The organism is Lentibacter sp., from assembly GCF_965657785.1.
GTDB lineage: Bacteria > Pseudomonadota > Alphaproteobacteria > Rhodobacterales > Rhodobacteraceae > Lentibacter.
Map to the genome: position 1 here is coordinate 1 of NZ_CBFHPP010000005.1, position 57,247 is coordinate 57,247.

The 57,247-nt window shown below is 58.0% G+C and carries 50 protein-coding genes and 1 tRNA gene (1 of these 51 cut by a window edge); 18 read left to right on the plus strand and 33 right to left on the minus strand.

The features are described 5' to 3' along the window. Positions 1 to 192 precede the first annotated feature (192 nt). The 3 genes from ACTF58_RS04405 to ACTF58_RS04415 form a co-directional block, all read right to left on the minus strand. Entirely contained in the window at positions 193 to 1,017 is an 825-nt protein-coding gene (locus ACTF58_RS04405) for a putative hydro-lyase (protein WP_438990911.1), read from the minus strand. A 91-nt stretch (positions 1,018 to 1,108) separates the two neighbouring features. Beyond that, positions 1,109 to 1,987, minus strand: coding sequence for a LysR family transcriptional regulator (locus tag ACTF58_RS04410; RefSeq protein WP_438990756.1), 879 nt, complete (start codon positions 1,985 to 1,987; stop codon positions 1,109 to 1,111). Between the two features lie 614 nt (positions 1,988 to 2,601). Beyond that, complete coding sequence (locus ACTF58_RS04415; protein ID WP_438990757.1) at positions 2,602 to 4,890, minus strand: adenosylcobalamin-dependent ribonucleoside-diphosphate reductase; 2,289 nt, start codon at positions 4,888 to 4,890, stop codon at positions 2,602 to 2,604. Between the two features lie 170 nt (positions 4,891 to 5,060). On the opposite strand from ACTF58_RS04415, the gene ACTF58_RS04420 reads away from it, so the two are divergent. Further along, positions 5,061 to 5,492, plus strand: coding sequence for a DUF1489 family protein (locus tag ACTF58_RS04420; protein ID WP_438990758.1), 432 nt, complete (start codon positions 5,061 to 5,063; stop codon positions 5,490 to 5,492). A gap of 46 nt (positions 5,493 to 5,538) precedes the next feature. Here the strand turns inward: ACTF58_RS04420 and hisG are convergent, their stop codons facing one another. The 4 genes from hisG to ACTF58_RS04440 form a co-directional block, all read right to left on the minus strand. Next, positions 5,539 to 6,231, minus strand: coding sequence for an ATP phosphoribosyltransferase (hisG, locus tag ACTF58_RS04425; protein ID WP_438990759.1), 693 nt, complete (start codon positions 6,229 to 6,231; stop codon positions 5,539 to 5,541). After that, positions 6,228 to 7,316: an ATP phosphoribosyltransferase regulatory subunit gene (locus tag ACTF58_RS04430; protein WP_438990760.1), complete on the minus strand. Its 1,089-nt coding sequence runs from the start codon at positions 7,314 to 7,316 to the stop codon at positions 6,228 to 6,230. Before ACTF58_RS04430 ends, hisG begins: the two co-directional genes overlap by 4 nt. A 2-nt stretch (positions 7,317 to 7,318) precedes the next feature. Beyond that, on the minus strand, positions 7,319 to 8,803 hold the full coding sequence (gene hisS, locus ACTF58_RS04435; protein WP_438990761.1) for a histidine--tRNA ligase: 1,485 nt from the start codon (positions 8,801 to 8,803) through the stop codon (positions 7,319 to 7,321). An 82-nt stretch (positions 8,804 to 8,885) separates the two neighbouring features. Next, the gene (locus ACTF58_RS04440; protein WP_438990762.1) at positions 8,886 to 9,203 is read right to left on the minus strand and encodes a hypothetical protein; all 318 of its coding nucleotides are present in this window, start codon (positions 9,201 to 9,203) and stop codon (positions 8,886 to 8,888) included. 93 nt (positions 9,204 to 9,296) lie between these two features. Between ACTF58_RS04440 and ACTF58_RS04445 the strand changes: the two genes are divergently transcribed. Beyond that, positions 9,297 to 9,491 (plus strand): SlyX family protein, encoded by a 195-nt coding sequence (locus ACTF58_RS04445; RefSeq protein WP_438990763.1) that lies wholly within the window; start codon positions 9,297 to 9,299, stop codon positions 9,489 to 9,491. A 26-nt stretch (positions 9,492 to 9,517) separates the two neighbouring features. On the opposite strand, the gene ACTF58_RS04450 is transcribed toward ACTF58_RS04445, so the two are convergent. Both ACTF58_RS04450 and dnaE read right to left on the minus strand, forming a co-directional pair. Beyond that, on the minus strand, positions 9,518 to 10,477 hold the full coding sequence (locus ACTF58_RS04450) for a hypothetical protein (protein WP_438990764.1): 960 nt from the start codon (positions 10,475 to 10,477) through the stop codon (positions 9,518 to 9,520). A gap of 98 nt (positions 10,478 to 10,575) precedes the next feature. Beyond that, the gene (gene dnaE / locus ACTF58_RS04455; protein ID WP_438990765.1) at positions 10,576 to 14,079 is read right to left on the minus strand and encodes a DNA polymerase III subunit alpha; all 3,504 of its coding nucleotides are present in this window, start codon (positions 14,077 to 14,079) and stop codon (positions 10,576 to 10,578) included. A gap of 420 nt (positions 14,080 to 14,499) precedes the next feature. On the opposite strand from dnaE, the gene ACTF58_RS04460 reads away from it, so the two are divergent. The 8 genes from ACTF58_RS04460 (at position 14,500) to ACTF58_RS04495 (ending at position 21,860) form a co-directional block, all read left to right on the plus strand. After that, positions 14,500 to 16,017 carry an ABC transporter ATP-binding protein gene (locus ACTF58_RS04460; protein WP_438990766.1) on the plus strand — a complete coding sequence of 506 codons (1,518 nt, stop codon included), beginning with the start codon at positions 14,500 to 14,502 and terminating at the stop codon, positions 16,015 to 16,017. Then, positions 16,010 to 17,092, plus strand: coding sequence for an ABC transporter permease (locus ACTF58_RS04465; protein ID WP_438990767.1), 1,083 nt, complete (start codon positions 16,010 to 16,012; stop codon positions 17,090 to 17,092). Before ACTF58_RS04460 ends, ACTF58_RS04465 begins: the two co-directional genes overlap by 8 nt. Further along, positions 17,092 to 18,012, plus strand: coding sequence for an ABC transporter permease (locus tag ACTF58_RS04470; RefSeq protein WP_438990768.1), 921 nt, complete (start codon positions 17,092 to 17,094; stop codon positions 18,010 to 18,012). The genes ACTF58_RS04465 and ACTF58_RS04470 overlap by 1 nt, the downstream gene beginning before the upstream one ends. Positions 18,013 to 18,056: 44 nt before the next feature. Then, positions 18,057 to 19,130, plus strand: coding sequence for a BMP family ABC transporter substrate-binding protein (locus ACTF58_RS04475; protein ID WP_438990769.1), 1,074 nt, complete (start codon positions 18,057 to 18,059; stop codon positions 19,128 to 19,130). A gap of 96 nt (positions 19,131 to 19,226) precedes the next feature. Then, positions 19,227 to 20,306, plus strand: coding sequence for an NAD(P)/FAD-dependent oxidoreductase (locus ACTF58_RS04480; protein ID WP_438990770.1), 1,080 nt, complete (start codon positions 19,227 to 19,229; stop codon positions 20,304 to 20,306). Next, positions 20,303 to 20,962: a DUF938 domain-containing protein gene (locus ACTF58_RS04485; protein WP_438990771.1), complete on the plus strand. Its 660-nt coding sequence runs from the start codon at positions 20,303 to 20,305 to the stop codon at positions 20,960 to 20,962. The genes ACTF58_RS04480 and ACTF58_RS04485 overlap by 4 nt, the downstream gene beginning before the upstream one ends. A 66-nt stretch (positions 20,963 to 21,028) precedes the next feature. Beyond that, positions 21,029 to 21,364, plus strand: a complete 336-nt coding sequence (locus ACTF58_RS04490; RefSeq protein ID WP_438990772.1) for a carboxymuconolactone decarboxylase family protein — start codon at positions 21,029 to 21,031, stop codon at positions 21,362 to 21,364. Positions 21,365 to 21,425: 61 nt separating this feature from the next. Next, positions 21,426 to 21,860: an EF-hand domain-containing protein gene (locus ACTF58_RS04495; protein WP_438990773.1), complete on the plus strand. Its 435-nt coding sequence runs from the start codon at positions 21,426 to 21,428 to the stop codon at positions 21,858 to 21,860. Positions 21,861 to 22,405: 545 nt separating this feature from the next. Here ACTF58_RS04495 and ACTF58_RS04500 read toward each other — a convergent pair. The 4 genes from ACTF58_RS04500 to ACTF58_RS04515 all read right to left on the minus strand — a co-directional run bounded on the left by ACTF58_RS04500 (position 22,406) and on the right by ACTF58_RS04515 (position 28,391). Further along, complete coding sequence (locus ACTF58_RS04500; protein ID WP_438990774.1) at positions 22,406 to 24,913, minus strand: GcvT family protein; 2,508 nt, start codon at positions 24,911 to 24,913, stop codon at positions 22,406 to 22,408. A 143-nt stretch (positions 24,914 to 25,056) separates the two neighbouring features. Beyond that, the gene (locus ACTF58_RS04505; protein ID WP_438990775.1) at positions 25,057 to 25,458 is read right to left on the minus strand and encodes a hypothetical protein; all 402 of its coding nucleotides are present in this window, start codon (positions 25,456 to 25,458) and stop codon (positions 25,057 to 25,059) included. Positions 25,459 to 25,561: 103 nt separating this feature from the next. Next, positions 25,562 to 27,352, minus strand: a complete 1,791-nt coding sequence (gene ggt, locus ACTF58_RS04510) for a gamma-glutamyltransferase (protein WP_438990776.1) — start codon at positions 27,350 to 27,352, stop codon at positions 25,562 to 25,564. Between the two features lie 52 nt (positions 27,353 to 27,404). Beyond that, positions 27,405 to 28,391: a 2-hydroxyacid dehydrogenase gene (locus ACTF58_RS04515; RefSeq protein WP_438990777.1), complete on the minus strand. Its 987-nt coding sequence runs from the start codon at positions 28,389 to 28,391 to the stop codon at positions 27,405 to 27,407. A gap of 108 nt (positions 28,392 to 28,499) precedes the next feature. On the opposite strand from ACTF58_RS04515, the gene ACTF58_RS04520 reads away from it, so the two are divergent. Both ACTF58_RS04520 and ACTF58_RS04525 read left to right on the plus strand, forming a co-directional pair. Continuing rightward, positions 28,500 to 28,997, plus strand: a complete 498-nt coding sequence (locus tag ACTF58_RS04520; RefSeq protein WP_438990778.1) for an SH3 domain-containing protein — start codon at positions 28,500 to 28,502, stop codon at positions 28,995 to 28,997. Positions 28,998 to 29,080: 83 nt separating this feature from the next. After that, positions 29,081 to 29,155, plus strand: a tRNA-Gln gene (locus ACTF58_RS04525). Positions 29,156 to 29,220: 65 nt separating this feature from the next. Here the strand turns inward: ACTF58_RS04525 and ACTF58_RS04530 are convergent. The 6 genes from ACTF58_RS04530 to ACTF58_RS04555 form a co-directional block, all read right to left on the minus strand. Then, the gene (locus tag ACTF58_RS04530) at positions 29,221 to 30,561 is read right to left on the minus strand and encodes an MmgE/PrpD family protein (RefSeq protein ID WP_438990779.1); all 1,341 of its coding nucleotides are present in this window, start codon (positions 30,559 to 30,561) and stop codon (positions 29,221 to 29,223) included. 88 nt (positions 30,562 to 30,649) lie between these two features. After that, a complete protein-coding gene (locus ACTF58_RS04535; RefSeq protein WP_438990780.1) occupies positions 30,650 to 32,326 on the minus strand; it encodes an amidohydrolase in 1,677 nt (558 codons plus the stop codon). A 54-nt stretch (positions 32,327 to 32,380) separates the two neighbouring features. Beyond that, entirely contained in the window at positions 32,381 to 33,400 is a 1,020-nt protein-coding gene (locus tag ACTF58_RS04540; protein ID WP_438990781.1) for an ABC transporter substrate-binding protein, read from the minus strand. Positions 33,401 to 33,433: 33 nt separating this feature from the next. Beyond that, positions 33,434 to 34,240: an ABC transporter permease gene (locus tag ACTF58_RS04545; RefSeq protein ID WP_438990782.1), complete on the minus strand. Its 807-nt coding sequence runs from the start codon at positions 34,238 to 34,240 to the stop codon at positions 33,434 to 33,436. Next, positions 34,233 to 35,144 (minus strand): ABC transporter permease, encoded by a 912-nt coding sequence (locus ACTF58_RS04550; protein WP_438990783.1) that lies wholly within the window; start codon positions 35,142 to 35,144, stop codon positions 34,233 to 34,235. Before ACTF58_RS04550 ends, ACTF58_RS04545 begins: the two co-directional genes overlap by 8 nt. Before the next feature lie 3 nt (positions 35,145 to 35,147). Next, positions 35,148 to 36,227 carry an ABC transporter ATP-binding protein gene (locus ACTF58_RS04555; RefSeq protein WP_438990784.1) on the minus strand — a complete coding sequence of 360 codons (1,080 nt, stop codon included), beginning with the start codon at positions 36,225 to 36,227 and terminating at the stop codon, positions 35,148 to 35,150. Between the two features lie 156 nt (positions 36,228 to 36,383). On the opposite strand from ACTF58_RS04555, the gene ACTF58_RS04560 reads away from it, so the two are divergent. Continuing rightward, complete coding sequence (locus ACTF58_RS04560; RefSeq protein WP_438990785.1) at positions 36,384 to 37,178, plus strand: helix-turn-helix domain-containing protein; 795 nt, start codon at positions 36,384 to 36,386, stop codon at positions 37,176 to 37,178. Here the strand turns inward: ACTF58_RS04560 and ACTF58_RS04565 are convergent. Then, on the minus strand, positions 37,175 to 38,068 hold the full coding sequence (locus tag ACTF58_RS04565; protein WP_438990786.1) for a LysR substrate-binding domain-containing protein: 894 nt from the start codon (positions 38,066 to 38,068) through the stop codon (positions 37,175 to 37,177). The genes ACTF58_RS04560 and ACTF58_RS04565 overlap by 4 nt on opposite strands. A gap of 125 nt (positions 38,069 to 38,193) precedes the next feature. Here ACTF58_RS04565 and katG point away from each other — a divergent pair, with 125 nt between their 5' ends. Further along, positions 38,194 to 40,356, plus strand: coding sequence for a catalase/peroxidase HPI (gene katG / locus ACTF58_RS04570; protein WP_438990787.1), 2,163 nt, complete (start codon positions 38,194 to 38,196; stop codon positions 40,354 to 40,356). Positions 40,357 to 40,471: 115 nt separating this feature from the next. Here the strand turns inward: katG and ACTF58_RS04575 are convergent, their stop codons facing one another. The 8 genes from ACTF58_RS04575 to lepA form a co-directional block, all read right to left on the minus strand. Then, positions 40,472 to 41,170 carry a fumarylacetoacetate hydrolase family protein gene (locus ACTF58_RS04575; protein WP_438990788.1) on the minus strand — a complete coding sequence of 233 codons (699 nt, stop codon included), beginning with the start codon at positions 41,168 to 41,170 and terminating at the stop codon, positions 40,472 to 40,474. 80 nt (positions 41,171 to 41,250) lie between these two features. Continuing rightward, positions 41,251 to 41,760, minus strand: a complete 510-nt coding sequence (locus tag ACTF58_RS04580; RefSeq protein ID WP_438990789.1) for a PhnA domain-containing protein — start codon at positions 41,758 to 41,760, stop codon at positions 41,251 to 41,253. Positions 41,761 to 41,815: 55 nt separating this feature from the next. Continuing rightward, positions 41,816 to 42,001 (minus strand): CTP synthetase, encoded by a 186-nt coding sequence (locus ACTF58_RS04585; protein ID WP_438990790.1) that lies wholly within the window; start codon positions 41,999 to 42,001, stop codon positions 41,816 to 41,818. 81 nt (positions 42,002 to 42,082) lie between these two features. Next, positions 42,083 to 42,559 (minus strand): cytochrome b, encoded by a 477-nt coding sequence (locus ACTF58_RS04590; RefSeq protein ID WP_438990791.1) that lies wholly within the window; start codon positions 42,557 to 42,559, stop codon positions 42,083 to 42,085. A gap of 18 nt (positions 42,560 to 42,577) precedes the next feature. After that, positions 42,578 to 42,892 carry a TraR/DksA family transcriptional regulator gene (locus tag ACTF58_RS04595; protein WP_438990792.1) on the minus strand — a complete coding sequence of 105 codons (315 nt, stop codon included), beginning with the start codon at positions 42,890 to 42,892 and terminating at the stop codon, positions 42,578 to 42,580. A 77-nt stretch (positions 42,893 to 42,969) separates the two neighbouring features. After that, positions 42,970 to 43,548: a hypothetical protein gene (locus tag ACTF58_RS04600; RefSeq protein WP_438990793.1), complete on the minus strand. Its 579-nt coding sequence runs from the start codon at positions 43,546 to 43,548 to the stop codon at positions 42,970 to 42,972. After that, positions 43,538 to 44,458, minus strand: a complete 921-nt coding sequence (locus ACTF58_RS04605) for a DNA cytosine methyltransferase (protein ID WP_438990794.1) — start codon at positions 44,456 to 44,458, stop codon at positions 43,538 to 43,540. The genes ACTF58_RS04600 and ACTF58_RS04605 overlap by 11 nt, the downstream gene beginning before the upstream one ends. Positions 44,459 to 44,533: 75 nt before the next feature. Next, on the minus strand, positions 44,534 to 46,333 hold the full coding sequence (gene lepA, locus ACTF58_RS04610) for a translation elongation factor 4 (RefSeq protein WP_438990795.1): 1,800 nt from the start codon (positions 46,331 to 46,333) through the stop codon (positions 44,534 to 44,536). Between the two features lie 346 nt (positions 46,334 to 46,679). Here lepA and ACTF58_RS04615 point away from each other — a divergent pair, with 346 nt between their 5' ends. Further along, a complete protein-coding gene (locus tag ACTF58_RS04615) occupies positions 46,680 to 47,045 on the plus strand; it encodes an arginine transporter (RefSeq protein ID WP_438990796.1) in 366 nt (121 codons plus the stop codon). 23 nt (positions 47,046 to 47,068) lie between these two features. On the opposite strand, the gene hisD is transcribed toward ACTF58_RS04615, so the two are convergent. Next, complete coding sequence (gene hisD, locus ACTF58_RS04620; protein ID WP_438990797.1) at positions 47,069 to 48,370, minus strand: histidinol dehydrogenase; 1,302 nt, start codon at positions 48,368 to 48,370, stop codon at positions 47,069 to 47,071. 138 nt (positions 48,371 to 48,508) lie between these two features. Next, positions 48,509 to 49,483, minus strand: coding sequence for a methylmalonyl Co-A mutase-associated GTPase MeaB (gene meaB / locus ACTF58_RS04625; RefSeq protein ID WP_438990798.1), 975 nt, complete (start codon positions 49,481 to 49,483; stop codon positions 48,509 to 48,511). 61 nt (positions 49,484 to 49,544) lie between these two features. Between meaB and hrpB the strand changes: the two genes are divergently transcribed. The 3 genes from hrpB to ACTF58_RS04640 all read left to right on the plus strand — a co-directional run bounded on the left by hrpB (position 49,545) and on the right by ACTF58_RS04640 (position 54,083). Further along, entirely contained in the window at positions 49,545 to 51,968 is a 2,424-nt protein-coding gene (gene hrpB, locus ACTF58_RS04630) for an ATP-dependent helicase HrpB (protein WP_438990799.1), read from the plus strand. Positions 51,969 to 52,047: 79 nt separating this feature from the next. Further along, entirely contained in the window at positions 52,048 to 52,512 is a 465-nt protein-coding gene (locus ACTF58_RS04635) for an NUDIX hydrolase (protein ID WP_438990800.1), read from the plus strand. 83 nt (positions 52,513 to 52,595) lie between these two features. Beyond that, positions 52,596 to 54,083 (plus strand): inorganic phosphate transporter, encoded by a 1,488-nt coding sequence (locus tag ACTF58_RS04640; protein ID WP_438990801.1) that lies wholly within the window; start codon positions 52,596 to 52,598, stop codon positions 54,081 to 54,083. A gap of 151 nt (positions 54,084 to 54,234) precedes the next feature. On the opposite strand, the gene gndA is transcribed toward ACTF58_RS04640, so the two are convergent. The 3 genes from gndA to ACTF58_RS04655 all read right to left on the minus strand — a co-directional run. Further along, the gene (gene gndA, locus ACTF58_RS04645) at positions 54,235 to 55,629 is read right to left on the minus strand and encodes an NADP-dependent phosphogluconate dehydrogenase (RefSeq protein ID WP_438990802.1); all 1,395 of its coding nucleotides are present in this window, start codon (positions 55,627 to 55,629) and stop codon (positions 54,235 to 54,237) included. Between the two features lie 231 nt (positions 55,630 to 55,860). After that, on the minus strand, positions 55,861 to 56,787 hold the full coding sequence (gene argF / locus ACTF58_RS04650) for an ornithine carbamoyltransferase (protein WP_438990803.1): 927 nt from the start codon (positions 56,785 to 56,787) through the stop codon (positions 55,861 to 55,863). Continuing rightward, a protein-coding gene (locus ACTF58_RS04655; RefSeq protein ID WP_438990912.1) for an aspartate aminotransferase family protein crosses the window boundary here: on the minus strand, positions 56,784 to 57,247 show its 3' end. The gene runs 721 nt beyond the window's last position; the window shows 464 of its 1,185 coding nt (coding positions 722-1,185); its start codon lies off the right edge, out of view — the gene reads right to left on this strand; it ends in the stop codon at positions 56,784 to 56,786. Before ACTF58_RS04655 ends, argF begins: the two co-directional genes overlap by 4 nt.

The following is a 57,247-nucleotide window of genomic DNA, read 5'->3' on the forward strand; positions in this document are numbered from 1 at the left end:
TCGGTCTCGTAATTCCCATCTTCGATTCTCCGTTTTCCTAACTATAGGGACGGACCAATTCAAAGGGGGAGGCTCAGGACCAGCTGCCTACGACGGACAGGTCTTCGGCAAAGGCCGGAGCGGCCAGAGCGGTGGTCGCGGCTAGAATTGCAAGTGTTTGTTTCATTTGACTTATCTCCATGTTGGATTTCTTTAGGTTTTTGTTAGGATTGTTGTTTCAGCGTCTTCGGCCACATCGGCGATCAGCATGTGACCCGGCGAATGAGTGATGCAGATCGGTAGGCCCGCATCTAGAAGAACGTTTTGTGGGGTCACACCGCAGGCCCAATAGACGGGCACTTCGCCGGGTCTTATTTCAACGGCGTCACCCCAATCGGGTTGTCCCAGATCAGGGATGCCAATTTGGGCAGGGTCACCAATGGCAATTGGGGCCCCATGGGCCTGCGGGTAGCGGCGGCTGATTTCGCGGGCTTGGTCGACCTGTGCGGCAGGGATAGGTCGCATGGTTACGACCATCTGGCCAGCAAATCGCCCCGCTGGAACAAGGTCGATGTTGGACCGGAACATTGGAACGTTCAGGCCCTTTTCTACGTGCCGGACCGGAATGTCATTGCGCAGCAGTGCATTCTCGAACGTGAAAGAACAACCAAGGGCTACGGTAACAAAGTTATCTTCCCATACATCGCTGATGTCAGTCACTTCATCACTTAGCGTGCCATTGCGAAACACGCGATATTTCGAGACATCACTGCGAATATCAATGTCACGGCCCAAAGTTGGCAGCGTTGGATCGCCGCTGTCACCTAAACCCACGATAGGGCACGGCTTGGGATTGCGTTGGCAAAACCGAAGAAAATCCAAGGCGTATTTTTCTGGAAGGATGGCCAGATTGCATTGAAGTGTACCAGATGCAAGTCCTGCCGTATGACCGTCATATGATCCACTGCGAATAGCCGATCTGACTTCGCCTGCGGAACAGGCAATCAGGTCGGAGTGTGAGACTGAACTTGGCACTATGCGAAACTCCCCTGCTGCTTGAACAGCATCACACGGTGCTATCGCTCAATCAAATTATCAATTTATATCAGTATTGATAGATTTATTGAATTCACCTCGGTTGGGTCCGCTCCCATATATCGGCAACGTTGCGGGCGATTTGCGCACTGTTTTCAATAAGAAAGCTGCGTGGCTCTGACATATACGATGCGGTGAACGACAAAGGCTGCGGGCGAAATCCTGGATCGAACTCTACGATTTTTCCGGCTTCGAGAAAATCATTGGCAAGGGCTCGGGGGTAGGGCCCAACTGCGATTCCCGCCGCAATCATCTTCAAACTGGCTGACAAGGATGCAGACGCATAGACCCGTACCTTTGGCCCAATCCGCCGTGAGAGTTCGGACATCAGTTCGCGGTATGGTCTGGTCTTGCTTGAATACGAAATAACCGGAATTTTGCTCAGATCAGTCTGCTGGTTTGTGGTCGAACGATACCAGTGCAAGTCGAACGATGGCAGGGCGACGTTTTCAACAGAAAACTCTGATACAGGCCCCATCAACAGTGCAAGGTCGAGTTTTCTTTCAAGAAGCTCTGCCCGCAAGTTGAGGGAAATGTCGACTGTCAGATCAACATTGACGCGCGGATACTGCTCACTGAAGGCTTTCAGGAAATCTGGCAGCCATGACTGTGCGATGGTCTCGGAAGCTCCAACGCGAAACAGGCCCTCTGTTTCAGACGGGTTGGCAACGCGCAGCTTTATTTCTTCTTCAACAAACAACATTTGCTCGGCATAGGAGAGCAGAAGCGTACCGTGCTTTGTCAGGACGAGTTCACCCGGACCACGCTCAAAAAGGGGTACACGCAGTTCTTGCTCAAGATTCGCAATTCGGGTTGAGATGGCAGGTTGCGAAAGGTTGAGCCGTTCAGCGGCTTTGCGAAAGCCACCCAGACGCGCCACCCAGAGGAAAGTCTTGATCTGATCAAATGTCATATCGCATCCATAGATTATATCATTCGGGCCGCAAATCTATAAATCGCACAGCAAGACCAGAGGTATCAGGCATGGAATGTGGAGGATCAGCCTCTAAGACCTCGGAAATATTGTCCCAATCACACTGGTAGTGAGGGGCATTGACCAGGACGTCAGTAATGTCGGCCCTTTGACCGAAGCTTCAACCAACAAAATGCTGCAATATGCGCGAAAGTCCGCAATGACGGGCTGCGCCGCAGCATCGAAGCACATGGTGGAGGTCGGCTTTGGACCGGTACCCACACCAACTATCTTCCACATCTCGACCCTTCAGTGAAATTCCAAATCGCTTTGGGCAAAAGATTCAACGGCCAGTCGTTGAGTGGATATATTCAAACATCAGAACAGATGGCGTTAGATTTCTATTCCTCTGAGAGCGGCGGTGATCGCCCACGATGCGGTCGAATGCCACCAACACCCCTTAAGTCACTGTTATAAAATGAAACTACTGACAATCTCTATTGCCAGTAGTCTTTCGTCTCAGCTCCAATGGCCGCTATTTGTTTGTAAAATGGCAGCCTTAAGTTGTGAAATAGTCATTATATGGTGGTGACGATATCACCCCAACAGCGTCTTCAGCCACATTTGCTATGACCACAGCTCGCGCAAGTCATGCAGCCCTCCACCATGCGCATATCAAACTGGCCGCAGCTCGGGCAGCTTTTGCCGCGCGGGGCGTCAAGCCCGACAACAGAAGAGGTCGGGTCTTGCTTGAGGCCCATCCCTTCGCCTTCGATAAAGCCAATCGAGATCATGTGCTTTTCGATCACGCCGCCAATCGCCGCCAAGATCGACGGGATATACTTGCCGCCCATCCACGCGCCGCCGCGCGGGTCAAACACGGCCTTCAGCTCTTCCACAACAAAGCTCACATCGCCCCCGCGACGGAACACCGCCGAGATCATCCGCGTCAGCGCCACGGTCCAGGCAAAATGCTCCATGTTCTTGGAGTTGATAAAGACTTCAAAGGGCCGGCGATGTCCGCCAATCACCACATCATTCACAGTGAGGTAAATCGCGTGCTCGCTGTCGGGCCAGCGCAGCTTATAGGTCGCGCCTTCCAGCTCCTTGGGCCGCTCCAGCGGCTCGGCCATATAGATCACATCGCCATGCGGGTGCTGCGGCTCGGCGTCTGTATTGGCGACGACTTCGGGCGCGTTCCCCTCCCCCTCACTCACAGACAAAACAGACCCCGTGACATCATTGGGGCGATAGGTCGTGCAGCCCTTACAGCCCGTGTCCCAAGCCTGCATATAAACGTCTTTAAAAGCGTCAAAGTCGATATCTTCGGGGCAGTTGATCGTCTTGGAGATCGAGCTATCAATCCACTTCTGCGCCGCCGCCTGCATCTTCACATGGGCGCTCGGCGCCAGTGTCTGCGCGTTGACAAAATACTCGGGCAAAGCCTTGTCACCAAACTTCTCACGCCAAAGCGCAACCGCATAATCAACAACTTCTTCTTCCGTGCGCGAGCCGTCTTTTTGCAAGACTTTGCGCTTGTAAGCATAGGCAAACACAGGCTCGATCCCCGAGCTGACATTGCCCGCATAGAGGCTGATCGTGCCGGTCGGCGCGATAGAGGTGAGCAGAGCGTTGCGAATGCCATGCTCGGCAATCTCGGCGCGCACATCGGCGTCCATCTGCTGCATCGCACCACTGGCGAGATATTTCTCCGCGTCAAACAGCGGGAAAGCACCCTTCTCTTTCGCCAGCGCCACAGACGCACGATATGAGGCGCGCGCCACCGCGTGCAGCCAAGCTTCTGTCTGCGCAGCCGCTTCGTCCGTGCCATACTCAAGCCCGACCATAAGCAAAGCATCCGCCAAGCCCGTCACACCAAGGCCGATCCGCCGCTTCGCCTGTGCCTCTTGGCGCTGCGCCTCAAGCGGGAAGTTCGAGGCATCCACCACATTGTCCATCATCCGCACAGCCGCCGCGACGAGCGCCTCAAGCTCGCTCACATCAAGCTCGGCCCCCTCTTCAAACGGCGTCGCCACAAGCTTTGCAAGGTTGATCGAGCCAAGCAAACACGCGCCATAGGGCGGCAAAGGCTGCTCGCCGCAAGGGTTCGTCGCGGCAATCGTCTCGCAATAGTTGAGGTTGTTCATCTGGTTGATACGGTCGATAAAAATAACACCCGGCTCGGCGTAATCATAAGTCGCCTTCATAATCTTGTTCCAAAGATCGCGGGCCTCAAGCGTGTGATAGACCTTGCCGTTAAACGTGAGGTCCCAGCTCTTGCCCGCCTTGACCGCGTCCATAAACGGGTCGGTGACCAGCACCGACATATTAAACATACGCAAGCGTGCGGCGTCAGATTTTGCGGTGATGAACGCCTCGATATCAGGGTGATCACAGCGCATTGTCGCCATCATAGCGCCGCGGCGCGAGCCCGCAGACATGATCGTGCGGCACATCGCATCCCACACATCCATAAAGCTCAAAGGCCCCGATGCGTCCGCCGCAACCCCGAGCACATCCGCGCCCTTGGGGCGGATGGTGGAGAAGTCATAGCCAATGCCGCCGCCCTGCTGCATCGTCAGCGCGGCCTCTTTGAGCATATCAAAAATCCCGCCCATGCTGTCCGGCACAGTGCCCATCACAAAGCAGTTGAACAGCGTCACAGAGCGCTCCGTGCCCGCCCCTGCCGTGATCCGGCCTGCGGGCAGGAACTTGAAGTCCTCAAGCGCGGCATAAAACACATCTTCCCAATGCGCCTTATCGTCTTCCACTTGGGCCAAAGAACGGGCAATACGGCGCCATGTATCTTCCACCGTGCGGTCAAGCGGCGTTCCGTCCGCCTCCTTGAAGCGATACTTCATATCCCAGATTTGCTCGGCGATCGGCGCAGAAAAACGGCTCATTCAATAGTCCCCAGGTCTTGTGTGATTTCATCGTGTGATCAGATGTGGCAAGGATGTTAAACTACGCATCGCACAAAGGCGGGTCAAACCCCAAACACGCCCCTGCAAGAAATAACGTGAGTGGAAGAATCAGGTTTACCCCGACACACTACCATATATAGAGTTACTTTATGAAGAACATAATACATATTGTGAAGCTCAGTGTCGGAACAGAGTCTGTCGACTCCCTGCTTTCCTGGCAAAAAAGCCGCGCCGCGGCGCACCCCGAGGGGCTGCCCTTTCACATCACCCGTATGTGGCCCAAACGTGAGGACGAGATTCTCGCTGGGGGCAGCGTCTACTGGGTGATCAAAGGCTCCATTCAGGCCCGCCAACGCGTGCGCGGCTTTGAAGAGGTGATCGGCGGCGACGGGATCCGCCGCTGCGCCTTTATCCTTGATCCAGAGATCATACGGACCGCCCCCGCGCTCAAGCGTCCCTTTCAAGGCTGGCGCTACTTAAAGCCCGAGGATGCGCCGATAGACCTTGCCGCAGGTCGCGAAAACGATGACGCCCTCCCGCCCGAGCTGGCCGGCGCTCTGGCCGATATCGGCATCTTGTAAACGCGGCTTTCTTTTTGCCTTAAATATCCGCCCCGCAGGGCCGCTCTCAAAGCGAAAGACGCTCCTGAAGCGCGGCCAGCGCAGCCCGCGCCTCTTCCGTCATCTGCGCATTGCGCGCCCGATAAAGCGTGGCCGAGCTGCGCAGGATAAGCCCGTCGCTCAAGATTTTCAGATGGTTGGCGCGCAGCGTATCGCCTGTCGAGGTAATATCGGCAACAGCCTCCGCCGTCTCGTTTTTCACAGTGCCTTCGGTCGCGCCCTGACTGTCAACAAGCTGGTAATCCGCCACACCACAGTCGCGCAGATAGTCGCGCACCAGACGGTGATATTTGGTGGCAATCCTGAGGCGAAAGCCGTGCTCGGCCCGAAACGCCGCCGCAGCCGCGTCAAGGTCATCCATCGTGTCCACATCCACCCAGGCCTGCGGCACCGCAATGATCAGATCCGCATGACCAAAACCAAGCTCCGCCAGCGCCTCGACCCGCTGCTCCCATTGGCCGAGTTTTTCGCGGATCAGGTCGGTTCCCGTCACCCCAAGGTGTATCCGCCCCGCCGCCAGCTCGCGCGGAATTTCTCCCGCCGAAAGAAGCACAAGCTCGACCCCGTCGATTCCGTCCACACGGCCCGCATATTCCCGCTCGCCCCCCGCCAGCGCAAGGCGCACGCCGCGCTCGGCAAACCAGTCAAACGTCTTTTCCATCAACCGCCCTTTTGACGGCACGCCCAGCTTGAGGCTCATAAGCTGCCCTCCTTCAGGCCCAGCATCAGGCCGGGGCGCACAACGCCCCCCACAGCAGGGATCTCGCCCCCCTGCCCGAGCTGGCGGGTGAGCGCATCATAGCGCCCGCCACTCGCCACAGGCGGCAGATCGGCCCGCGCCTCGGCATAAAAGCCAAAGACAAACCCGTCATAATACTCCATCGACGCGCGGCCATAACTGGCCTCAAACGAAAGCTGCGCCACATCAACCCCACGCGCCGCAAGCGCGCGGGTGCGCTTGGCCAGCCCCTCGACCGCCGCCGCAATCGCAGGCATATCCACAGCAATATCGCTCAGTTGCTCAACCGCATTGGGCAGCGTCTCCTGCACAGCCAGAATGGCCTCCATCAGCGCGACATCCCCCTCCGAGAGCGGCCCCGCCGCCTCATCCTCGCGCAAAGCCGCGATCCGCGCCTCCACTTCCCGTCGCGAGCGCAGCCCGATCGCGGGGCCAGCCTCGGCAAAAGCATCTTCCGCCGCCAGCAAAGCCACTCGGCTGGCAGGCACATCTGCCCGCCCCGAAAAGCGCTCCATCAAAGCGCGAAACCGCCGTGGCCGCCAGATATGACGGCGCAGCGCGGCCTTCCTGCGCTCGGTTGTGTTCAGCCCGTCAACCGCCGCCATCAATATCCCGATATCCCCCGTCGCCGCGCGCACAGGCAAGCCGCGCAAGACCGAGGAGATCAGCGCGAAAACTTCCGCATCCGCCTCATGAGGTGCCGCGCGCTCAAAGATTTCATAGCCGACCTGAAGATATTCATTGGCGCGGTTGCCGTCGTCTTCCTGACGCCGAAACACTTCGCCCGAATAGGTATAGCGCGCCGGCTCCGCCCCGTGCTGCATATGCATCTGCACCACAGGCACAGTAAAATCAGGCCGCAACATCTGCTCGCCGCGCAAAGCGTCCGAGGTGACATAGGCCCGCGCGCGGATGTCTTCGCCGTAAAGGTCAAGCAGCAGCTCGGCAGGCTGAAGCACAGCCGCCTCCACAGGCAAAGCCCCCGCCGCTTCAAACATGGCCCGCACCCGTGCCGCCTCGGCCCGTTTCGCCAGTCCTTCAGACATAGTCAGTCCTGCCCATCGAGAATTTCGCGCACCTTGCTCACAAGCTCGGCCCGTGGCACTTCAAACTGGCTGGGCCGCTCTTTCCATTCCTCATGGGTGGCATTTTCAGCAATTTTCGCGCCCAAAATCAGATCTTTGATCTGCACCACACCGCGCTCCGCCTCGTCCGAGCCCGCAATGATCGCCACAGGGCTTTCGCGCTTGTCCGCATATTTGAGCTGGTTGCCAAAGCTCTTGGGGTTGCCAAGATACACCTCGGCCCTAATGCCAGCCTGCCGCAGTTCCGCGACCATGCCCTGATACTCCGCCATCCGCGCCTTATCCATGACCGTCACAACAACAGGCCCCGCCGCCTTGCCGCCGATCCGCCCCTTCTCGCGCAGCGCCGCAAGCAAGCGGTCCACCCCAATCGAAACACCCGTGGCAGGCACAGCTTGGCCCGTGAAGCGTTTGACCAAATCGTCATAGCGCCCGCCGCCCGCAACAGAGCCAAACTGCCGCTTGCGGCCCTTTTCATCCAGAATTTCAAAGGTCAGCTCGGCCTCGTAAACAGGCCCAGTATAGTAGCCAAGGCCGCGCACAACAGAGGGGTCAATAACGATACGGTCCGCGCCATAGCCCTGCGCCTCCAGAAGCGCAGCAATCTCGGCCAGCTCGCCAATCCCTTCCGCGCCAATCGCGCTCTCGCCAACAGCGCCGCGCAGGTTTTCAAGCGTCTCGGCGTTGCTCGCGCCCTTGGCGATAAGGAATTGCACAACCGGCTCGGCCTGTGCATCCGCAAGGCCCACGCCATCAATATAAGCGCCAGAGGCGTCCAAACGCCCCTTGCCCAGAAGCTGGCGCACACCCGCCTCGCCGACTTTGTCAAACTTGTCGATGGTGCGCAAAACGTCAGCTTGCTGGCCCGCGTCGGACACACCCATCGCCTCAAGCACCCCGTTCAGAACCTTACGGTTGTTCACCCGCACAATATAATCGCCGCGTGCAATACCGACCTTCTCCAGCGTATCACTCAACATCGCGCAGATCTCCGCATCCGCCGCCACAGAGGCCGTGCCCACCGTATCCGCATCACACTGATAAAACTGGCGGTAGCGCCCCGGCCCCGGCTTTTCGTTGCGCCAGACAGGGCCCATGGCATAGCGGCGGTAAGGCGTCGGAAGCTCGTTGCGGTGCTGCGCATAAACCCGCGCCAAAGGCGCTGTCAGGTCATAGCGCAGCGCAAGCCAGTCTCCCTTGTCGTCCTCGTCAAACTCCTGCCACGCAAACACGCCCTCATTGGGCCGGTCCACATCGGGCAGGAACTTGCCCAGCGCCTCAACGGTCTCGACAGCAGCGCTCTCCAAGGCGTCAAACCCGTAGTGGTGATATACCCCTGTGATCACGCGCAGCATCTCTGCGCGCTGGCTCACATCCTCGCCAAAATAGTCGCGGAAGCCCTTGGGCGTCTGTGCCTTGGGGCGCGGGGCTTTCTTTTCCTTGGCCATCGGGAGTATCCTTGCCTGAAACGGTCAAAATTCTTGTGAGCAGGCTCTAAAGGATCACGCCCCAAGGAGCAAGAAGCCTGCCTCACTCGCTCAAATCAACGCGGCATATATATTTCTCATAAACCCAGCCTTTGACACCCTCATAAGACCAGTCCTGCGCGTGCTCCTGCACAATCACCTCACGCCAGCCCTTGGTGGCGTCTGGTTCCAGCGTCACAACAAAGGTCTCAGGCCCAAGCTTGCGGATCATAGTGCAACTGGAAGAGCCACACCTCCGCAACGCCAGAAAGTTGTCGCCCTGCGGGTTAAGCTTGCAGACAACAAATTGCTCCCCGTCATAGGCCTCAGCCGCGCCCGCCAAGACACTGGCCCCCAATAAAGCGATCATAAATTTACGCATCTCAATACCTCCAAACCAATTCAATAGCCCAAGTCTTTCAGCGCCCTGAAAGCAGGGCTATGATGCAGATCAGAAACCCGCTAAAGAAACACCATGGACTCTCTTGAAGAAAAAATCGCGCATCTTGAGCGCACAACAGACGAGCTTTCCTCAGTGATCGCGCGCCAAGACACAGAGATCGCCCTGCTCACACGGCAGGTGCAAATCCTGCTCGACGCAGAAGCCAGCCGCAACCGCTCCGAAGGCGGCCACATCTTCGGCGGCGACGAACGCCCCCCGCATTATTGAGATGTCCAGCAAGCGTTAAGCCCGCCTCACTCCATCGCCATCACAGCGCCGTCGTGCAAGAGCACGTTGTGCCAGCTCCGCGCGTCGACAAAACGGTCATAGACCGTGATAAACGCCGTGGTTTTTTCCAGCTGGCCCATCTTCGCGCCACAGGGTTTGCCTTTGCCTACGCCGCAGATGTCTTTTTTGGCAGCCTCATAGGCCTTGTCAGTCTGCGAATAGGGCTGGCCTTTAAATGGCGCGCCATAGCGCATTCTTTCGTGGCTTTCAGCGCTCGCAAAAAGTGCTAGCGCGCCCGTCACTTGGCGGGGGCAGCCGTCGTCAAACCCTGTGATGTAAAAGGGGCGCGCCTCTGTGCTGCCAACGGCGCTGTCATAAAGGCGGTATTTTCCCGCCGTCTCGACTTGGCGGCCCATCTCGCCCTTAGGCAAGGCGCAAACCCGCGCAATCTCGCCAAAGGCCAGCGGTGTTCCTGGTGCAATCTCTTGCGCATCTGGTCCTGTCAGCACATCGGCTTTCTTACGGCCAAACAGCCCGCCCCCCAAGCGCGGCTTGCGCGCCTCAGTCTCAGTCTCAGGCGTGAAAGACGCCTCAAGAACCTCAGCGTCAGGCGCGACAGGTGCAACATCCTCTCGGCGCGGTTTTTTGTCTGATTTTGGCCTCAGAAAGCCAAGCAGCGCGCGTGGCTCGGCCTCTTCTTGCACAGGCAAAGCAGCCTCTCGCGCCTCAGAGAGCGCGAGGTCCTCTGCGTCCTCAAGGCCCTGCACAGCCTCTTCAACCGCGTTGGCAACAGGGTCTTCCGGCCCGCTCAAAAGGCGTTCAAAAAGCGGGCGATTGTCCTCTGCCGCCGTGGGCAAAGCCACAGCAGAGGCGGCTTCTGTCGTGTCCTGAAGCTCCACATCCGCAAGCCGCGTCATCTTGCTCAAAGGATCAGAGCAGCCAGCCGTCACAGCACCAAAAAACAAACACAAAAGCCAACGCGTCATGAAGCCTACCTTCTTCTTTTCACGCGTCTTAACCATTTGGTAACCATCGGTCCAGCACGGATAAGTCTTGGTAAATATCCCGCGGTTTCCCGCTGGCCTCAAATATCCTGAACTTCGACAACCCCCGACAAGCTCTTGATCGCGCCCTTGATCTGCGGCGAAATCGGAAAGTCGCGCCCCGCCGTCAGCTCCACTTCGCCCGGCAAGCTCGGGTCCATCAGACAGAAATGCAGCGGCCCCTTGCTCGCGCCCTGCGCCGCCTTGGCCGCATTCGCCAGCACTTCGGCCACCGCGCTGATCGCGCCCTGATCTTCCACAAAGATTTTAAGCCCGCTCGCGCCCGCATCCGCCACCACAGCATCAATCGGCGCAAAGCTGCGCGCCAAAAGCTTGAGCTGGTCGCTCTCCAGCGTCGCCTCGCAGGTCACAACAACTTTCGCGCCCACTTCAAGATACTCGCGCGCCTTTTCCAGCGTGTCGCTGAACACAGTGACCTCATAGGCCCCGCTCACGTCCGATAGCTGCACAAAAGCAAAGCGGTTCCCCCTTGCCGATTTGCGCTCCTGACGCCCCGCAATAACCCCCGCCATCTTGGCCAGAAACGGCCCGCCCTGCGCGCGCGCCTCAACCTCTTCCAGCGTGATCACCTGCTTGCGCTTGAGCGGCGCCATATAGTCATCGAGCGGATGCCCCGAGAGGTAAAACCCGACAGCCTTAAACTCCTCGCCCAGCCGCTCCGCTGGCAACCAGTCCTGCACGGGGCTGAGCCGCGGCTCGGGCAGATCATCGCCCGCCTCGCCAAACAGGCTCACCTGATTAGAGGTCTTCTGCTCCATCACAGCCGCCGAATAGGCCATCAAACCCTCAAGGCTGTCAAACACACGCCGCCGGTTGCGATCAAGCACATCAAACGCCCCCGCCCGCGCCAGCATCTCTAGCGGCCGCTTACCCACGCGCTTGAGATCCACCCGCCGCGCAAAGTCAAACAGCGTCACAAAAGCCGCATCGCCGCGCGCTTCAACGATCAGTTTCATCGCCTCGACACCGACGTTCTTCAAGCCCCCCAGCGCATAATGCAGCACTTGGTCCTTAACCGTAAATGTCGCGCCAGAGCGGTTCACACAGGGCGGCGCCCACTTCAGCTCAAGCCCCTTGCGCACTTCTTCAAAATAGACAGCCAGCTTATCTGTGAGGTGGATATCACAGTTCATAACCCCCGCCATAAACTCGACAGCGTGGTTCGCCTTCAGCCAAGCCGTCTGATAGCTAACCACAGCATAAGCCGCCGCGTGGCTTTTGTTAAAACCGTAGTTGGCGAATTTTTCGAGCAAGTCAAAGACCTCGGAGGCCTTTTTCTTGTCGACACCATTCTCCATCGCCCCCTTTTCAAACTTGGGGCGCTCCTTGGCCATCTCTTCAGCGATTTTTTTACCCATCGCACGGCGCAACAAATCAGCGCCGCCAAGCGAGTAGCCCGCCATCACCTGAGCAATCTGCATAACCTGTTCTTGATAAACAATAATCCCCTGCGTTTCCTCAAGGATATAGTCAATCGAGGGGTGCACAGACTCGCGCTCCTTAAGCCCGTTCTTCACTTCACAATAGGTCGGAATATTCTCCATCGGGCCGGGGCGGTAAAGCGCCACAAGCGCCACAATGTCCTCGATACAGGTCGGCTTCATGCGCTTGAGCGCATCCATCATCCCCGAGCTTTCCACCTGAAACACAGCCACAGTCTTGGCCCGCGCATAGAGCTCGTATGATTTGGCGTCATCCAGCGGGATCGCGCCAATATCGTTCTCCGCCCCCGCTGGCGGCTCATAAAGCTCGGTGCCATCCGCGCCTTGGTGCAAATCGCGCCCCTCGGCGTGGATCAGGTCCACAGCGTTCTGAATAACCGTGAGAGTCTTGAGGCCCAAGAAGTCAAACTTCACAAGCCCCGCCTGCTCGACCCACTTCATATTAAACTGCGTCGCAGGCATATCAGAGCGCGGGTCTTGATAGAGCGGCACAAGCGCGTCCAAAGGTCTGTCGCCAATCACAACGCCAGCGGCGTGGGTCGAGGCATTGCGCAAGAGGCCTTCAACCTGCTGGCCATAGTCAAGCAAGCGCGCGACAACTTCCTCGTTCTTCGCCTCCTCGCGCAGCCGCGGCTCTTCTGCCAAAGCCTTCTCGATGCTGACAGGCTTCACCCCCTCCACAGGGATCATTTTGCTCAGTCGGTCGACCTGCCCATAAGGCATCTGCAACACGCGGCCAATGTCGCGCACAGCGGCCTTGGAGAGCAGCGCACCAAAGGTAATGATCTGGCCCACTTTGTCGCGGCCATATTTCTCCTGCACATAGCGGATCACTTCTTCGCGCCGGTCCATGCAAAAGTCGATGTCAAAGTCAGGCATACTGACCCGCTCGGGGTTCAAGAACCGCTCAAACAGAAGCGAATACCGCAAAGGGTCAAGGTCCGTCACCGTCAGCGCATAGGCCACAAGCGAGCCCGCCCCCGAGCCACGGCCAGGCCCGACAGGGATGCCATTGTCCTTGGCCCATTTGATAAAATCGGCAACGATCAGAAAGTAGCCCGGAAAGCCCATGCCCTCAATAATATCAAGCTCGAAATCAAGCCGCGCCTGATAATCCTCAACAGACACAGCGTGAGGAATAACAGCCAGCCGCGCCTTGAGGCCCGCGTTCGCTTGGCGGCGCAGCTCCACAACTTCGTCATCAGCAAATTTCGGCAGGATCGGATCACGCTTATAGGCCTTAAAAGCACAGCGCTTGGCAATCTCGACGGTGTTCTCAAGCGCCTCTGGCAAGTCGGCAAACAAGACAGCCATCTCGCGGGGCGACTTCATATAATGCTGCGCCGTCAGGCGGCGGCGGTCCTCCTGCTGGTCCACATAAACGCCATCCGCGATACAAATCAGCGCATCATGCGCCTCATACATACTGGACTTGGGAAAATAGACGTCATTGGTCGCCACAAGCGGCAGGTTCATAGCATAAGCCATCTCGACAAAGCCGCGTTCGGTCAGACGCTCGGCCTCGGGCGTGCTTCCGTCCTCGGCGGGGTGGCGCTGAAGCTCCACATAAAGCCTGTCGCCAAAAATATCTGCCAGCGCCTCCATCAATGCCTGCGCCGCTGGCCCCTGCCCCGCGCGCAAAAGCCGCCCCACGGGGCCGTCTGGCCCGCCCGTCAAGCAGATCAGATCGCCCGCGTTTTCGCGCAGCTCCGCCAGCGAGACTTGCGGCAGCTCGCCGCCGTTGTCGATATAGAGACAGGAGTTGAGCTTCATCAGATGCTCATAGCCCGCCTCGCTCTGGGCGAGCAAAACAATCGGCGCAGGCGGGCGTGGCCGCTCCCCCGGCTCAAGCTTGTGATAACCCAAATCAACCTGACAGCCGATGATCGGCTGAAGCCCCGCGCCCTTGGCCGCTTCGGAAAACTCAAGCGCACAGAACATATTGTTCGTGTCCGTCACCGCCACGGCAGGCATACCCATATCCGCACAAAGCTGCGGCAGCTTCTTCAGCCGCACCGCCCCCTCCAGAAGAGAGTATTCGGTGTGGACGCGCAGATGAATGAATCGGGGTGTATTGCTCATGAGCGCAACCTAGCCCCCCAGCGCCAGACTGAAAAGCAACAAGAGTGCCCCCCCTTGCATCCTCTTTCCAGAAATATCCCGGGGGGTCTGGGGGGCTGGCCCCCCAGTTTAACTGTGGTCTGGGGGGGCTGCCCCTCAGCTTGGTTGCTCAAAATGCGGGCAACGCCCGCTGCGTTAACCAATTTTCGGCCCAAAAGTTAACAAACAGGCGGTGCACGGGGGGTGCACGGGTTGTGCACACATATCACCCCCTGTTATTTCTCCCGAATTAACGAATTAACTTTTCCACTTTCGCCAAATCATTGAAAGAGATTACCAAGACAAGGGTCATTCGAATCTTGCATGAAACAGGCTTTCAGCATTTGATGATCCGCAACAAATAAAGCGCATCCGATGGGGCAACCCGGAAAGGAAAACTGCGTGACAGGGACATTGCTAAAGATAGAGGGCCTCACCAAGGCCTACCCCGGCGTCGTGGCAAACGACACTGTTTCCTTTGAGATAAAAACCGGCGAAGTCCATGCTTTGCTTGGAGAAAATGGCGCTGGCAAGTCAACGCTCGTCAAGATGATCTATGGCCTCGTGAAGCCCGACAGCGGCACAATGTTGATGAACGGCGCGCCCTTCGCTCCGCCCGAACCGCGCGCCGCGCGCGCCGCAGGCGTGGCGATGGTCTTTCAACACTTTTCCCTGTTTGATGCGTTAAATGTGTCTGAAAACATAGCCTTAGGTATGGAGCACCCGCCCGCCCTGCGCGATCTCGCGGAGAAAATCCGCACCGTGTCTGAGGATTACGGCCTCCCGCTCGACCCTTACAAAACCGTCGGAGACCTCTCCGCAGGCGAACGCCAACGCGTTGAAATCATTCGCTGTTTGCTGCAAGATCCCAAGCTTCTGATCATGGACGAGCCGACTTCTGTGCTCACCCCGCAAGAGGTCGAGATCCTGTTTAAGACCCTGCGCAAGCTCACCGCCGAGGGCGTTGCGATCCTCTATATTTCCCACAAACTCGAAGAAATCCGCGCGCTTTGTGACGCCGCCACAATCCTGCGTCTTGGCAAAAATGTCGGAACCTGCATCCCCGCCCAAACCAGCGCCCGCGACATGGCCGAGCTCATGGTCGGCACCGAGCTTCAGACCCCCAAAAGCGCAGGCGCAACGCTGGGCGATGTAGTCCTTGATATCACAGGACTTTCCATGCCCTCGCCCAGCCCTTTCGGCACGCCTTTGCGCAACATTCACTTGCGCCTGCGCTCAGGAGAAGTGCTTGGAATTGGCGGCGTGGCCGGCAACGGGCAGGACGAGTTGCTGCTCGCTCTCTCGGGCGAAATGCGCACCGCCCATGACGCAGTCAAGCTCAAAGGCGAGCCCGTCGGCCAGCTCCCGCCCAACGCCCGCCGTCAGCGCGGCTTGCTCACAGCCCCCGAAGAGCGCCTCGGCCACGCCGCCGCCCCCAACATGAGCCTCACAGAAAACGCCCTCCTCACAGGCAACACACGCCGTGAACTATCCCAAAAAGGCTTTCTCAAATGGGCCCAAGCCCGCAGTTTTGCTGAGGAAATCATCGAGAAATTTGATGTGCGCACGCCCGGGCCTGACAATGCTGCGCGCTCGCTGTCTGGCGGCAATTTGCAGAAATTTGTCATTGGCCGCGAGGTCTTACAAGAGCCGGATGTGCTTGTCGTCAACCAGCCCACATGGGGCGTTGATGCCTCCGCCGCAGCCAGCATTCGCCAAGCCCTGCTTGATCTCGCAGCTGGCGGCACAGCCATCATTGTGATCAGTCAAGACCTCGACGAATTGATGGAAGTCGCCGATAATTTTGCCGCCCTCAACGAGGGCCGCCTTTCAGAAACCCGCCCGACCCAAGGCCTGACAATCGACGAAATCGGCCTCATGATGGGTGGCGCACACGGAATGGAGGTGGCCCATGTTTAAGCTCGAAAAGCGCCCGCAGGCGTCGCAATCTTTTGCATATCTCACCCCCCTTCTTGCCATATTGGCAACCATGGTCGCTGGCGGCCTTTTGTTCATGGCCCTTGGTAAAAACCCGTTTGAAGCCATCCGGACGATTTTCTGGGACCCGCTCTTTGGAGAGTTTGCGTCGTTCTCCCGCCCTGATCTTCTTGTCAAAGGTGGCCCCCTTATCCTGATCGCCATTGGCCTCTCTCTTGGCTTTCGCGCAGGCATCTGGAACATCGGCGCAGAGGGTCAGTATATCGTCGGAGCCATATGTGGCGCAGGCGTAGGCCTCGCGTTTTATCCTATGGAAGCTTGGTATATTTTCCCCCTGATGGTCCTCTCAGGCGCGCTTGGCGGCTGGGCTTGGGCCATGATCCCCGCGCTTCTGAAAGTGAAGTTCCAGACCAATGAAATCCTTGTGTCGCTCATGCTGGTTTATGTGGCCGAAAAGCTTCTTGCCGCTATGTCCCTGGGTTTATTACGAAACCCTGACGGCCATGGCTTTCCCGGATCACGCAACTTCAAAGACTATGAAACCGCTTTCAACGGAGAGCTTATCCCAAACACAGGGATGCACTGGGGCGTCGCTATGGCCTTTATCGCTGTGATATTTGCCTATGTCTTGCTCAATCGCCATATGCTTGGCTTTTCTATCCGCCTCACAGGCGAGGCCCCGCGCGCCGCAAAGTTCGCCTCGGTCAATCCAACCCGTGTGATCTTGTTTTGCCTTGGCACATCAGGCGCTCTGGCGGGCATGGCTGGGCTGTTTGAAGTCTCGGGGCCTGCGGGCCAGATCAGCATTGATTTCAATTCGGGCTACGGGTTTACCGCGATTATCGTCGCCTTTCTGGGCCGGTTGCACCCCGTTGGTATCCTCTTTGCAGGGTTACTCATGGCGCTAACATATATTGGCGGAGAACTTGCACAGCTCACATTGGGCCTGCCCGCAGCAGCAATCCAGCTTTTTCAGGGGATGCTGCTTTTCTTCCTTCTGGCGGCTGATCTGCTGACAAACTATCGTATCAAACGCGTGAAGAAGGAGGCTGTGTAATGGACCTGTCTGCAATCAATCCCGCGCTTCTCCTTGCGTCTCTCCTTGTCGCCGCCACGCCCATCTTGCTCGCAGGCATAGGCGAGCTCGTCGTGGAGCGCGCAGGCGTTCTCAACCTTGGGGTCGAAGGCATGATGATCACAGGGGCCATCTGTGGCTTCATGGCGACAATCGTCACCGGCTCACCAGCCTTGGGCTTTCTGTTTGCGGCCACGGGCGGCGCGGCCTTGTCCTTTCTCTTTGCCCTGCTGACGCAATACGCCTTGGCCAATCAGGTCGCGTCGGGCCTCGCCCTGACGCTCTTTGGCCTCGGCCTCTCCTCTCTCTTGGGGCAGGATTATGTCGGCCTCAAGCCGCCCTCCACACCCCAGCTTGATATCCCCCTGCTCTCGGACATTCCGTTCCTGGGCACAGTTCTCTTCAGCCACGATGCCATCGTCTATCTCGGCATTGCTCTTGTTGCAGCGGTCTGGGCCACACTCAAATACACCCGCGTTGGCCTTGTACTGCGCGCTGTCGGCGAGAATCACGACGCCGCTCACGCGCTTGGCTATAAAGTCGTACGCATCCGCGTTCTTGCCATCATGTTTGGCGGTGCTTGCGCGGGCCTTGGCGGTGCCTACATCAGCCTTGTGCGCGTGCCACAATGGACCGAAGGCATGACAGCGGGGGCCGGCTGGATCGCCCTCGCACTTGTTGTCTTCGCAAGCTGGAAGCCATGGCGCGTTTTACTCGGAGCTTGGCTTTTCGGCGGAATAAACGTGTTACAGCTTAATTTACAGGCAGCAGGTGTCGCAATACCTGTCGAATACCTAACAATGTCGCCTTACATCATAACAATCCTTGTGCTTGTCATCATGTCAGCCGACAAATCTCGCGCACCGGCTTCGCTCGGTCGCATCTTCCACGCCTCGAGCTAATGCTTTAAGTTAACCACAGAATCCAACCTGGGAGACCACAGACTATGAAACTCAATCACCTTCTCGCCACAGCTGCCGTGGCGCTCGGCATGGCCACAAGCGCCTTTGCTGATGACAAAACCAAAGTCGGTTTTGTCTATGTTGGCCCCGTCGGCGACGGCGGCTGGACCTATGAGCATGACAAAGGCCGCCTCGCGGTCGAAGCCGAGTTCGGCGACAAAGTCGAAACTGTTTTTGTTGAAAGCGTTCCTGAAGGCGCTGACTCCGAGCGCGTGATGACACAGATGGCCCTGCAAGGCGCCGATCTGATTTTCACAACCTCTTTTGGCTACATGGACCCAACAATCAACGTTGCCAAAAAATTCCCCAACGTGAAATTTGAACACGCCACAGGCTACAAAACAGCCGAAAACGTCTCTGTATATTCAGCGCGCTTTTATGAAGGCCGCGCCATTCAGGGCCATATTGCGGGCAACATGACCGAAAGCAACATCATCGGCTATATCGGCTCTTTCCCGATCCCAGAAGTGATTCGCGGCATCAACTCCGCCTTCATCCACGCCCGCAAAGTAAACCCTGATGTCGAGTTCAAAATTGTTTGGGCCTACACATGGTTTGACCCCGCCAAAGAAGCTGATGCTGCCAAAGTTCTGATCGAACAAGGCGCAGACGTGATCCTGCAACACACCGACTCAACAGCCCCTCTTGCAGCCGCTGCAGCCGCTGGCAATGTTGTTGGCTTTGGTCAGGCGTCTGACATGGCCGAGTTCAAAGACGGTCCACGCGTATCCTCCATCATCGACGATTGGGCGCCCTACTACATCGCGCGCACAAGAGCCGTGATGGACGGAACATGGGAAACCATGAGCACATGGGACGGCATCGGCGCTGGCATGGTTGGCATCGGTGAAATCACCGATAAAGTGCCCGCAGATGTAAAAGCCGAAGCGCTTGCTCTCAAAGCCGCTCTCGCAGACGGCAGCTACCACGCGTTCACTGGCCCGATCAACAAACAGGACGGTTCAGTTTGGCTCGCAGACGGCGAAACAGCTGACGACGGAACACTCGCAGGCATGAGCTTCTATGTAGAAGGCATCGAAGGCGACATTCCTCAGTAAGCCTCAACACTTACACTTAGAAAGCCCCGCCTCACAGCGGGGCTTTTTTTGTGCGCCAGCTTGTGCCAGAAACACGCGAGAACAGGAGCACATAGAATGCACGACATCATCGTCATAGGCGGCGGAATCGCAGGCACATCAGTCGCCGCACGGCTCGCCCCTCACGCCAAAGTGCTTCTGCTTGAGGCCGAAACGGCTCTCTCCTACCACGCGTCTGGCCGCTCCGCTGCCCTCTATGAAAGCAACTATGGCCTGCCATCGACTGTCGCGCTCAGCAAAGCCAGCAGTGAGTATTTTCATACCGCTCATGGCGGATATCTCAGCCCACGCGGCCTCATGATTGCGGCGCGCGTTGACGAATTTGACGCCTTCCAACACGACAGTAAAACACTGGGCCTTGAAGTCATCAGCCCCACGGAAGCGCGGAAAATGCTGCCAATTCTCAACCCCGAAAAACTCGCTCACGCCTCTTATCATGCGGCCGCATGGGACATTGATACGGACCGCATGGTGCAGGATTTTGCGCGAGAGCTGCGCTCCCATGGCGGCGAGATCGTGCTTGGCGCTCCCGTGAAATCTATTGTGCGCAACGGTGCGGGATGGGTCCTTGAAACGCCCTCCGACAGCTATCAAGCAAAGCTCATTGTCAATGCGTCTGGCGCATGGGTCGATGAGATCGCAAAGCTGGCAGGGCTTGATCCCCTAGGCTTCACGCCCCTGCGCCGCTCGATGGCGCGTATTCCTGCCCCGGGCGGGCATAATGTTTCAAGCTGGCCGATGTTTTTCGGCGTTGGGGAAAGCTGGTATGCCAAGCCAGATGCCGGCTCCCTGATCGTCTCTCCCGCCGAGGAAGACCCGATGCCGCCCATGGACGCCTGGGCCGACGATATGGTTCTCGCCGAAGGCCTTGCCCGCTACGAAGAACTGGTCACCGAGCCCGTCACTCGGATCGAAGCCAATTGGGCGGGCTTGCGCACCTTCTCTCCCGATCGCGCGCTGACCATAGGGTTTCACACCGATGTCCCAGATTTCTTCTGGCACGCAGGTCAAGGTGGGTATGGCTTCCAAACGGCCCCCGCTGCAAGCCAGCTTGCCGCCGATCTTATCCTCGGGCGCGCCTCTGAGCTGGACGCCCAAACCCGCACCGCCCTCAGCCCCGAAAGGTTTTGCTCATGAGTGCTCCACGCGATCTTTTGTCTGTTTCAGGCTTTGCAGAAAAGGATGGGAGCAACCGCCTTTTCGCCCCCTCAGCAGCACGCAACATTGGGCCGATTGCCGATGTCCTTGCCCATCATGCGCCCAAAACAGGCAAGGCCCTCGAAATCGCAAGCGGCACAGGGCAGCACGTTGCCGTTCTGGCTGGGCGTATCCCGCAGCTTCTCTGGCAGCCTACCGATGTCGACAGCGCCCGCCTTCTCAGCGTCAATGCTTGGGCGGCCCAGTCAGGTCAGAGCAATATTCTCCCAGCCGTCTCCCTCAATGCCACCCGCGCCGGCTGGAGCCTTGAGCATCCGGCTCAAAGCCTGATCACCGTCTCCAACCTACTCCACCTGATCAGCGAGGTCGAAGCCAGAACACTCCTCTCGGAGGCTGGAAAAGCTTTGGCACCGCAAGGGGTGCTGCACATTTATGGCCCCTTCCTGCGCGACGGAACAGCCACCTCCGAAGCCGACGCAGAGTTTCATGCCAAGCTTCAATCAGAAGACCCCGAAGTTGGCTATAAAAGCGACTGGGATGTCATCGACTGGATCCAATCCTCAGGCATGGATCTTGTTCAAGTGCTCGAAATGCCCTCCAACAATATTTCCTTCGTCGCGCGAAGGCCTTTCTGATCTAGGTCAAAGCTGACGCAGCATAGCCGTGGTCTTCCTTGGGGAAATTCATCAAAGGATCACACTATGACGTGGCAAGCCAAACTTGACAGCACACGTGAGCAGCTGCGCGGATTGAACAAAACAATTCCCGACACCACCCGCGCCTTCGGCGCTTTGGGAAAGGCTGTGAAAGAGGGTGGAACACTCGACTTCAAAACAAAAGAATTCGTTGCGCTCGGCATAGCGGTCGTCAAACAATGCGATGCCTGTATCGCCCTCCATGTCGAAACACTGATCAAATCGGGCGCGAGCCGCGACGAAGTGAGCGACGTCCTCGCCATGTCCATCCAAATGGGGGGCGGACCAGCCATGATGTATGCCGCCAAAGCGCTTGAGTGCTTTGATGAGCTCGCGGGCTAAATCGGCGACGGAAACCTGGCGGGGCTGCGTTTGACGCTCAGACACAACAATTGGACATACTATGAAATCTTTCCTCACCACAGCCGCCATTCTTTTGAGCGCAAGCACAGCCTTCGCAAGTGGCCACGGCAACCCTGGCGCACATTTTATCGAAAACTGGGACACCAATGGCGACGCCATTGTCACCCTTGATGAGGCCACAGAGCGCCGCGAAGATGTGTTCAATGCCTTTGATGCCGACAGTGACGATATCTTGAACACCGAAGAATACGATCAATTCGACGAAGCCCGCGCCAACGACATGAAAGAGACCGGAATGGGGGCTGGCAAAGGCCAGAACAATCCCGCCAATGGAATGGCGCGGGAGTTCACCGATCAAAACAGCAACGGTACGGTGAGTCGCGCAGAGTTCAAAGCCTCGGTTCCAGACTGGTTCGCTCAAATTGACAAAAACAGCGATGGCGTGGTCACAAAAGACGACTTCGCAAAGCGTTGATACGCCGAGCAGGCGAACCTGCGGAGCCCCACAGTTGATCCAAAACCAATACGTCCCGCCCTTGGCAACACGCCTCTTTTTTGCGTGTTGCCATTGCTGCGTCTGTGTGACCTGTTCTTTTGCCCATCAGCCCGCCAGCCTTGGTAGGTCCCTGTTTTGACAACAATGCCCCCGTCGTTTTCCATGGGCCCGCGCCACACCAATTCCCAATGCACGGCAGCGACGCAGAAAAACTCCAAGACAGCCTAAGCGGGCGCAAACCCCATAAGGCTGGCGTCCGCTTCGCCTGTGTCAAAGCCACAGAAGACAGTGACGCGCTGGGCCCTAGGTTCGCCTCTCACGGGCGCGGCGCACAGTGAGCAAATGTGCCAAAATCAAAGAGCGCGCGGCCCGCTGCGCTGGATGTGGAGTGAACCCCGTTCTCTCCAAGCGGCAAACCGCGCCCAGTGAGCCGCGTCCCTGTCTTTTTCTTTCCCTAAGTATCCTGGGGGTGTGGGGGCAAAGCCCCCACATCGGTCGGATTTGCAAAGCAAATTCGACCCCCTTCAGCCGTCCTTGCGGATGGTTTCGTTCTTGGGGTCATAAGGGCTGTCGCAGGTCACAACCGCGTCCCAAAGCCGGTCCTGCATTTTGACCTTAAGCTTCGTGCCCTCCACAGCCAGCTCTGGCGTCACATAGCCCATGCCGATTGAAGTCTCAAACGCCACAGAATACCCACCCGATGTCAAGCGCCCAACACGTGTGCCATCTTCCGAATAAAGCACTTCACGGCCCCAAGGGTCCGCATCAGAGGGCCCGTCGATCAACAGCGTGCAGGCCTTCGAGCGAATGCCCTTTTCCACCATCGCCTCTTTCCCGTGGAACTCTTTTTCAAGGTCAATAAAGCGCGGCAAGTCGGCTTCGGCAGGTGTCGCATCACGGCCCAGCTCGTTGCCAAAGGCGCGGTAGCTTTTTTCCTGACGCAGCCAGTTCTGCGCCCGCGCGCCAACAAGCTTCATACCATACGGCTCACCCGCTTTTTCCAAGAGATCAAACAGGTAGTTCTGCATTTCGATCGGGTGGTGCAGCTCCCAGCCAAGTTCCCCCGTATAAGCCACACGGATCGCATTCACAGGACACATCCCCAGCTCGATCTGCTTGGCCGAGAGCCAGGGGAAGCGCTTGTTGTTGAGCGCGCCTTCCGGATCAGCATCATTAATCACGGCTTTCAATACATCACGCGACTTCGGACCAGCGATGGCAAAAACGCCCCATTGGCTGGTCACATCCTGAATTTCGATGTACCCAAAGTCGTCCATCTTGCTCTCTGCGGCCTTGCGCAGGTAGTCAGCGTCATACTCGGTCCAAGCCCCTGCAGAAACAAGGTAATAGCTGCTCTCACCATTGCGCACGATGGTATATTCCGTGCGCGTCGTGCCATGCGCCGTGAGCGCATAGGTCAGGTTGATACGGCCCACTTTGGGCAGCTTGTTGCAGGTAAACCAGTCCAGAAACGCCGTTGCGCCGGGGCCCTTTACAATATGTTTGCTGAAGGCCGTCGCATCAATCAGGCCAACGCCTTCACGGATCGCTTTGGCTTCGTCCACAGCATATTGCCACCACCCGCCGCGGCGGAACGAGCGGGCGTCATGGTCAAAATTGTCAGGCGCATCAAGCGGGCCGTAATAGTTCGGCCGCTCCCAGCCATTCACAAAGCCAAACTGTGCGCCACGCGCCTTCTGGCGCTCATATGCGGGGGCTGTCCGCAAGGGGCGACACGCAGGGCGCTCTTCGTCAGGGTGGTGCAAGATATAGACATGATCATAGCACTCTTCGTTTTTGCGCGCGGCAAATTCGGTCGTCATCCAGTTGGAAGAATAGCGCTTGGGATCAAGGCTTGCCATGTCGATCTCGGCTTCCCCCTCAACCATCATCTGCGCAAGGTAATAACCCGTGCCGCCGGCAGCGGTAATTCCAAAGCTAAAGCCTTCCGCAAGCCACATATTGTGCAAGCCAGGCGCAGGCCCAACGAGCGGGTTGCCATCGGGCGTGTAGCAGATCGGACCGTTGAAGTCGTCCTTCAGACCGCTTTCTTCGCACGACGGAATACGATGAATCATCGCCATATATTGCTCTTCGATACGGTCAAGGGCGAGCGGGAAGAGATCGGCCCGGAAGCTGTCGGGCACACCATGCTCAAAGACTGCAGGCGCGTTTTTCTCATAGACGCCCAAAATCCAGCCGCCACGCTCCTCGCGCACATAAGACTGCGCGTCCGCATCACGGATAACAGGATGCTCAACGCCGCCCTCGGCGCGGAATTTCACAAGCGCGGGGTCTTGGTCCATGACGATAAACTGGTGCTCGACAGGGATCGCGGGCATCTTGATCCCGAGCATCTTCGCCGTGCGCTGTGCGTGGTTGCCCGACGCCGTCACAACGTGCTCGGCAGTGATCACAATTTGCTCCTCAGACGGAACAAGATTGCCACCCTTTTCCACCATCTTGGAAAGTGTCACTTCCCAGTGGGTGCCATTCCAATGAAACGCATCCGCCTGCCATTTGCGTTCGATCATCACACCGCGCTGACGCGCGCCCTTGGCCATGGCCTGCGTCACATCGGCGGGGTTAATGTAGCCGTCAGTGTTGTGATAAATCGCGCCCTTGAGGTCTTCGGTGCGAATAAGCGGCCAACGCTCTTTGATCTGCTCTGGCGTCAGCCATTCATAGGATACACCACAGGTTTCAGCCGTGGAGGCATAGAGCATATATTCGTCCATACGCTCCTGCGTCTGCGCCATGCGCAAGTTTCCAACAACGGCAAATCCCGCATTCAGCCCTGTTTCCGCTTCGAGCTGCTTATAGAACTCAACGGAGTATTGATGAATATGCGTGGTTGCATAAGACATATTGAACAGCGGCAACAAGCCAGCCGCGTGCCATGTCGAGCCAGAGGTGAGTTCGTCACGCTCGATCAACATAACATCATCCCATCCCGCCTTGGCGAGGTGATACGCGATAGAGGTGCCAACAGCACCGCCCCCGACGACAAGAGCTTTAACTTGGGTTTTCATGAGCCGACTCCTTGGCTTGGCGTTGAACATCATATGACGCAAAGCCAAAGCCAAACGAGGCAGACTCCCGACCGCTTAGGGCAAAAAACGACTCTCTTGAATTCGACGAAGCCTACAAAGCTTGCTGCTGAACAGCTTGATGCTCACTCTGACGGAGTAACACGCGCCGGATGAAACGAAATCCCACGGCCGCCGCGCTGGGTTGCAACTTGTGGCAAACGGGACTTTTCATCACGTGACACTTTCAAGCGCTCCCAAACCTCAGGGATCACATCATCGACATTCCGCGTCGCCTCTGTGTTTACGAGCGTGCGGGTCTTGATCTGTCCACGCTCCGCGTCTTGCCGTGGGGGTGCCGTCTCGCCAGTCGCCTCTACGCGCTGATCCACTTGGTCTCCGACACGCGCCACAATACTCTCTTTGTAGCGGGCCACCCCGTAAGATTGCACATCCTGCTGCGCATGGCGCGCCTGAACATAGTAATCAGCCCCCGCCACTGTAAAAACGGCAATCGCCAAAAAGGAAAGGGTTATGGTGCGGGACATTGGCTTACCTGTCGTCTATTTGCGGCGTTTGTGGCCTCCACATCATTTAAAAATAATAAAACCTTAAGGTCAAAACATGGCAAGTTCTTGCTGTATTTATGGTTTATTCGCCCAACGCGATCCCTTCGCGGCGCGGGTCTGATCCGCCTGAAAGGCCGTTGGCGTCACGCAGAATCAAGTTCAAACCCGAGTTCAAACCCGTCACATTGACCTCATACCCCATATCTCGCAGAGGGCCTTCCAACGCCTCGGCTGATGTGCCAGCCTCAAGGTCATATCGTCCGAAACGGTTCACAAGATGCGGCAAGCTAACTGCCGCCTGCGCATCCATCTCCCAGTCAAGAATCGCCACAACGGTCTTGGCCACATAGGGAATAATCCGCGATCCGCCGGGGCTGCCCAATACAGCCATAGGCGCACCATCCCGCATCACAATCGTTGGTGCCATAGAGCTTCGGGGCCGCTTGCCTGGCTCGACACGGTTGGCAATCGGAACACCGTCACGGTGCGAGCGGAAGGAGAAATCCGTCAGTTCGTTGTTGAGCAGAAAGCCTCCGACCATAAGCCGCGAGCCAAAGGCATTTTCAATCGTTGTCGTCATGGAAAGCGCATTGCCAAAACTGTCGACAATCGAGATATGCGACGTTGAAGGCAGCTCGATCGCCTCATCATCCGCCAGATGTAAGCTGTGATCAAACTCTGGCTCTCCTGCGCTGACAGCCGCAAGCGCTGTGTCACCCGCCAAAAACTCTGCGCGCTCACGCAGGTATTGCGCATCAAGCAGCCCCTTTACAGGCACAGGCACATAATCGCTGTCCGCAATATAGCGCCCACGATCGGCGAAGCTCAGGCGGCTGGCATCCCCGATCAACCGCCACGCGCGCGCCTCCTCTGGCGGCCCCAACTCATAAGGCTCAAGCAATCCGAGCGTCTGACCAACACTGATCCCGCCCGAAGACGGCGGCCCCATCCCGCAAACGTCATAGCCGCGATAAGCCGCACATACCGCCGCACGCTCTCGCACCTGATAGAGGGCAAAATCAATCTCGCTCAAGACCCCCGCGTTGTCGGGGTCATTGCGCACCTTGTCCACAATCGCCTTGGCAACCGACCCCGTATAAAACGGCGTCACACCATTGCCCGCCAAAGCACGCAAACTTACGGCATAGGCGGTATTGCGATGCAACGCACCTGCGGCCAGTGCCCTGCCGTCAGGAAAGAAATACCTCTGCGTCTCAGGGTCGCGCCTCAAGCGGTCGGCATCAGCAGAAACCATAGTCGCAAGACGTGGCGAAACAATAAAGCCCTCTTCGGCCAGAGTGATCCCTCGTGAAAAAAGGCTCGCCCAAGAGCGATTGCCCCAACGGCGATGCGCCTCTTGCATCAAGGCAGGCGTCCCGGGAACGCCGACAGAACGGCCTCCCACAACAGCATCAAAGAACTTGAGAGGCGCGCCTTCAGCATCCTGAAACAGCGTGGGGCGCGCCTCCAAAGGCGCGGTCTCGCGCCCGTCCAGCGTTGTGATTTCACCTGTTGTGGCATCATACCAAAGCAAAAATGCTCCGCCGCCAAGGCCAGAGCTTTGCGGCTCAACCAGCCCCAAAACCGCCTGCACCGCGACCATGGCGTCCGCCGCTGTGCCGCCCTCGGCCAAAACGGCGGCGCCAGCCTCAGCGGCATAGGGGTTTGCCGCTGCAATCATCCAGCGCTCTGAGCGCATGGGCTTGCCGGCCGCTTTTGTCATAAGGGCTGCGCCCACAGCCTCGTTTAGGACATATCCGCCAAGCTCCGTTGTGCCTTCAGGCGCAACCTCATCAGCGGCTTGCTGCGCACCAAACGGGGCCGCGCTCATGAAGAGTGTAGCGGCCAAAGCCAGACTGCAGATGTATCTCATCCAGACCACTCCTTTTACGCAACCGGTGGCTCTTTCACACAGAACCCAAGCTCTAAAGCATGGAGGGCACAACCTGATCAGGCGGGCGGTGCCCATCTGCGAATGTTTTGATGTTGATGATAACTTTTTCACCCATCTCAAGACGGCCTTCAACAGTTGCACTCGCCATATGCGGCAGCAGCACAACATTGTTCAGATTGCGCAACTCAGAGTTCGCCTCGCCTTCATGCTCAAAGACATCAAGCCCTGCTCCGGCAATCTCGCCAGACTTCAAAAGCCGCGTTAGAGCTGGCTCATCAATCACCTCGCCCCGCGAAGTATTGATAATGACAGCGCCGTCTTTCATCAGCTTCAAACGCCGCGCATTCATCAAGTGAAACGTCGAGGGCGTATGAGGACAGTTGACCGATATCACATCCATCCGCGCCACCATCTGATCAAGACTTTCCCAATAGGTCGCCTCAAAGGCCGTTTCCGTCTCATCGCGCAAACGGCGGCGGTTGTGATAATGGATTTGCATCCCAAAGGCGCGCGCACGCCGCGCCACCGCTTGGCCAACCCGCCCCATGCCCAATATTCCGAGCCGCTTGCCGCTCACCCGCGTGCCCAAAAGCGCCGTGGGCGAAAAGCCCGAGAACCCGCCGTCTTTGATCTGCTGCAAGCCTTCAGGAATGCGCCGCGTCACAGACATCATCAGCGCCATGGTCATATCGGCGGTATCATCCGCCGAAACCCCGGGCGTGTTGGACACAAGGATGCCCCTCTGCAAGGCGCTCGCCACATCAATATGATCAAACCCTGCCCCAAAATTGGCAATCAGTTTGAGGCGCTCGCCCGCGCGCGCAAGCAAATTCGCATCAATCGTATCTGTGAGCGTCGGAACAAGAATATCCGCGTCAGCCATCGCCTTGGCCAGCTCCTCGCGGCTCATCGGCGTGTCGTCTTCGCGCAGCGTCACATCGAAGAGTTCTTTCATTCGTGTTTCGACAGGCTCAGGCAGGCGTCGCGTCACAACAACACTCAGGCGTCCAGATGGCATAGGCAAGCTCCATTCGCTTTTCTTTTTTGTGCGTTACTGGCAAAGTGAACGATAGATAGCCGAGGCACAAGAACCCAGCGGCAAAAAAGCAGCAACGCAGGCAAAAGCATGATCCGATACCTTACAGCCATTTTGTTGGCCCTGACGGTTTTCGCAACCACCTCACGCGCCGAAACACAGCGCGGAAGCGCCACGAACCTGCCCATTCCCCGCTTCGTGTCCATTAAATCTGATGAATGCAACGTCCGCCGCGGACCATCGCTCAGCCACAAGATCGACTGGGTCTTCACCCGCAAGGGTATGCCCGTCGAGATCACGGCAGAATACGGCCACTGGCGCCGTGTGCGCGACCGCGACGGCGTCGGCGGCTGGGTGCATTACTCTTTGCTCTCAGGCTCGCGCAATGTGATTATTGACGAAGATATGCTTGCGCTCAACATTCGCCCGAATCCTGACGCGCAAATTTCAGCCCGACTCGAATCCGGCGTGATTGCCCGCCTTATGGAATGCAACGCTGACTGGTGCAGGCTCTCGGCGGGCGGATATAAAGGCTGGGCCCGAAAAACAGCGCTTTGGGGCGTCAAACCAGATGAAATCGTTGAATGATGCGGCCCTTAAGAGTGACTTGTGAAAAATTTTCATATCAGGCTTGAAAGCGTCGCCTCTTGCGCGTAATTAGCCCTCAGAGTTGGGATGTGGCCTAGCGGTAGGGCAACTGTTTTTGGTACAGTAGATCGTAGGTTCGAATCCTACCATCCCAGCCAATCACTCTTAAAATAAAGAGACAGGTTTGCCAGCAGGCCAATGTGGCCTGCTGAATATCATATCATCACGTGTCCGATCCGCTATCAAACAAGAGCGTCAGAAGCTCGGAGAACTTTGCGTCTGGCTCCAGCAAGCGTGCGCGCGCAGCCCAGATCGCTCTCCGGCGCGCCTCAGGCAGGGCTGCACAGAAGTTATAAAACTTACGTTCAACCTCGTCCAAACCCATCGGTGATTCTGGTCCGCCCCGCGCATGAACATCGCCTGACTGAAGCGTTTGACCGTCTTTCAGGACCAGCGTCACATCAGACCACCGCCCAAGAGGGAAGCGGACCGAGTGGCGCGGCTCTTCGGTTACGCTGATCTTGGCAAGCGCCTCCGCCACGGCTTTGTCCTTCAGCCCGTCTCCCGAAATATGCTCTGGCCCAATGTGCCCGTGCACAAGCCGCGTCGCCAAAGCGAAGCCAAGCGAATATTGCGCCTGAGACGTTGTTTCGGGCAGCCCTGCATAAAGTTCTGCTGATTCTGCAAAGGTGCGCACTTCAATCCGCTCGATATCAACCTCGCTCAGCTGATGCGCCTCAAGCATCCCACCGAGCGCATCTATCGCCGCATGGGCCCAGCGGCAGATCGGATAGGGCTTGATATAATTCAGCTCCACAGTCCAAAGCCTGCCCAAATCAGCCCAATGTTCAGCCGCCTCTTCAGCCTCAACCGTGATCGCTGGCGCGCCGGTAAAGCCGTCTTCAGCCATCAAGACAGCCATCGTGCCAACCAAAGCGCCCATCCCCGAGCCATCATGAAGCATCGTCGGCGTTGCAATTTCGCGCATCATCTGGCTGCGCGGCCCATGGTATTCGGCAATCCCAAGCGCGTGACGCAACACCTCGGGGTCATCGCCGCGCAGGCGACAGCCCAGAGCCGCAACCCCAAGCGCATTCCAGGCACCAGAGGTGTGATAGTCGCTTACGCTGCCATGAAGGGCAATCGCCGCCCGCGCCGCAACTTCATAAGACATGGCCAAAGCCTCAAGCGCCTCGCGCGCTGTCAAATCAGGCATCTGCTCGGCAAAAGCGCAGAGTGCTGGCACAACAGCACAGCCGATATGGCCCTTGGTGGGGTTGTAGCCGTCATGCCCGTCAAGATTGTCAATTTGCGTCGCCAGCGCAAAGGCCGCCCCCGTAATCGAGGCCTTTCGCCCGTCAAACAAGAGTGTCGCCTGATCTCCCACCTCGGCCGTGTTCTGAAAGCGCACCACATGATTGCGCGCGATCCGCCCCGCCTCCATATCCGCAGCGCCTGCCGCCACACCCAATGTGTCAATCAACAAGGTTGCCGTCATTTCAAGCGAAGTGTCAGGCGCATCAATCGGCCCCAACACAAAAGCCGCAATCTCGTCATATGTCATGGTTGCCCCCAAATCAGTTCGGGGCCGCACCCCACAGAAAAACTCTGCGAGGCGCGTTAGACTGCGTCAATGGATTTTGCGTCATGCTTTAGCGCGCAAACGTCACCTTGCCATTGCAAATTGTGACAACCGCAATGGCATCTGTCACATTTTCGGGCGCCAGCTCAAACAGATCATGGCTCATGACAGCAACATCCGCCATCATCCCAACGGCCAACTGCCCCTTACGGTCCTCCCTGAATTCAGCCCAGGCATTGGTTTTTGTATAGCTCTCCAATGTGTCCACGAGGCTCTGCGCCTGGCTTTTCCAAGGCACGCCCAAGTTTTGTGGAGCCACTGCCGCTTTCACATTGGTCATCACATCCACAGGGATCACAGGCCAATCTGTCGAGAAAATAACTTTGGCCCCTGTCTCGCGAATATCCTGCCACGCATAGGCACCGGCAATCTGGTGATCATGCAAATACTGCCCCACACCCGTTGGCGGGAAATATCCGCCAAACGGCGCATGGCCCGGCTGGATTGAGGCGACAATGCCAAGCTTAGCAAGCCGTGGAATATCGCTCGGGTGCATCACTTCCAAATGCTCGATACGGTGGCGGCTGTCGCGGAGGCCATTGGCGTTTTGTGCCACCTCATAGGCATCGATCGTGCGCCGCACCCCCGCATCGCCAATCGCATGAACCGCAATCTGAAAGCCCAGACGGTCGGCTTCGATACAAGCCGCCACAAAGTGCTCCTGCGTAAAGACTTCGTCGCCCATGTTCCCGCCCGCTCCCATTTCTCCGGGATAAGGCTCAAGCATCAGGGCGGTGCCACTCTCGACCACACCGTCGATAAACATCTTCAAATGCGAAGAGCGCACCATATCGCCCTGAAAGCGCGCACGCATCGCGGGCGCTTCCGCCGCAATGCGCTCAATCGGGTCTGTGCCTTTGAAATGAAACGGCACCTCACAGCGGCACAAAAGCCGCCCTTCGGCCTCAAGCTCTTTCAGAAGTTCGGCCTGATAAACATTGCCGTCCATCAGATGCAGTCCCGTAATGCCCTGCTCCGCACAATGCACCAGCCCTTGGGCAATCACGTCTTTATCCATCTCGCGCTCGGCTTTGCTGGGCGCAGGCACAGGGTCTTTGCCTGTGGTCAGCCCCATCATTTCGCGCCCGCCATGCTTTGTCAGCGCCAGAACGGGGCTATAGGCTCCCGGCTCCAGCAGCTCGCCGCTGGCCAAGCCATCCTCACCCATCACAATCAGCGATCCCGCATCAACCTCCCCGCCCTGAAGCACCCCCGCCAGCTCAAGCGCCGCGGTATTGGCCCAGACCGTATGATGATCAGGGGCAAACATCGCCAAGGGGCGGTCTGGCAGAATATAGTCAAGGTCATGGCGCGTTGGCGTCTTGCCCGTGCCCAGAATTCCATAGTCACACATCACGCAAAAAACGAGCTGTTCCTCAGCGTTTTGTGCGGCATAGGGCCTGATTGCCCCCGCCATCTCCTCCAAGCCGCTCACACCATAAAGGCTCAGACAGCTCAGTTCGACAGACCCGCCAAACAGATGCACATGGCTATCAATAAAGCCGGGCAGAACCGTGCCACCCTTGGCATCAATCACGCGCGTGCTCGCGCCAGCCATAGCCATAATGTCACGCGTGCTGCCAACGGCCGTGATAATGCCATCGGCAATCGCCAAGGCTTCGGCCTTCGGCTGCGTCATATCAAAAGTCGTCAATGCGCCATTATGAATAATAATATCAGGGGTCATTTCGCTCTCCGCAAAAGAAAAAAGGCCCCGCCACACGGGCGAGGCCAAGTCGTCTTACTTCTGAAGCTCTGTCCAGATCGCCGTATACAGCTTGGTCGCTTCTGGCGGGCAGGTCTTGGCCACATAAGCCGCTGCTTTCAACTCCGCAGGCACAACAATCTCAGGCGCTGCCTTCATATCCTCTGGCATAAAGGCTTCCGAGCCAGAGATCCCGTTTGCATAGCGCGCAAAGGAAGACAGCATCGCCGCGTTTTCAGGGTCCATGATGAAGTTGAGGAAGGTTTTCGCTTCATCAACATTCTTAGCATCAGACAGGATCGCCGCATTGTCCATCCAGACAGGGAAGCCTGTTTGCGGATAGCCAAAGCCGATATCGGCGTTTTTCTCACGTGCGCGGAAAGAGGCCCCGTTCCAGTTCACACCAGCCGCCACATCTCCCGCAGCAAACTTCTCGATCATGCCATAATCCATCGAGATCCAGTTCGGCTTGGCCGCCTGCAACGTGTCGCGCACTTTCATAAGGACTTCTTTGTCCGCCGTGCACTGCTCACCGCCAACATAGTGAATGGCCATGCCCATGACATCGTTCATCTCTGGCACAACGTTGATCTTGCCCTTGAGTTCCTCGGGCGGATTAAAGATCACGGCTGCAGTGTTGATGTCCCCACCATAGATCGCGGTGTTCACAGTCACCCCGACAGTGCCCCACTGCCAAGGCACGGTATAATTGCGCCCCTTGTCAAACTCGACATCAACCCACTGCGGGTCCATGTGCTTGAAGTTCTCCATCTCGTTGGGCTTTGACTCCATCAAGAGCCCCTCACCCACAAAAATCGGGATATACGTCCCCGACGGCACCACAATATCAAAGCCGTGTCCGCCAGCCTTGATCTTTGCGAGCGCCGTATCATTGCTGTCATAATCGGTGATCGTCACTTTGATGCCCGTCTCGGCCTCAAACTTCGTGATCATCTCGGGCGAGGTATAGTTGCCCCAGTTGTAGATGTTGAGCGCGCCGTCCGCATAGGCGGGGGCCGCCAGCACCAGTGCCATAGCTACCATTGTTTTTTTCATTGTGTAGTCTCCCTGTGGTTGGTTTGGGTTGGTCTAGTTTCTTATTTTACTCAACAGCGTAAACCCGATCACCATCGTGACCGAAATACCAATCAGCACTGTCGAGATCGCGTTAATCTCAGGCGTGATCACGCGGCGCAACTGCCCCAGCATATAGGTCGGCAAAGTGTCTTGCCCTGCTGATTTGACAAACTCTGTGATCACAACATCATCCAAAGAGATCACAAAGGCGAGCATCGCGCCGGCCAGAATTCCGGGCCAAAGCTGGGGCAGCGTGATGCGCCGAAACGCCTGAAACGGCGTCGCATAAAGATCGGCCGCCGCCTGCTCAAGGCTGAGGTCCATGCCCTGAAGCCGCGCGCGGATCGGCAGATAGGCAAACGGAATACAGAAGGCCGAATGCGCAATAATCAGATACAAGAGCCCAGAATATCCTGTCGCAACCTTGATCATCGCAAAGAAGATCAGAAGCGCCACAGCCGTCACAATTTCAGGCACCATGAGGGGCTGGTTGATCATGGCAAAGACAGCTCCCTGCCCCTTGAACTTGCGCGTCCGCGTGGTCGCGAGGGCTGCTAAGACTGCCACAGTTGTCGAGATCAAAGAGGCCCAAACCGCAATGATCAAACTGCGCACAGTGGCTTCCTGCACCAGCTCGTTTTCCCAAGCCGACTGATACCAACGCCAGGAAAACCCCTCCCAGATCGCAATCGAACTGCCCGAGTTAAAAGAATAGGCTACAAGCAACAGGATCGGCAGATAAAGCAGCACAAAACACGCCACAGCAATTGTCGCAAAGCCCGTCTGGCGGCGGATGTTAAAGCCCTTACTCTCAGCCATGCTTCACCTCCTCGTTTCCGACAGCGCGCACATAAGTGAGCAGCGCCACCATAACGATCGCCAGCAAAGTGATGGAAAGCGCAGCCCCAAGCGGCCAGTTGCGCCCCTGCCCAAACTGAAGCTCGATCAGATTGCCAAGCATAAGCTGGTTGCCCCCACCCAAAACCCGCGGCGTCACATAAGCCCCAAGAGAGGGCACAAAAACAAGGATCGACCCTGCAATCACCCCGGGCTTCACAAGCGGCAGGATCACACGGCGCAAAACCTTGAGGCGCGTCGCGTAAAGATCATAGCCCGCCTCAACGAGGCTAAAGTCGAGACGTTCCATCGACGCATACAGCGGCAAAACCATCAGTGGCAAATAGACATAAACCATCCCCACAGCGATCGCGAATTCGGTATAAAGCATCTGGATCGGCTCATCGATCAGCCCAAGCGCCAGCAAGACAGTGTTGAGCGTGCCCTCATTGCGGATCAACTCCACAATCGCAAAGGTGCGAATGAGCAAGTTGGTCCAAAAGGGAATGATGATCAGCAACATCCAGAAGTCGCGCTGTTTCTTGGGGCGCGTCGCAATGAAATATGCTGTGGGAAACCCAAAGAAGATACAGGCCAGAGTGGTCATCAGCGAGAGCTTCACAGAGCGCCAGAAAATGCTGAGATGCGCATCTGAAAACCCAAGAGTGTCGTCAAAAATATCGCGCTGCATAAAGACATTAAACCAAGCATCCGTCGAGAAGCTCCACTCAACGCCGCCATAATCACCCGCCGTCAGGAACGAATAAACCAGCGTAATCAGCAAAGGTCCGCTCGCCGCAAACAAAAGAATAATCAGCGCAGGCGCAAGCAGCATCCACCGCACCCGCGAGGCTCTCTTGGCTTCCTTTTGGGACAGATCAGCCATGCCTCAATCCCTCAAAACCTGCGCGACATCCGCGCCAAACGTCACACCAACCCGCGCACCACTCTCAAATGACGCCGCCGTATCAGGGCTGTTTTGTTTACGGATCACAAAAGCCGTCCCGTCATCCAGACCCACATGATAATGCGTGTCCGTGCCAAAATAGACCACATTGCTCAGCGTGCCGGCCAACATCCCCTCCGCCTCATGCACCAAAGACGTATGCTCAGGGCGCAGCGCCAGCGTCACTTGCCCGCTGACGTCTGCCCCCTCATGAAGACGCGCCGTTGTGGTCTGCCCCGAAGCAAGACGCACAGTGGCCTTCCCCTCGGCGCTCGAGACCAGCTCGGCAGGCAGAAAATTCGTATCGCCAATAAAATCGGCCACAAACCGCTCGGCAGGGTGGTCATAAATATCGCGCGGCCCGCCGATCTGGCGGATGGAGCCTGCATTCATGACAGCGATACGGTCAGACATCGTCAGCGCTTCTTCCTGATCATGGGTCACAAAAATAAAGGTAATCCCCGTTTCCGTCTGAAGCCGCTTCAGCTCAAGCTGCATCTCCTTGCGCAGTTTGAAATCAAGGGCGCTCAACGGCTCGTCAAGCAATAACACCTTGGGCTTTGGTGCCAGCGCCCGCGCCAACGCAACCCGCTGCTGCTGCCCGCCAGAGATTTGCCCGGTCTGGCGGTCGGCCATCGCCGTCATTTTGACAAGCTCCATCATCTCGGCGACCGTCGCCTTGATCTCGGCCTTCGGCTTCCCGAGCATCTCAAGCCCAAAGCCGATATTCTCGGCCACGGTCAAATGCGGAAAAAGCGCATAGCTCTGGAAAACAGTATTCACAGGCCGCTTGTAAGGCGGCAGATCCAACAGATCTTCGCCAAACATATCAAGCGCCCCGGAGGTCGGGTGCTCAAACCCTGCAATCATGCGCAACAGCGTGGTCTTGCCACAGCCCGACGGCCCCAAAAGCGTGAAAAACTCGTTGTCTCTTATCTCAAGGCTCGCATCCGCCAAAGCCACAACAGGCGGTTGGCCCGGATAGACTTTGCGCAAATTTCTCACGCTGATTGCAGTGCTCAAATTCCAATCTCCCGTTCTGCGCGCCTTTTTCTGGTCGTCTTGTTGATCCCAAACGCATCTCTTGTTGCCTTCATGATTGCGCCGATCTTGACTTTAGGTAATACCCCTATTGGGGTAGTTTTTCAGAAATAGAGACGGAATTTAGGGGTATAAATCGTGTCAGATCTTACGTCGCGCGATATTTCGCGTCTCACCAAGGCCATGGCCGAGGTGCAAACCGAATCTTTTTTCAAAGCGCTGAAAGACCTTCTGCGCGCCAAACTTCACTTTGATACATTGCTTATTTTGCAGTTCACGCGCGGCAACCCTCCACAGTTGGTCTCAGGCTGGCTTCGCCGCCCCATCATCCCCCAAGACGCGCTGACAGCCTATATTGACGGGGCATACAGGCTTGATCCGTTTTATCAATTCTCACAAACCTCGACAGAAGGCGCCTTATATCGCCTCTCCGATATCGCTCCGGATCGTTTCTTCACCGGCGAATATTATGTCCAATATTATGGCGAAACACACCTCTGTGACGAAGTCGGCTTGCTGGTTCCGCTCGGCTCCGGCACGACGGCCCACCTTTCTATGAGTCGCCGAGAAGAGGCTGGCCCCTTCAAACGAAAAGAGTTGCAGTGCCTACGCCATTACAGCCCGCTTCTGATTCATTTGCTAAAGCACCACTGCGCAGGCCACCAAGGCCAATATACCCAAAACCACCCCTCCGCCGCAGCGCCCTTCTCTGACGTCATCCAAGCTGAGCTGGCTGAGACCCTCGGCATCAAACTAACCCACCGTGAAGCCCAGATTGCAGAGCTTGTGATACAAGGTCACTCCAATGCCTCCGCCGCCCTCAAACTCGGCATCGCTTACGAAACGGTCAAAGTGCACCGCCGCAACATCTATCGAAAACTCTGCATTTCGTCCCAAGGCGAGTTATTCGCTCTCCTCAAAGACCTGCTCTAGGCCCGCCCCGCCGCGTCCCGCACCAAATCGGCAACATCCCTCAATTGCGCGATCAAAGGGCTGGTCTTGCGCCAGATCATCCCGACTTTGCGCGCAGGCTCAGGCACGGCAAACCGCGCCACAGCCACAGAGGCCGAGCGTGTCTCAACAGCCACTGCCATCTCCGGAATAAGCGTAACCCCCATTCCCGCGCCAACCATCTGTACCAAAGTCGAAAGCGAGCTGGCGTCAAATCCGTCGCGCGGGCGCACCTGCGGAATCGAGCACACCGATAGCGCCTGATCGCGAAAGCAATGCCCCTCCTCCAAGAGCAAGAGCCGCATCTCGCTCAGACTGTCCGCACTTGGCACAGGCAGGCCTGCCTCCGCTTCAGGGCGCACCAAGACAAAGCTCTCCTCAAAGAGCGGCACCTCCTCAAAGCTCGGCTCAGACACGGGCAAAGCCAGAATCGCCGCGTCCAAACGCCCTTCCTCCAGCTCTGCCAAAAGCTTGGACGTCAGAGTTTCGCGTACCTGAATATCAAGCCGTGGGTATTTCGCCGCCAAAGCCTTAAAAACCTGCGGCAAGAGATAGGGCGCAATCGTCGGAATAACCCCGAGCCGCAAGCGCCCGCTAAACTCTTCCTGCGCCTTGCGCGCCATTTCCTCGAGCTCTTCTGCCCCGCGCAAAACACCACGTGCATGGCGGCCAAAATCCTCGCCAAAGGCTGTCAGCCTGACCTGCCGCGCCCCGCGCTCGAAAAGCGCCATGCCAAGCTGCCCTTCAAGCTCCTTAATTTGCATCGACAATGCAGGCTGAGATACAGAACACACCTCTGCCGCGCGGCCAAAATGCCCCTGCCCTGCAAGCGCCTCAAAATAGCGCAACTGTTTCAATGTGATATTTGCCATAAGTTGAAACTATCAAGTCGATTAGAAAATGCAACTTATTCCTATCGCTGGTTTGAGTTAGAACTATTATAGGAACCGCAAGATTCGGCGCACAAGCGCCCCGCACAATATCAGGGAGATATGACATGGACGGAAACAACGTAGGCAAATGCCCCGTCATGCACGGCGCAGCCAGCATGAACACCCGCTCAAACCGCGACTGGTGGCCAAACCAGCTCAATCTCAAAATCCTTCACCAGCATGATCGCAAGTCAGACCCAATGGGCGAAGGCTTTGACTATGCCACCGAATTCAAAAAGCTTGACCTCGCAGCCCTCAAGGCCGATCTGACGGCCCTGATGACAGACAGCCAGGACTGGTGGCCCGCAGACTACGGCCACTATGGCCCCTTCTTTATCCGCATGGCGTGGCACGCCGCAGGCACATACCGCACAGCCGATGGCCGCGGTGGCGCGGGCACAGGCAACCAACGCTTCGCCCCGCTCAACAGCTGGCCCGACAACGGCAACCTCGACAAAGCCCGCCGCCTTCTTTGGCCCGTGAAGCAGAAGTATGGCAACAAAATCTCATGGGCCGATCTTTTTGTGCTCACAGGCAATGTCGCCATCGAAAGCATGGGCGGCCCGACCTTCGGCTTCGCAGGCGGACGCCCCGACATCTGGGCCCCCGAAGAAGACATCTACTGGGGTGACGAAGACGAATGGCTGGCAGATGGCCGCTATTCAGGCGATCGCGAGCTGGCCAACCCGCTCGCCGCCGTGCAAATGGGCCTGATTTACGTCAACCCAGAAGGCCCCAACGGCAACCCGGACCCGCTGGCCTCGGGCCGCGACATCCGCGAGACATTCGGCCGCATGGCGATGAACGATGAAGAAACCGTCGCGCTGGTGGCCGGTGGCCATACATTCGGTAAAGCCCACGGCGCGGGCGACCCCGCCCTTGTCGGCGCCGACCCCGAAAGCGCGCCGATCGAGCAAATGGGCTTTGGTTGGAAGAACAGCCACAAGTCAGGCAAAGGCATCGACACCACAACATCAGGCGTCGAAGGCCCGTGGACAGCCAACCCGATCCAGTGGGACAACGGCTATTTTGACCTGCTCTTCGGATATGAATGGGCGCTGACAAAGTCGCCCGCAGGCGCGCATATCTGGCATCCGGTTGACCTCAAAGACGAGGACTTCGCCTTTGAGGTCGATGGCTCAGGCAACAAAGTCATCCCGATGATGACAACTGCCGACATGGCCATGCGCATGGACCCGGCCTATGAGGCAATTTCGCGTCGTTTCCACGAAAACCCCGACCAGTTCGCCGATGCTTGGGCGCGCGCTTGGTTCAAGCTGACACACCGCGATATGGGGCCAAAAGCCCGCTACCTTGGCTCCGAAGTTCCGGCCGAAGATCTGATCTGGCAAGACCCGATCCCGGCCCACACAGGTCCGATGGTGAGCGATGCCGACATCACAGCACTCAAAACCAAGCTGCTGTCCTGTGGCCTCTCCACAGCCGAGCTGGTCAAAACCGCTTGGGCCTCCGCCAGCAGCTTCCGCGCCTCTGATATGCGCGGCGGAGCCAATGGCGCACGCATCCGCCTTGCCCCGCAAAACGGCTGGGACGCCAACGAGCCGGAGGCGCTTGCAAAAGCCCTCAAAGCGCTTGAAGCGGTGCAAGCCGACTTCAACGCAGCAGGCGGCGCACAGGTTTCGCTGGCTGATCTGATCGTCCTTGGTGGCACAGCCGCCATTGAAACCGCCTCTGGCGTCTCAGTCCCCTTCACCCCTGGCCGCACCGACGCCAGCGAAGCGCAAACAGACGCCGCCAGCTTTGAGCCAATGGAGCCTGAAGCCGATGGCTTCCGCAACTTCCAAAAGCAGGAATACGCGATCGCCGCCGAAGCCATGCTTGTGGACCGCGCCCAGCTTCTCACGCTCACAGCGCCAGAGATGACAGTGCTCGTCGGCGGCTTGCGCGCGCTCGGAGCCGTTCACGGCTCGGCCTGTCACGGTGTCTTCACAGAAACTCCTGGCAAGCTGACAAACGACTTCTTCCGCACCATCACAGATATGGGCATCACATGGTCCCCCGCCGCTGATGGCGTCTATGAAGGTCGTGACACGTCAGGCAAAGTCAAATGGACAGGCACACGCGTTGACCTCGTATTCGGTTCCAACTCACAGCTGCGCGCACTCTCCGAGCTCTACGCTCAAGATGACAACGCAGAGAAGTTCGTGGCCGATTTCGTTGCCGCATGGACAAAAGTGATGAACGCAGACCGCTTCGATCTGGCCTGATCCCACCGGCCCAATATAAAATCAAAGGGGCGCGAGTGTAAAATCGCGCCCCTTTCTTTTTGCATTAAATATCCAAGTCCTTAGGCCGCCAATAGCGCCGCCCCTTCTGGAACGCCTACGCGCCTGCACCAAGCGTGAGCGACACCCCCTCAAGCCCGTCGATGCCGCCACTGATCTTGTCTCCCGCAAGCACAGGCCCAACGCCCGCAGGTGTCCCAGTGAGGATGATATCACCAGCCCCAAGGTGATAATACCGCGACAGATGCGCAACAATCTCCCCACAGCTCCAGACCATATCTTCAAGGCGCGCGCCCTGCCGCGTTTCTCCGTTCACCTCAAGATGAATGCGTTGGGCCGCAACAACCCCGAACTCGGCCGCTTTGGTCAGCGGTCCAAACACGGCAGACCCTTCAACATCCTTGCCAAGCGACCATGGCCTGCGGTTGTCCTTGCCGTCCTGCTGACGGTCCCGCCGCGTCATATCCAACGCGCACCCATAGGCATAAATCGCTGCCTGCGCTTCGGCTTCACTGGCGCGAAAGACAGGCGCACCAAGCACAAAGGCAAGCTCCATCTCGTGATGATAGTTTTCTGTGCCGGGCGGATAGGGCAGCACCGCGCCGCTCTTGACCGCGTGCGCCACTTGTTTGGTGAAATACCACGGCGCTTCACGGTCGACTTCATTGCCCATCTCGGCCGCATGAGCGGCATAATTGCGCCCCACGCAGAAAATTCGGCGCAGCGGGTAGAGCTTAACCTCCCCCGTCACCTCAAGCGCAAAAACATCGGCTGGTTCAAATAGATAATCTCTCACGCGGCGTCCCCCTCTTTTGCGGGGAGCCTCTCACAGTTTGATCAGGAGCAAAAGATAAACCGCGCAGAAAACGGGCGGCACTATTTCTTCTTCACATATTGCGTGAGGATAACAATCCGCTGGCCTTCCACGCGGCCCTCAATGTGCTCGGGCGTGTCCGCCACAAGACTGATCCCGCGCACAGCCGTGCCACGCTTGGCCGTAAACCCTGCGCCCTTCACAGGCAGATCCTTGATCAAAACAACAGTGTCGCCCTGCGCCAGCACCGCGCCATTGGCGTCCTTATGGTCTGACGCGGCGGCGACATTCTCTGCCCAAGCCTGCGTCTCCTCATCCAGATACAGCTGCTCGGCCAAGTCCTGCGCCCAACCCTCGCCCGCCAGACGCCTAAGCATCCGTGCCGCAACCACCTGCACCGCAGGCGCCTCGCTCCACATAGCCGAAGCAAGACCACGCCAATGGTTGGCATCAGGCGCGCCTGCAATCTGTTCAGCACAGGTCGCACAAACGGCAACTTGCGCCCCCACAGGGCCGCCCTCAACATCAATAGACATCAGGTCAGCCTCAGCAGAGCAAAACGGGCACGTCATGGGGCAATCCTTCCTTTGGGTTGCCCCGCCTTACAGGCTCGGCCCGATAATGTCTTCAGCTGTTCTCATAAACCGCTTTGGCGATATACCATGTCACGGGAATCGACACGAGAAACCCGATCAACGCCGACCAAAGCACAGGCTGAAGCGTATCATAGCCCATGGTCAATGCCGCAACCATGGCCACGCCAGCAAGCGTCGTGCCGATAAACAAATGAAAAATAAGCGCAATACGGAGCATAGCTGTCCCTTTCTGTGGTCAAGCATTTGGGGTGAGTCTACGCCAAATAAGGCGTAGGTCTTTGATCTGGGTCAGATTGGGCTACCGCGCGCGCGTCATCCGCGCGACGAGATTGTCCTTAAGCACAAACTGATGGTAAAGCGCGCCAACGATATGCAGCGCAACAAAGCCAAGCATCACAAAGCGCAGCAAACCATGGGCATAGGCCGCAGCCTCCACAGAGCCAAACCAAGCCACAGCCCCCGACACGGGCATGAGGATCATCAGCGCATACAGCACCCCATGGGTCAGATGCGCGAGCGCGCGGCCCAGCGGCCCCTCTTCTGGGGGCAAAGGCGGCACACCATGCTTGCGCCGCAGGCCCAGCCGCCAAAGCGCAAGGACGAGCACAAGCATACCCCCCGCCACATGACCAACGACCATAACCGAAGGCGCAAAGACCCCCTCCTTCATCCAGAGATCAAAAGCGCCACGGATCGGCTCATGGCCGATAAACTGCCAAGCAATCAGCCCGAACACGACCCAATGCAAAACGATCTGGGGTGTCTTATACGTCATATGGGCCTCCATGACCGTTCACTTGGCACACCCCGCACAGAGCGGCGTTGCGGGCAAAAGCTGAAGCCGTGCCTCAGCAATCTCGCCACCACATTTGACACAGGCGCCATAAGTGCCCGCCTCAACCCGCGCCAATGCCGCATCAATCTGGCGCACCTCAGCAAGCTCCTGCGCGCCCAGCGCTTCAAGAACCTCGTCTCCCTGCCGTTCGGCAGAGCGGTCCTGCCAATCGGTTGAAAGCGGCTCGTCAAGCTGGTCTTCAACCTCATGCAAATGCGCCGTCAACTCCGCCCGCCGCGCAAGAAGGGTCTGCTTTGCGAGTTCAATATCCATATCCGCCTCCCATTGGGTTTCTACAGGAGGATGAGACGGATCGGGGAAACGTGCATTGATTTGGGTCAAGGGGGAATTTAGGCCGCGAGAATGTGCTTACTCGTAATCACATCAATAGCTGGTGGCTTAAAGAAAGTTAGACTCTCAAGGTGAGCAATCAGGCAATCAAATTCATTTGAATCCGCGCAAACAACCTTATCCAGCCCGAGCACATCCCCACTATCAATTTTTGCATTAACCGAATTCGCCTCTTTCTCGTTCAGCGTAATAAGAAAGCTCTGACTGTTCCGGTGCACTTGCCGAAGCATCATGCCTTCCAAATCGGCCTGTTTATAGCGCTCGCGAAGGCTCGTTTTCGCGGACAAAACAATTGGCCCATGCTCTTTAGAATACAAAACAAAATCAAACTCAACATTCGGAATAAATGCCAGCTTGGCTTGTGCAAAAAGAGGTTGCAGCCCACGCCGCACAAAGAGAACGGATAGCAGTGCTTCAAAGACCCTGCCATTCATTCCCTTTTCACCCTGAGGGTATTTCGCCCAAGCCTTTTTCATGAACTCTGAAGGTGATGCGATATCAGACGCAAGTTCATCGGCAAGATGCTTGGCAAAAACAGCTCTCACCTTCTCACCAAAAACAACGTCTTCAATTCGCACGCGACAACACTCTCATAATATTCTCACCGACTGCCTGAATCGCAGGCACCGCCACTGAGTTGCCCAGTTGTTTCATGGCCTGTGTTTCAGAAACTGGAAATCTGAAGCTACTGGGAAATCCCTGCATTTTCAGACCTTCTCTGGGGCCAAGCCGGCGCTCCACACCATCAACCATATAACCATCCCAGTTACGGCGATCGCCAACGCCAGAGCCTCTACCGCCAACCCTGAGAGTATAACCAATTTCTTTGGGACAGTTTCCACCCCAAATTTCAGACATGGACAACCGCTCTTTCTTCGCTTCAGGGAAACGAAATTCACTGCCAAGTTGCTTATCGCGAAAGCCGACCATAAAAAGCCTTGGCCGATATTGAGGCAAACCATGATCGCTCGCTTTCACAATTTCAGACGCGAAGGAGTATCCAAGTTCGACTTCGAGCACCCTTTTGATGGTCTCAAAGGTTCGCCCACCGTCATGGTTTTTCAGATGACGCACATTTTCCAGAAAGAAGGCTTTTGGTTTTTTTTCTGCAATGATTTTTACGAGGTTGAAAAATAGAGTGCCTCGAACTTCGTCAAAACCTTTCTTAAAACCAGCTTGTGAGAATGGCTGACACGGAAAGCCTGCGCAGAGAACATCGAAATCAGGAATAATCTTCGGATCAACTTTCGTGATGTCATGCGCAAAATTCTGAGATGCAAAAAGCTCGGGCGAAATCTTCTTGTGATTAAGGGTATATGTCTCGCGAGCAAACCGGTCCCATTCAGCTGCAAAAACACACTCTGCGCCCAGATTGTGAAACGCTAGATGAAACCCACCAATACCCGCAAACACGTCCGCAAAGGTATAGCCTAAACCAACACCTTGTTTTAGCTCAGCTTTTCTCACAACTGGCGCAAAAGTGTTCATGACAGAGGTTTCCTCAACTTAGCAAATTGCGTGCTAACTAGCATGCATCTCCTTAAGAATGTCTCAAGGTGTTTCTCACCCATCCATCTTCAACGCAGAAATAAACGCTTCCTGCGGGATATCCACTTTCCCGAACTGGCGCATTTTCTTCTTACCAGCCTTCTGCTTGTCCAGAAGCTTGCGCTTACGTGAGGCGTCGCCGCCATAGCACTTCGCGGTCACGTCCTTGCGCATCGCGCTCAAAGTCTCCCGCGCAATAACCTTGCCACCAATCGCCGCTTGGATCGGGATTTTAAACATATGCCGCGGGATCAGATCCTTAAGCTTCTCAACCATCGCCCGCCCACGCATATCGGCGCGGTCGCGGTGCACCATCGTGCTCAAAGCATCCACAGGCTCGTCGTTCACAAGGATCGACATCTTAACAAGATAGTCCTCGCGATAGCCGATGATCTGATAGTCAAAGCTCGCGTAGCCCTTGGTCACGCTCTTCAGACGGTCATAAAAATCAAACACAACCTCGTTGAGCGGCAAGTCATAAACAACCATAGCCCGGCTGCCCGCATAGGTCAGGTCCATCTGGATACCGCGACGGTCTTGGCAAAGCTTCAAAACGTCCCCGAGGTATTCATCCGGCACAAGGATCGTCGCCTTGATGCGCGGCTCTTCCAAGTGGTCCACATAGGTGAGGTCAGGCATATCGGCAGGGTTGTGCAACTCCTGCATCGTGCCGTCTTTCATGTAAACATGGTAAATAACGCTCGGCGCGGTGGTGATCAACTCAATGTCATACTCGCGCTCGATACGGTCGCGGATCACCTCAAGGTGCAACAGCCCGAGGAAGCCACAGCGAAAGCCAAAACCGAGCGCCGCGGAGGTTTCCATCTCGTAGCTAAAGCTCGCATCATTGAGCGCCAGCTTCTCAATCGCGTCGCGCAGGTCTTCAAACTCGGCACTGTCCACAGGGAACAAGCCACAGAACACAACTGGCACAGAGGGCTTAAAGCCCGGCAGCGCCTTTTCCGTGGGCCGCTTGTCATGCGTAATCGTGTCGCCCACCTTGGTGTCGCGCACCTGCTTGATGGAAGCGGTCAGAAAGCCGATCTCTCCTGGCCCAAGCTCGGCCACCGCGTCCATAGCGGGGCGAAACACGCCGATACGGTCGACATGATGCTTGGAGCCGTTCTGCATCATCATAATGCTGTCGCCCTTTTTGAGTACCCCGTCCATGACGCGCACCAGAACAATTACACCAAGATATGAATCATACCAGCTGTCCACCAGCATGGCCTTCAGCGGCGCATCACGGTCGCCCTTGGGCGCAGGCAGCTGGTGCACGACGGCCTCAAGCGTCTCGCGGATACCAACACCCGTCTTCGCCGAAACCCTGATCGCGCCCGAGGCGTCAATTCCGATCACATCTTCAATCTGCTCCGCCACACGGTCACAGTCCGTCGCAGGCAAGTCAATCTTGTTGAGCACAGGCACAATCTCATGGTCCGCCTCAATCGCCTGATACACGTTCGCCAGCGTCTGCGCCTCAACGCCCTGAGTGCTGTCCACAACAAGCAAAGAGCCTTCCACCGCACGCATCGAGCGGGAGACCTCATAAGCAAAGTCGACGTGCCCGGGCGTGTCGATCAGATTGAGCACATAATTCTCGCCGTTCTGCGCCGTATACTCGATCCGCACAGTGTTCGCCTTAATCGTAATCCCGCGCTCGCGCTCGATATCCATCGCATCAAGCATCTGCTCCTTCATATCCCGAGCCGCGACCGTATTCGTCTCCTGAATAAGCCGGTCGGCCAGCGTGGATTTCCCGTGGTCAATATGCGCCACGATCGAGAAATTGCGTATATGTGTAAGGTCTGTCATGCATTGGGATATGATGTGGAATCCCTGCCTCGTCAAGCTACCTTACAGTCATGCAAGCCCCCATTCGATCGCAAAGCCAGAATTGCAGCGGCAATATCTCCTACCCTCGCAAAAGAAGCCTGCGCCGCCCCCTTCCTCTTTCTATAAATATCCAAATCCGTCGCCAGCCAAACACACATCCCTACGCCGTCCAAGCCCCCGCGCCGAGGCCCGAAAGGGCCGAGGCACCCGCGGGCGATTTGGCGCAGCCAAAGCGCAAAACCTCACGCGCTTGTCATTGAAAATCCCGAAAATTTCAGCCATACAACTCCCAAAAGGCACAGATCCCCCAAAGAGAGCCGTTTCCATGAGTTCCACGACCACGTTTTTTGCGCTTGCCTCGCTCACTTTTCTCCTGTCATGCGGAGGCGGCGGTTACAAATCCGCAGTTCGCTATCCCTCCAATACCTCTCTGGCAGCCTCCTCGGCCTCTGGCCCGATCTCCCGTGCCTGCCTGATGTCAGACCGTAAGGCGCGCTCGCGCCAGCTCTGCGGTTGCATTCAGGCCGTGGCCGACATGAGCCTCTCAAACCAGGACCAGTCGCGCGCCGCCTCCTTCTATCTCAACCCGCAAAAAGCGCAGGATATCCGCCAGTCCGACAATCCCATCAACGAACGGTTCTGGAAAAAATACCGCGAATATGCAGACACAGCGGCGCAAATCTGCGGTTAGCAACGTTCAGATCAGACGCGCGCTCAGCCCGCCGCCAGCCTTAGCTTGCCACGCGGCTTCTCAAGCCTGATATCGGCCGCGCGGGCGTGGCCTTCCATGCCCTCATGGCGGGAAATATGCGCCGTGACCCGTGCCAGTTCGGGCAGGGCTTGGGCCTCCACCCGCTGCCATGTCACGGTTTTGAGAAACTTATGTACAGAGAGCCCGCCCGTATACCGCGCCGCGCCGGATGTGGGCAGCGTATGGTTCGGCCCCGCCGCCTTGTCGCCAAAGCTCACAGTCGTCTCCTCGCCCAAGAAAAGCGAGCCATAAGACGTCAGCGCATCCGACCACCAGCCAAGCTCCGCCGCCTGCACGTGCAAATGCTCGGGTCCGTAACGGTTGGCAACCTCGGCCATCTCTTCGCGCGTGTCACATAAGATCACCTCGCCCAAATCGCGCCATGCTGCCTCTGCTGCCGCGCGGTTGGTCTCAGGCAGCTCGGCCATAAGCTGTGGCACAAGCTTCATCACAAACTGCGCCAGCGCGCCATTGTCGCTCACCAGCCAGACAGGCGAATTGTGCCCATGCTCCGCCTGAGACACGAGGTCCCAAGCCACGGTATAAGCATCCGCCGTGGCGTCCGCGATCACCATGCTGTCGGTCGGTCCCGCAAACATATCAATCCCCACAGGGCCAAACATCTGCCGCTTGGCCTCAGCCACATAAGCATTCCCGGGGCCGATCAGAATATCCGCAGATTGCGCGCCAAACAGCCCCCCCGCCATCGCAGCAACCCCCTGCACACCCCCTATCGCAAGAATGCGGTCCGCGCCCGCAAGCTGCATCGCATAAAGGATCGCAGGCGGAATGCCTTGGTCGAGCTTGGGCGGCGAACAGGCCGTGATATCACGGACACCAGCCACCTTTGCGGTGGTGATGGTCATCAAAGCACTGGCGATATGCGCATAGCGCCCCCCCGGCACATAAGCTCCCGCCGCCTGCAGCGGAATAAGCCTCTGCCCCGCAAATAACCCGGGCCGAAGCTCTATTTCCATCTCGCTCGCAGTGGCCAGTTGCGCCTCGGCAAAACGGCGGATGTTGTCATGCGCCCAAGCGATATCATCTTTAAGGTCTTGCGGAACGGCCTTCACCGCCTCAGCGATGGCCGCCTCGCTCACAACAACATCCCCCTCCCAGCCATCAAGACGCCTCGCATACTCAAGCGCCGCCGCCTCGCCCCCCGCCTTGATCCGCGCCAACATCACAGAAACAGTATCGCGCACATCTGCGCCCGCGTCTGCCTCGGCGGCTGTGTCGGATGATTTCAAATAGCGGGTGGCCATGGCTGTGCTCCTGTCTCAGAGCGCAACTCTGGCGGCGCGACGCAACACAAATCAAGCGCCGCCCGCGCGGAAGCGCCTTGAGCGCTGCGCATTTTTCGCCCGCCCAAAACCCATGTTCAATCTTTCCGAAAGCCGCGCTCAGCCGCCGAGCTTTGCCAGCGCCTCGGCCGCCGCAGCCGAAGGCGTCATCGCCCCCGCCTCGACCTCTGCCGCAAGCGCATCCATCACATCGCGCATCTCGCCGGTTTGAAGCCGCGCCAAAAGCCCTTGACGCACATCTTCAGCAAACCAATGCCGCGCCTGTCGCGCCCGTGTGGCGTCAAAATGCCCATTGGCGCGCCGCCACTCATTGAGCTCGCTCATCGCCTCCCAAGCCACAGACAACCCATGCTCCTCCAGCGCCGAAACGGTCATAGCCTTTGGAAAGCCGTCAGGGTCTTGCGCCCGCTTGCGCAACAGCCTGAGCGCGCCCGCATAATCCGCACAGGTGCGCGTGGCCGCAGATTTAAGGTCGCCATCCGCCTTGTTGACAAGGATCAGATCCGCCATTTCCATAATGCCGCGCTTCACGCCCTGAAGCTCGTCTCCCCCCGCAGGGGCCAGCAGCAATATGAAAAGATCAGACATTTCCGCAACAACAGTCTCCGACTGCCCCACACCAACGGTTTCGATCAATACAACATCAAACCCCGCCGCCTCACAAAGCGCAACGGCCTCGCGCGTGCGCCGCGCCACACCGCCAAGCTGGGTCTGGCTTGGCGAAGGGCGGATAAACGCCGCCGGCTCGCGGCTCAGAAATTCCATCCGCGTCTTATCGCCCAGAATAGACCCGCCAGAGCGCGCCGAGCTCGGGTCAACCGCCAGCACAGCAACACGCAGCCCCGCCTTCACAAGCATCAAGCCAAAGCTCTCGATAAAGGTCGACTTCCCCACGCCCGGTGTGCCCGACAACCCGATCCGCAGGGCTTGCCGCCCCGCCCCCTTCAGGCGCTCCAAAAGCGCACGCGCCTCTCTGCGGTGGTCCTCACGGCCACTTTCCACAAGCGTGATCGCCCGCGCCAAGGCCCTCCGATCACCATCCAATAATTTTGCTGCGACTGCTTCAATATCCATGCACCAAAATATGCCCTCTTTGCCGCTTGATTGTCCAGCCCACCCCATGCTCCAAAGGGTCATGCAAAACCTGCCCATCCATGACGCGCTCCCCGCGCTCCTCGCCGCCTTTGAGAGCGGCACGCGCGCGGTGCTTCAAGCCCCGCCAGGGGCAGGCAAAACTACAGTTGTGCCCCTCGCCCTGCTGTCCTCGGGCCTCGTCACAGGCCGCATCCTCATGCTTGAGCCGCGCCGCCTCGCCGCACGCTCTGCCGCCGAATATATGGCCTCCACACTTGCGGAAGAGGTCGGCGCTACTGTCGGCTACCGCATCCGCGGCGACAGCAAGACAGGCCGCGAAACCCGTATCGAAGTCGTCACAGAGGGTATTCTCACGCGGATGTTGCAGTCTGATCCAGAGCTGTCAGGCGTCGGCATGGTGATCTTTGACGAGTTTCACGAGCGCTCGCTCAATGCCGATCTCGGCCTCGCACTCTGTCTCGAAGTCTCCGAGGCTCTGCGCGACGATCTCAAGCTTCTGGTGATGTCCGCCACGCTTGACGCCGCACCCGTCGCCGCGCTCATGGGCGGCGCGCCAGTGGTCACATCAGAGGGCCGCAGCTTTCCCGTTGAAACCCGTTGGCTTGACAGGCCCCTGCCCAAAGAGACCCGCATTGCAGACGCCATGGCAGAGCAAATCCTCAGCGTCCTGCCCGAGACAGAGGGCGGCCTCCTCGCCTTTCTCCCTGGTGAAGGCGAAATCCGCCGCGCCGCCGCCACCCTGGAAAAGCGCGTCCCCGAGGGCGTCGCTGTTCATATGCTCTTCGGCGCACTCCCCTTCAAAGACCAGCAAGCCGCCATCCGCCCCGCAAAATCTGGCCGCAAAATCGTGCTGGCCACAGCGATCGCAGAAACCTCCCTCACGATTGAGGATGTCCGCGTGGTGCTCGACGCAGGCCTCGCGCGCCGCGCGCGCTATGATGCAGGCTCTGGCCTCTCCCGCCTCGTCACAGAAAAAGTCAGCCGCGCCGAAGCCACCCAGCGCCAAGGCCGCGCAGGCCGTGTTGCGTCAGGCACCTGCTATCGCCTCTGGACCCGTGGCGAGGAAGGCGCGCTGCCCGCCTTTGCGCCCGCCGAAATCGAAGTGGCCGATCTTGCCCCTTTCGCCCTTGAACTCGCGCTTTGGGGCAGCGCCGATCTGCCCCTGCTCACAGCCCCGCCTGATGGCACCCTCGCCGAAGCGCAAAGCCTGCTTTTGGCCCTTGGCGCGCTCGACCCTGAAAAGCGCATCACAGCCCATGGTCGCAGGCTCGCGGCCCTGCCCGTGCATCCGCGCCTCGGCCATATGCTGGCGCTCGCAGGCAAAGCCGCCGCGCCCGTCGCAGCCCTTCTGAGCGAGCGCGATATTCTCAAAGGCGCCCCCGCCGATCTGGCTTTGCGCCTCAAAGCGTTGGAAAACCCCCGTGCCGTGCCGCAGCAGGTTAATCACGCCGCGCTTGCCCAAATCCGCAGCGAGGCCAAGCGCCTCGCCCGCACCGCGCCCGCTGTGGCCAACGCCTTCTCACCCGCCCAAATGGCCGCGCTCGCCTATCCTGATCGGATCGCGCTGCGCCGCGCAGGCGATGCCCCCCGCTTCCTCACATCCGGCGGCAAAGGCACCTATCTCGCCGATGACGATCCCCTCGCCGCCGCCCGCCTGCTTGTCGTGACAGACACAGACGGCCACCCGCGCGAAGCCCGCATCCGCGCCGCGCTCCAGATATCAGAAGCCGAGCTGCGGGAGATCTTCGCTCCCGAGATCACATGGCAAAACTCTTGCCACTGGTCGCGCCGCGAGCGCCGCGTGCTGGCGCAACAGGAAGAGCGCTTTGGCCAAATCGCCCTGCAATCGCGAATGTGGAAAGACGCCCCGCAAGAAGACATCGCCCGCGCCATGTGCGACGGTATCCGCGAGCTCGGTCTCAGGCCCTCCGCCGCCGCCGAGCGCCTGCGCGCCCGCGTTGCCCTTCTGGCGCAAGCTGGCCACGAAATGCCCGATATGTCCAATGAGGCCCTGCTCGATACGCTGCAAGACTGGCTCGCTCCCTATCTCGCTGGCGTGAAAACAGATGCACAATGGAAGGCCTTTGACATCCATGCGCCCCTTGAGGCGCAGCTGACCTACGCGCAAACCCAGCTCTTGGCCCAACACGCCCCCGCCCATTTCACCACGCCTCTGGGCCGTCAAATCCCGATTGATTACGCAGGTGAGGCCCCCGAAATATCGCTGCGCCTTCAAGAAATGTTTGGCCAGCGCATACATCCCAAAGTGGCGGGCAAGCCTTTGCGCGTCACACTTCTGTCGCCCGCCCTACGCCCTGTGCAAACCACAATGGATATCCCCGCCTTCTGGGACACTTCCTATGCTGACGTGCGCAAGGATATGCGCGGCCGCTACCCGCGCCACCCATGGCCCGAGGACCCGCGCGAAGCCGACCCGACCCTGCGCACAAAACGCCGCTCCTGAGCGCGCCTTTGCAAGTGCCTGAAAAATTGTTATATACGTGTTAACCAAAAATAAAATCGCGGCAGTTAGTCAGTCCCTTATGAACAAACCTTTCCAAAAAGCATGGAGTGAGCTTCTCGGCCCGTTTCTGCGCCGCCCCAAGCGGCTGCAAGTTGCCGCCCTGTGCTACAAACAGGCCAAAGACAGCGGCCCAAAAGAGGTCCTGCTCGTCACATCCCGTGACTCTGGCCGCTGGATCATTCCCAAAGGCTGGCCGATTGACGGCAAAAACGCCCCCGAGGCCGCGCTGCAAGAAGCATGGGAAGAGGCGGGCGTGCGCAAAGGCACGGTCACAGGCGAGGCCCTCGGCCTCTACAATTACGACAAGGAACTCAAAGGCGGCCTGCCCATCGCAGTGGAAACACTCGTCTTCCCTGTCAAAGTGCGCGAAATGCGCGATGACTACCCCGAAGCTTTGGAACGCAGCCGCAAATGGGTCAGCCCCGAAGACGCCGCCAATATGGTGCGCGAGCCGCAATTGCAGGAAATGCTTCGCGATTTGTAACAGTTTTGTATCAAATTTGTGACAAATTGATTGAATTGCGCCCCAAGTTTCTCTAACCGAGCAGCCAAGCCAAGGGGGGCAAAATGACAGATTTCAACAAGCACGACGCCGATCACCTCGAAACACTCGACCGCGATCTACACCGTCTTTCCTATCTGGAAAACGCCACCCAATATGTCGCCCGCCCGATGATGGGGCCAGGGATAGCCCTTGCCTTCATGGTCCTCGCAGGCCTCTCCGCCGCGATCTTCTTCGGCTTTGAGCCGCAAAACTACGTGGTCATCCTCGCCGCCGTCTTCGGTGCCTATATGGCGCTCAATATCGGCGCAAACGACGTCGCCAACAATATGGGCCCCGCCGTCGGCGCCAACGCGCTCACCCTCGGCGGTGCCATTGCCATCGCCGTTGTGTTTGAAAGCGCAGGCGCGCTTCTCGCGGGCGGCGACGTGGTCTCAACCATTTCCAAAGGCATCATTGCCCCCTCCACAATGGCCTCCGCTGATGTCTTCATCTGGGCGATGATGGCCGCGCTGATCTCGGCCGCGCTCTGGGTCAACCTCGCCACATGGGTCGGCGCGCCCGTCTCGACAACCCACTCTGTCGTCGGTGGTGTCATGGGCGCAGGCATAGCCGCCGCAGGCCTTTCCGCCGTCAACTGGCCCACAATGAGCGCCATTGCCGCGAGCTGGGTGATCTCTCCTGTTCTGGGCGGTGCCATTGCCGCCGCCTTCCTTGCCCTGATCAAGTCCCGCGTGATCTATCAGGACGACAAAATCGCCGCCGCCAAAAAATGGGTCCCGATCCTCGTCGGAATCATGGCCGGCGCTTTCGCGTCCTATCTTGCCCTCAAGGGCCTCAAACGCATCATGAAAATCGACCTGCCGACCGCTCTCGCCATAGGCCTTGCCCTTGGTGGTCTGGCGTGGATCGTGACAATCCCGCTGATCCGCCGTCAAGCCGAAGGGCTGGAAAACCGCAACAAATCGCTCAAGGTGCTGTTTGGCATTCCTCTGGTGATTTCCGCCGCCCTGCTCAGCTTCGCCCATGGTGCCAATGATGTCGCCAATGCGGTCGGCCCCCTCGCGGCGATCGTGCACGCCGCCGAATACGGCAGCTTCGCTGACAAAGTCGCAATCCCGATGTGGGTCATGATCATCGGCGCCTTCGGGATCAGCTTCGGCCTCTTCCTCTTCGGCCCCAAACTGATCCGCATGGTCGGAAGCCAGATCACCAAGCTCAACCCGATGCGCGCCTATTGCGTCTCGCTCTCCGCGGCCATCACAGTGATCATCGCAAGCTGGCTCGGCCTGCCCGTCTCCTCGACACATATCGCCGTGGGCGCGGTCTTCGGCGTTGGCTTCTACCGAGAATGGGACGCCGCCAAACGGATGCGCGCCAGCTCCGCAGCCGCACCCGAAGGGCTTCGCATTGCCCCCGAAGAGCGCCGCCGCCGCAAGCTCGTGCGCCGCAGCCACTTCATGACAATCATCGCAGCATGGGTCATAACAGTCCCGGCCGCCGCCGTGATGTCGGGGCTGATCTTCTACATCCTCAACGCCGTGGTAAACTGAACCGGCCCGGCCCTTAAGGTCCTGACCCTAGGCCCATTCACGCCAGCTCTTTCTTTTTGCCCCAAATATCCCAACGCGCCCGCGCAACACGCGCGCCCTGTCGGGTATCGCCCGCGCGACACAAATCTCTTAGGGGGCGAAAGGCTGACCCTCAGTCCCACCACGGGCCATGGTGCTGGCCGCCTTGGTCAAGCCTCTCAAAGCCGTGACGGCCAAAAAAGTCGCGCTGCGCCTGAATGATATTGGCGGTGCCACTGGCAATCCGCAAACTGTCAAAAAAGCTGACAGCATTGTTCAAGGCCGGCGCAGGATGCCCCGCACCAAGCGCCGCAGCCGCAACAGCGCGCAAGCCGGGCAGCGCCCCCTGAAGCCTGTCCGCAATCACCTCCGCTTCCAGAAGCTGCCCGCCGCGTCCGCTCGCCTCAAACGCCTCGGCAATATCGTCCAGCAAAGCCGACCGGATGATACAGCCCGCCCGCCAGATCTGCGCAATCCGCGCAAAATCAAGCGGCCAGTCATAGTCCTGTGCCGCCTGCCGCAAAATGCGAAAGCCCTGCGCATAGGCCAGAATACGCCCCGCCATCAACGCCTGCTCGATCTGCGCAAGGCCCACAGCAACAGCCCCGCGCGCCCCGCCATATTGCGCAGCAAGCCGCTCGCGCAACGCCTTCTCAGAAGACCAGCTCCGCGCCCCGATCGCGGCCTCGATCAGACTCGCGCTCTGCCCCATGTGCAGCGCCTCAATCACGGTCCAACGCCCTGTGCCCTTCTGCCCCGCCGCGTCGCGGATATGGTCAACAAACGGCGCCCCCGCCGCCTCATATTTCAAAAGCGCACCCGTGATTTCCACCAGATAAGAGCGCAAAGGCCCCTTATTCCAAGCCTCGAACTGCGCACCAATGTCAGAGGCGCTCATCCCCATACCAAAGCGCATCAGCCCATAAGCTTCCGCAATCATCTGCATATCGGCATATTCAATTCCGTTGTGCACGGTCTTTACAAAATGCCCCGCCCCGTCAGGGCCAAGATGCGCCACACAGGGGTCGCCCTCATAACGCGCCGCAATCGCGCGCAGCATCGGCTCAAGCTGGGTCCAGGACTGCGCCGTGCCCCCCACCATCATAGACGGCCCATGCCGCGCGCCCGTCTCGCCGCCCGAAACGCCCATCCCGACAAAATGCAAACCTTGCGTCGCCAGCGCCGCCGCGCGCCGCCGCGTGTCATGAAAATTCGCGTTGCCCCCGTCAATGATCGTGTCCCCCGCCTCCAGCAGCGGCGTGACGGCTCTGATCATGTCATCCATCGGCACGCCCGACGGGATCATAAACAAAATCACCCGTGGCGTTTTCAGCCCCGCAACAAAATCAGACATCTCGGAATGCGGATGCAGCCGCGCTGCCAAAGGTCCCGCTTCGGCCACAAAATCAGCGATCCAGCCCACTTCACGGTTGCTCACCGCAACGTCAAAGCCCTGCTCGGCAAGGTTCAGCGCCAAAGCGCTCCCCATCACACCAAGCCCATATACACCGATATCCCCGCGCGACATTCACACTCTCCTGTTTGCGCGAGTATCCTATTGCACAAAACCCCAAGCGCAAGCACCCAGACCCAAAGTGCCTAATGCTTCCTCTTTCCAGAAATATCCCGGGGGGTCTGGGGGGCTGGCCCCCCAGCTTAACTGTGGTCTGGCGGGCTGGCCCCCCAGCTTGGCTGCGGTCTGGCGGGCCAGTCCCCAGCCTCACTGCCGCCTAGGGCGCAGCCCCAGCCCGGCCCGCACTCATTTCCCCAAGCACCAGCGCACAATCGCCTTCTGCGCATGAAGACGGTTCTCCGCCTCATCAAAGATCACAGAGTTTGGCCCGTCCATCACAGCACTGGTCGCCTCGTCCTCGCGATGCGCCGGCAAGCAATGCATAAACAAGGCATCAGGCTTGGCATGACGCATCAGCTCCTCGTTCACTTGATAGGGCCGCAGCATATTGTGTCGCCGCTCTTTGGTGCTCTGCCCGTCATGCATACTCACCCAAGTGTCGGTCACAACAAGGTCCGCGCCCTCTACAGCGGTCTTTGCGTCCCGCTCAAGGCTCACACTCACGCCCGCCTTGCGCGCAAGGCCGATAAACTCGTCCTCAGGATCAAGCTGGCTTGGCCCTGCAAAAACCATATCAAAGCCAAATTGCGCCGCCGCGTGCAGAAAAGACGCGCAGACATTGTTGCCATCCCCGCACCAGACCACTTTCTTGCCCTTGATAGAGCCACGATGCTCCTCATAGGTCAGAACATCCGCCATAATCTGGCAAGGATGCGTGCGGTCGGTCAGCCCGTTGATCACAGGCACAGTTGCGTGCTCCGCCATTTCCAACAGCACGCTTTCATCAAACGTGCGGATCATGATCAGGTCGACATAACGGCTCATAACCTTTGCGGTGTCCGCAATCGTTTCGCCATGGCCAAGCTGCATCTCGCTGCCAGTCAAAAGCATGGTCTGCCCGCCCATCTGGCGCACCCCCACATCAAAGCTCACCCGCGTGCGCGTGGACGGCTTTTCAAAAATCAGCGCAACCATCTGGCCGTCCAGTGGGCGCTCGTCATCGAGCGCGCCCTTGGGCCGCCCTGCGCGTGCAGTTTTCATAGCCGCCGCCTGGTCAATAATCCCGCGCAAATCGTCTTTGCTCGTCTTATGAATATCAAGAAAATGGGTCATGCTTTCAGTCCTTCACTCACCGCGCTCGCGGCTTTATCAAGACGCGCCACCGCCTCGGAAATATCACTCTCGGCAATGTTCAGCGCCGGCAAAAGCCGCACCACATTGTCCGCCGCAGGCACAGTCAGCACACCCGCCTCATACCCCGCCGTCACAATTTCAACAGGGGTAACCTTACACTTCAAGCCAAGCATCAGCCCCGCGCCGCGCACCTCTTCAAACACATCAGGATGCGCCGCCACCAAGCCTTCAAGCTTCTGGCGCAGCCCCCCCGCGCGGGCGTTGACCTCGGCCAGAAACGCAGGCTCCGAAACAATCTCCATCACCTTGAGGCCAACAGCGCAAGCCAGCGGGTTGCCGCCGTAAGTGCTGCCATGCGTTCCCGCAACCATGCCGCTCGCGGCCTCTTCGCGCGCCAAAACAGCCCCGAGCGGAAAGCCTCCGCCAATGCCCTTCGCAA

What these genes read in the sequence shown, in the direction of transcription:
- ACTF58_RS04415 (WP_438990757.1), bottom strand. Translation starts at nt 4,890, where the DNA reads ATGAGCCGTTTTTCTGCGCCGATCGCCGAGCAAATCTGGGATATGAAG.
- ACTF58_RS04545 (WP_438990782.1), bottom strand. Translation starts at nt 34,240, where the DNA reads ATGGCTGAGAGTAAGGGCTTTAACATCCGCCGCCAGACGGGCTTTGCG.
- ACTF58_RS04500 (WP_438990774.1), bottom strand. Translation starts at nt 24,913, where the DNA reads ATGAAAACCCAAGTTAAAGCTCTTGTCGTCGGGGGCGGTGCTGTTGGC.
- ACTF58_RS04640 (WP_438990801.1), top strand. Translation starts at nt 52,596, where the DNA reads ATGACAGATTTCAACAAGCACGACGCCGATCACCTCGAAACACTCGAC.
- hisD (WP_438990797.1), bottom strand. Translation starts at nt 48,370, where the DNA reads ATGGCCACCCGCTATTTGAAATCATCCGACACAGCCGCCGAGGCAGAC.
- ACTF58_RS04475 (WP_438990769.1), top strand. Translation starts at nt 18,057, where the DNA reads ATGAAACTCAATCACCTTCTCGCCACAGCTGCCGTGGCGCTCGGCATG.
- ACTF58_RS04445 (WP_438990763.1), top strand. Translation starts at nt 9,297, where the DNA reads ATGGACTCTCTTGAAGAAAAAATCGCGCATCTTGAGCGCACAACAGAC.
- ACTF58_RS04585 (WP_438990790.1), bottom strand. Translation starts at nt 42,001, where the DNA reads ATGCTCCGTATTGCGCTTATTTTTCATTTGTTTATCGGCACGACGCTT.
- argF (WP_438990803.1), bottom strand. Translation starts at nt 56,787, where the DNA reads ATGACCCATTTTCTTGATATTCATAAGACGAGCAAAGACGATTTGCGC.
- ACTF58_RS04505 (WP_438990775.1), bottom strand. Translation starts at nt 25,458, where the DNA reads ATGTCCCGCACCATAACCCTTTCCTTTTTGGCGATTGCCGTTTTTACA.
- ACTF58_RS04485 (WP_438990771.1), top strand. Translation starts at nt 20,303, where the DNA reads ATGAGTGCTCCACGCGATCTTTTGTCTGTTTCAGGCTTTGCAGAAAAG.
- ACTF58_RS04615 (WP_438990796.1), top strand. Translation starts at nt 46,680, where the DNA reads ATGAGTTCCACGACCACGTTTTTTGCGCTTGCCTCGCTCACTTTTCTC.
- hrpB (WP_438990799.1), top strand. Translation starts at nt 49,545, where the DNA reads ATGCAAAACCTGCCCATCCATGACGCGCTCCCCGCGCTCCTCGCCGCC.
- ACTF58_RS04465 (WP_438990767.1), top strand. Translation starts at nt 16,010, where the DNA reads ATGTTTAAGCTCGAAAAGCGCCCGCAGGCGTCGCAATCTTTTGCATAT.
- ACTF58_RS04605 (WP_438990794.1), bottom strand. Translation starts at nt 44,458, where the DNA reads ATGAACACTTTTGCGCCAGTTGTGAGAAAAGCTGAGCTAAAACAAGGT.
- ACTF58_RS04590 (WP_438990791.1), bottom strand. Translation starts at nt 42,559, where the DNA reads ATGACGTATAAGACACCCCAGATCGTTTTGCATTGGGTCGTGTTCGGG.
- ACTF58_RS04595 (WP_438990792.1), bottom strand. Translation starts at nt 42,892, where the DNA reads ATGGATATTGAACTCGCAAAGCAGACCCTTCTTGCGCGGCGGGCGGAG.
- gndA (WP_438990802.1), bottom strand. Translation starts at nt 55,629, where the DNA reads ATGTCGCGCGGGGATATCGGTGTATATGGGCTTGGTGTGATGGGGAGC.
- meaB (WP_438990798.1), bottom strand. Translation starts at nt 49,483, where the DNA reads ATGGATATTGAAGCAGTCGCAGCAAAATTATTGGATGGTGATCGGAGG.
- ACTF58_RS04440 (WP_438990762.1), bottom strand. Translation starts at nt 9,203, where the DNA reads ATGCGTAAATTTATGATCGCTTTATTGGGGGCCAGTGTCTTGGCGGGC.
- ACTF58_RS04565 (WP_438990786.1), bottom strand. Translation starts at nt 38,068, where the DNA reads ATGGCAAATATCACATTGAAACAGTTGCGCTATTTTGAGGCGCTTGCA.
- ACTF58_RS04450 (WP_438990764.1), bottom strand. Translation starts at nt 10,477, where the DNA reads ATGACGCGTTGGCTTTTGTGTTTGTTTTTTGGTGCTGTGACGGCTGGC.
- lepA (WP_438990795.1), bottom strand. Translation starts at nt 46,333, where the DNA reads ATGACAGACCTTACACATATACGCAATTTCTCGATCGTGGCGCATATT.
- ACTF58_RS04470 (WP_438990768.1), top strand. Translation starts at nt 17,092, where the DNA reads ATGGACCTGTCTGCAATCAATCCCGCGCTTCTCCTTGCGTCTCTCCTT.
- ACTF58_RS04410 (WP_438990756.1), bottom strand. Translation starts at nt 1,987, where the DNA reads ATGACATTTGATCAGATCAAGACTTTCCTCTGGGTGGCGCGTCTGGGT.
- ACTF58_RS04530 (WP_438990779.1), bottom strand. Translation starts at nt 30,561, where the DNA reads ATGACATATGACGAGATTGCGGCTTTTGTGTTGGGGCCGATTGATGCG.
- ACTF58_RS04540 (WP_438990781.1), bottom strand. Translation starts at nt 33,400, where the DNA reads ATGAAAAAAACAATGGTAGCTATGGCACTGGTGCTGGCGGCCCCCGCC.
- ACTF58_RS04550 (WP_438990783.1), bottom strand. Translation starts at nt 35,144, where the DNA reads ATGGCTGATCTGTCCCAAAAGGAAGCCAAGAGAGCCTCGCGGGTGCGG.
- ACTF58_RS04515 (WP_438990777.1), bottom strand. Translation starts at nt 28,391, where the DNA reads ATGCCATCTGGACGCCTGAGTGTTGTTGTGACGCGACGCCTGCCTGAG.
- hisG (WP_438990759.1), bottom strand. Translation starts at nt 6,231, where the DNA reads ATGAGCCTCAAGCTGGGCGTGCCGTCAAAAGGGCGGTTGATGGAAAAG.
- ACTF58_RS04520 (WP_438990778.1), top strand. Translation starts at nt 28,500, where the DNA reads ATGATCCGATACCTTACAGCCATTTTGTTGGCCCTGACGGTTTTCGCA.
- ACTF58_RS04420 (WP_438990758.1), top strand. Translation starts at nt 5,061, where the DNA reads ATGAAGAACATAATACATATTGTGAAGCTCAGTGTCGGAACAGAGTCT.
- ACTF58_RS04635 (WP_438990800.1), top strand. Translation starts at nt 52,048, where the DNA reads ATGAACAAACCTTTCCAAAAAGCATGGAGTGAGCTTCTCGGCCCGTTT.
- ACTF58_RS04535 (WP_438990780.1), bottom strand. Translation starts at nt 32,326, where the DNA reads ATGACCCCTGATATTATTATTCATAATGGCGCATTGACGACTTTTGAT.
- katG (WP_438990787.1), top strand. Translation starts at nt 38,194, where the DNA reads ATGGACGGAAACAACGTAGGCAAATGCCCCGTCATGCACGGCGCAGCC.
- ACTF58_RS04580 (WP_438990789.1), bottom strand. Translation starts at nt 41,760, where the DNA reads ATGACGTGCCCGTTTTGCTCTGCTGAGGCTGACCTGATGTCTATTGAT.
- dnaE (WP_438990765.1), bottom strand. Translation starts at nt 14,079, where the DNA reads ATGAGCAATACACCCCGATTCATTCATCTGCGCGTCCACACCGAATAC.
- ACTF58_RS04490 (WP_438990772.1), top strand. Translation starts at nt 21,029, where the DNA reads ATGACGTGGCAAGCCAAACTTGACAGCACACGTGAGCAGCTGCGCGGA.
- ACTF58_RS04430 (WP_438990760.1), bottom strand. Translation starts at nt 7,316, where the DNA reads ATGTCTGAAGGACTGGCGAAACGGGCCGAGGCGGCACGGGTGCGGGCC.
- ggt (WP_438990776.1), bottom strand. Translation starts at nt 27,352, where the DNA reads ATGAGATACATCTGCAGTCTGGCTTTGGCCGCTACACTCTTCATGAGC.
- hisS (WP_438990761.1), bottom strand. Translation starts at nt 8,803, where the DNA reads ATGGCCAAGGAAAAGAAAGCCCCGCGCCCCAAGGCACAGACGCCCAAG.
- ACTF58_RS04495 (WP_438990773.1), top strand. Translation starts at nt 21,426, where the DNA reads ATGAAATCTTTCCTCACCACAGCCGCCATTCTTTTGAGCGCAAGCACA.
- ACTF58_RS04480 (WP_438990770.1), top strand. Translation starts at nt 19,227, where the DNA reads ATGCACGACATCATCGTCATAGGCGGCGGAATCGCAGGCACATCAGTC.